This is a genomic window from Aeromonas aquatica, assembly GCF_000764655.1.
In the GTDB taxonomy this organism is placed as follows: Bacteria; Pseudomonadota; Gammaproteobacteria; order Enterobacterales; family Aeromonadaceae; genus Aeromonas; species Aeromonas aquatica.
Genome location: NZ_JRGL01000093.1, coordinates 1 through 56,542, shown reverse-complemented (window position 1 = coordinate 56,542; position 56,542 = coordinate 1). Strand labels below are relative to the sequence as shown.

Below are 56,542 nucleotides of genomic sequence, written 5' to 3'. Positions count from 1 at the left end.
GACCAGTTTGACCAACAGGCTGGCTTGCCAGAACAGACCAATAAACGAAATTTCAGCGTGCACTTAACAGCACTCCCTTGATTTTTTCAGGTATCGCGACAGGTTTCATTTGCGGATGACTGACACAGGCTATCTGTACCATGGCCTGGGTGATCAGTCGTCCATCAGCCGCCAGGATCCGTTGCGAAAAGCGCATGGAAGCGCGTTTCACTTCAGTCACTTGCGTCATTACGGTCAGCAGTTCATTGAAGCGGGCCGCAGAGCGGAAATCGATCTCGGTGCGACTCACCACGAAGGCGAGCCCCGCCTGCAGCAGGACATCTTGTTCGATGCCACCGGCGCGCAGGAATTCGGTACGAGCCCGTTCCATAAACTTGAGATAATTGGCGTTGTAGACGATGCCTCCGGCGTCGGTGTCTTCGTAGTAGACACGCACCGGAAACTCAGAGACTTCCCCCATAAAAATCTGTGATCCATTCGACAGTCAGATGGGGGGCTATCATAGCGCAGGGCTGAATAGGAAAGAAGCAGGGGGAGACAGGGAAATCCCATCTCCCCCCGTTTTTATGGCAGGCAATAGTGCATGGTCAATCAGAACCTGCATAACAGACCTGGCCGGGTGAACCGGGGGGTAAGCGGGTCGCCGACTGGCGTTGTAAAAGCAGGAGGGAGGCAGATAACTGTCTGCCTCCCTCCATTTTTATGACAGGAAATAGCCTTGGGTCAACCAGAGCCCATACAACAGACTGGGCAAGGCGAGCCAAGGGAAAAACAGGACTCGACCGATGAGACTGCGGGGATGGAACCCCAGTCCGTGCATCACGCCGCAACAGACCGCCCACATCAGCCAGGGCGCGAGCATCAGCCCGTGCCCGCTGGTGTTGGCGGCGATCAGGTTCGGCGCCTGCAAGATGGCGACGCCCAGCAGGGCCGCCGCCAGCAACATCAGTCCCTGCCATGGCTGGCGCTCCAGGGGAGCGGCCAGCCGGGCAAGTCCGTCACTTATTTTCATCGATCTGACGATCCAGGTTCTCGGTGTGCTCCAGCCAGAGCGCGTTGATGATCCCAAACGCGCAAGCCAGCAACAAACCCAGGATCCAGGTGAAATACCACATATCAGGGCACCTTCTTAGTAGAGCGATTGTTGGTTGTCTTCGATGTGCTTGTTACTCACCCGGCCAAACATCTTGATGTAGGTCCAGAGGGTATAGGCCAGCACGGTCGGGACGAAGATGGCCGCGACGACCGTCATCACCTTGAGGGTGTTGAAGGAGGCGGTGGCATCCCACATGGTCAGACTCTGTGAGGGTTCCAGGCTGGAGGGCATCACGAACGGGAACATGGAGAAGCCCGCCGTCAGTATGATGCCGGCAATGCCTAAGGAGGAGCACAGGAACGCCAGCCAACCCTTGCCCAGCTTGGCCACCACGGCGGTCAGCAGGCTCATCACCAGACCCAGTACGGGGGCGGCGATCATCCAGGGATAGAGGTTGTAGTTCTGCATCCAGGCACCGGCCTGCACCACCACTTCCTTATGGAGCGGGTTGGTGACAGCGTCGGTGGCCATGTTGCCCACGATCACATAACCGTCCATGCCGCTCACCCAGACACCGGCCAGCGCGAAGCAGACCAGGGTCAGCAGGGAGAAGATCATGGCGGCGGTGCGGGAGCGAGCCAGCACTTCCCCTTCGGTCTTCATCATCAGCCAGGCGGCGCCCTGGGTCACGATCATGAACAGGCTGACCAGACCGGCCAGCAGGCCGAACGGGTTGAGCAGGCCGAAGAAGTTGCCGTGATAGGTCAGCATCAGGAACTGGTTGAAGCTGAACGGTACCCCTTGCAGCAGGTTGCCGAACGCCACCCCGAAGATCACCGGCGGCACTGCGCTGCCGATAAACAGCGCCCAGTCCCAGCTGGTACGCCATTGGGAGCCTTCCATCAGGGAGCGGTATTTGAAGCCGACCGGACGGAAGAACAGGGCCATCAGGGTCAGGATCATGGCGATGTAGAAGCCGGAGAAGGCCGCCGCATAGACCATGGGCCAGGCCGCGAACAGGGCTCCGCCCGCCGTCACCAGCCAGACCTGGTTACCTTCCCAGTGCGGGCCCATGGTGTTGAGCATCACCCGACGCTCAACATCCTTCTTGCCGACGAAGGGAAGCAGGGCACCCACCCCCATATCGAAACCGTCGGTGATGGCGAAGCCAATCAGCAGGACGCCGACCAGCACCCACCAGACCAGACGCAATAATTCGTAATCAAACATGGGATCCTCTCCTTATGCCTTGCTCTGTTCGAAGTGGTACTTGCCCGTTCTCAGACTGCTGGGGCCCAGGCGCGCATACTTGAACATCAGGTACATCTCGATGACGAGCAGCACCGTATAGAACAGGCAGATCCCGATCAGGGAGAACCAGATCTCGGACGCAGGGATATTGGATGCGGAGACCGAGGTCGGCAGCATCTCGGCGATGGTCCAGGGCTGACGACCGTATTCCGCCACGAACCAGCCACACTCGATGGCGATCCAGGGCAGCGGGATCCCCCACAGCAGACTCTTGAGCAGCCACTTGCGCTCACCGATGCGGTGACGGGTGCTGTCGTAGAAGGCGATGCCGATCAGCAGCAGCATGGCGATGCCACAGGCCACCATGATGCGGAACGCGAAGAACAGCGGGGCCACCTGCGGGATGGAATCATCCACAGCAGACTTGATCTGCTCGTCAGTCGCGTCGGTCACGTTGAGGGTGTAGCGCTTGAGCAGCAGACCGTAGCCCAGATCCTGCTTCACTTCGTCGAAGCGGGCGCGGGTATCGTCGGACTTGTCACCGGATTGCAGCTTGGTCAGCAGGTCGTAGGCGACCATGCCGTTACGCACGCGCAGTTCGTGCTCGCTCTTCAGATCCTTGAGGCCAGTTACCTGGGTATCCAGGGAACGGGTGGCGATGATGCCGAGGGCATAGGGGATCTTGATGGCGTAGTCGGTGCGCATCTCCTCCTGATTCGGGATACCGAACAGGGTGAAGGAGGCCGGCGCCGGCTCGGTGTTCCACTCGGCTTCGATGGCCGCGAGTTTCACCTTCTGCACTTCACCCGTCTCGTAACCGGACTCGTCACCCAGCACCAGCACGGAGAGGATGGAGGCCATGCCAAAGGCGGCGGCGATGGCGAAGGAGCGACGGGCGAAGGCCACATCACGATTCTTCAGCAGGTAATAAGAAGAGATACCCAGCACGAACATGGCGCCCGTGGTGTAGCCGGCCGCGACCGTGTGGACGAACTTGACCTGAGCAACCGGGTTGAACACCAGATCGGCGAAGCTCACCATCTCCATGCGCATGGATTCGAAGTTGAACTCGGCACCAACCGGGTTCTGCATCCAGCCGTTGGCGACCAGGATCCAGAGCGCGGAGAGGTTGGTCCCGAGCGCCATCAACCAGGTGGCAGCCAGATGCTGGCGCTTGCTGAGGCGATCCCAACCGAAGAAGAACATACCGACGAAGGTGGACTCCAGGAAGAAGGCCATCAGCCCTTCGATGGCCAGCGGAGCCCCGAAGATATCGCCGACATAGTGGGAGTAGTAGGCCCAGTTGGTACCGAACTGGAACTCCATGGTCAGCCCTGTGGTGACCCCGAGGGCGAAGTTAATCCCGAACAACTTGCCCCAGAACTTGGTCATGTCCCGGTAGACAGTGTTGTTGGTCATCACATAGACAGACTCCATGATCGCCAGGATGAAGGCCATCCCCAGCGTCAGGGGTACAAACAGGAAGTGATAAAGGGCCGTCGCGGCAAATTGGAACCGCGATAGGTCTACCACATGCTCAGCAATCATGATGTTTCCTCACCGATTATTGGCACGGCTATTTTAAGTTTTAAGGACAATGCTTCCGTTGGAAGTCCCCGAATGGTCGGTCATCACCCGGTTGATACCGATGACCAGATTCGAACGCCACCACATTAACAACAAGGCAATATACAAGAACAAAAAAAGCTAATGTTTAACATCTAGTAAACATTAGTGGTGATTCTATTCCCGCCTATAATGACCGCTGTTTTATATCACCTTTATTTGATTGAAATCAATGTAAAACCATCACCAATACATGCCTTTTTGGGGCAACTTAAAGATCGATAATCACTAATTATGAGAGCTTGCTCACAAAAAACATCAAGTCATAACCAATTGATTTAAATCAACTTTAAATAATATCAGATTGGTTTCAATTCTGTTAAAAAAATAAAACTCTTGAGTGTTTACGGCCTCATCAACTCGATATTTACAAAATCGCACAGGCCACCCTTCTTTCAATTTAAAACCAACAAAAACACATGTTTATGCTTGACGACGCCCAAAAACATTAATTACTTAATCTAATCTGAAACGCATAGAATTTCTTGTTTGTCCGGCCTGGGAAGAGCTCCTACAATGCGCCTCGCAGTGAGGGCATACCTCTGGATACAGGCCGGTCAATCTGGGTTCCCGGTACGTATTCGATGAACATTTCGAACCTGTTTGTTGGGATTAATGATGAAAAAGTTTGTTGCCAAGACCATACGTTACTACAAGCTTTCGTTCGTTCAGCTCTATCAAATGAACCGACTCTGAGGCCTCGCGACGGCTCCTTTGTTTTTTTCCCGGCCTGTCTCCAGACGCGCTCACTGTCTGTGAACATCCATCCTGAATTGTCTTTGCCCACCGCCTGTGCCGTGGGCTTTTTTTTGTCAGAATAGTAAAAAACCGCCCTTGGAGGCGGTTTTTGTTCAATCAGCTGTGTTTATCCTTCTTCCGGCCGTTGCAGGCCGAAGTGGGCATAGGCTCTGGGGGTCGCCAACCGCCCTCTGGGAGTGCGCTGCAAATAGCCCTGCTGGATGAGATAAGGCTCCAGCACATCCTCTATGGTGTCTTTCTCTTCCCCTATGGCCGCCGCCAGGTTGTCGAGGCCAACGGGGCCACCCATAAACTTGTCGATGACGGCCAACAATAGCTTGCGGTCCATGAAGTCGAACCCTTCGTTGTCCACGTCCAGCATGTCCATGGCGCGGGCCGCTATGGATCCGTCTATCCGGCCATCGGACTTCACCTGGGCGAAATCCCGCACCCGTCTTAACAAGCGGTTAGCAATACGCGGCGTGCCACGGGAGCGGCGGGCCACTTCCAGTGCCCCATCCCCCGACATCTCGAGTCCGAGGCAGCGGGCGCTGCGCGCGACTATGTCGGTGAGATCCTTGACGTTGTAGAACTCCAACCGCTGGACGATACCGAAACGGTCCCGCAGCGGGCTGGTCAGGGAGCCGGCCCGAGTGGTGGCGCCGATCAGGGTGAAGGGAGGCAGATCGAGCTTGATGGAGCGGGCGGCCGGGCCCTCCCCTATCATGATGTCGAGCTGGTAGTCCTCCATGGCCGGATAGAGCACCTCCTCCACCACGGGGCTGAGACGGTGGATCTCGTCGATGAACAGCACATCGTTCGGCTCGAGGTTGGTGAGCAGCGCCGCCAAGTCCCCGGCCTTCTCCAGCACCGGGCCCGAGGTGGTCTTGATATTGACCCCCATCTCGTTGGCCACGATATTGGCGAGCGTGGTCTTGCCAAGGCCGGGCGGGCCGAAGATCAGCAAATGATCGAGCGCTTCCCCGCGCTGGCGCGCCGCCTCGATGAAGATCTCCATCTGGGCGCAGACGGGATCCTGACCGGTGTAATCCGCCAGCTTCCTGGGACGGATGGCCCGATCGATGACCTCATCTTCACGCCCCCCGCCGATGGCGGTGGCCGAGATAAGACGATCCGCTTCAATCATGCATAACCCCACGCACACCGAAGATCGAGACAGGGCGAGCTGCTTGATTCATGCTCATCCTCACACCAGGCTACGCAGGGATTCACGGATGATCGACTCAACCGACATCCCATCCTTGGCCACCTTGCTAACGATCTGGCTCGCCTGCTGCGGCTTGTAGCCGAGTGCCACCAGGGCACTGGCTGCCTCTTCGCTCGCATCGGGGGCGCGCAGCTGGCTCTCCTGGGCGGGCAAGCTGATGGCGGCGGGGGAGAAGAGATCGTGGCTGACCCAGCCCTTGAGACGGTCTTTCATCTCTACCACCAGTCGCTCGGCGGTCTTCTTGCCCACGCCGGGCAATTTCACCAGGGAGCTTATCTCCTCGCGCTCGACGCTCAGCACGAACTGGGTGGCCGTCATGCCGGAGAGAATGGCCAGCGCCAGCTTGGGGCCGACCCCGTTGGTCTTGATCAGCTCGCGAAACAGCGCCCGCTCCTGCTTGTGATTGAAGCCATAGAGCAGCTGGGCGTCTTCACGCACCACGAAGTGGGTGTGAAGGGTCGCTTCCTTGCCAAGCTCGGGCAGATCGTAGAAGCAGCTCATGGGCATCTGCACCTCATAGCCCAGGCCCCCGACCTCGATCAACACCTCAGGGGGATTCTTCTCAATCACAACGCCTCTCAAGCGACCAATCATGTTCTCTTCCTCGCCACGCAGACTCTTTCAAATTGGGTCATAGCATAAAGAATAACTGGATAAGTATCCAGCATAGGGCGGCAGGCCCATGGTATCCCCGCCCCGCGCGATCGGCTTCCTCCCCGGCTTATCCCCAATCGGGAGGAAAATCCCCCTGATCCGCCCCAGCCCGGCAACCCCAAGGCGGATCCGATTCAACCATCATCTTTAATTCATTTAAATTCAAAGCATTACAAAAAACATTGTCAATTGGGCCTGACTATATACCTCTGGCTGACTAGTCTGAATCCGCCAAAGAGAACTGAATGAAGCTCAATGGTTTTCCTTCACCTTTGTCACGCGCAGCACAGCGCAAGGAGAGCAAGATGGCTAATGGACGAATCAGTTTTTGGGAAGGCAATGGCGCCACTCAGGATCAAGTCGGCAATACCCTCAGCGGTGGTGCGAGTTACAACATCAACTGCAAGAGCGGAGACCATGGCTTTAGCAACGATGAAGCCCGCTCCCTGAAGCTGGAGGGTCTTCCCGGCATCACCCTGATCAAGGTCTATGACAGCCCTTCAGCCAGTACCGACGATGACTGGGCCCAGATCCTGGTCAAGGGCCCCATTGCCGACTCCGTCATCGTCAGCAGTTTCAACAGCAGCGCCAATCTGGACGGTGGCAACGTGGTCGTTACCAGCCATTACCATAATGGCCTGGATGGCAAGGTATCGAAGATCATGATCGACTACCTTGGCTAAGTCAGGTCCCCTCCTCTGAACAGGGCGGCCTGCCCCCAGGCCGCCCTGTTGTTATTCTGCCTTTTTCTTTCATCACCTGCTCACAAGCACAGGCCGTTACTCACGAATAGCGCGTATTCGTTCTCTATCGCGAACAGATAATCGCATTAGGGCAGTGACCCATGTTAAAATTCCGCCCTTGAATTTATCCAGGGCCAGGCGGCCCGTCCCACGTTTAAGGTCCATCGCGATGCGTACCAGCCAATATCTGCTTTCCACTCTCAAGGAAACCCCCTCCGACGCTGAAGTCATCAGCCACCAGCTGATGCTGCGCGCCGGGATGATCCGTAAACTGGCCTCCGGCATGTACGCCTGGCTGCCAACCGGTCTGCGGGTACTGAAAAAGATCGAGAACATTGTTCGCGAAGAGATGAACAATGCTGGTGCCATCGAAGTCTCCATGCCGGTGGTGCAACCGGCCGAGCTGTGGCAAGAGTCCGGCCGCTGGGACGACTACGGCCCCGAGCTGTGCCGTCTGACCGACCGCCACAACCGTCCCTTCGTGCTGGGCCCGACCCACGAAGAGGTGATCACCTCCCTGATCCGTTACGAGGTGAACAGCTACAAGCAGCTGCCCCTCAACCTCTACCAGATCCAGACCAAGTTCCGCGACGAGGTCCGTCCCCGTTTCGGCGTGATGCGCGGTCGCGAGTTCCTGATGAAGGATGCCTACTCCTTCCACATCAACAAGGAATCGCTGATCGAGACCTACGAACGGATGCATGCCGCCTACTGCGCCGCCTTCACCCGCATGGGCCTGAACTTCCGTCCGGTGCAGGCCGATACCGGCTCCATCGGGGGCACCGGCTCCCACGAGTTCCAGGTGCTGGCCGAGAGCGGTGAAGATCTGATCGCCTTCTCCGACAGCTCCGACTACGCCGCCAACATCGAGATGGCCGAGGCCCTTGCACCGGCCGGTGAGCGCGCCGCCGCGACCCAGGCCCTGACCAAGGTCGCCACCCCGAATGTGCACACCATAGATGAAGTGGCCGCCTTCCTGAGTCTCGCGCCGGCTGCCATCGCCAAGACCCTGCTGGTGCTGGCCGAGGCGGACGAGCACGGCCAGCAGGCCGTCATCGCCCTGGTGCTGCGTGGCGACCACGAGCTGAACGAGATCAAGGCCGAGAAGCTGCCGGGTGTCGCCAACCCACTGACCTTCGCGAGCGAGGAGCAGATCAAGGCCGCCGCCGGCTGTGACGCGGGCTCCATCGGTCCGGTCGGCTTTGCCGGTCGCATCATCGCCGATCGAAGCGCCGCCCATCTGGCCGATTTTGTCTGCGGCGCCAACGACACCGGCTTCCACCTGACCGGTGCCAACTGGGATCGCGACATCGCCACCTATGAAGTGGCCGATCTGCGCAACGTGGTGGAAGGCGACCCCAGCCCCTGCGGCCAGGGCACCCTGCTGCTCAAGCGCGGTATCGAAGTGGGCCACATCTTCCAGCTGGGTACCAAGTACTCCGAGGCCATGAAGGCCAGCGTGCTGAACGAGGGCGGCAAGTCCGTCACCATGGAGATGGGTTGCTACGGTATCGGGGTCTCCCGTCTGGTGGCTGCCGCCATCGAGCAGAACAACGATCAGTACGGCATCATCTGGCCGGACGCCATAGCCCCGTTCGAAGTGGCCATAGTGCCGATGAACATGCACAAATCCGAGCGCGTCGCCGAGCAGGCGCAACAGTTCTACGCCGAGCTGAAGGCCGCTGGCGTTGACGTGCTGTTCGACGACCGCAAGGAGCGTCCGGGCGTGATGTTCGCCGACATGGAGCTGATCGGAATCCCGCACGCCATCGTCATCGGCGAGCGCGGTCTGGACAACGGCGTGGTGGAGTACAAGTGCCGCCGCTCCGGCGAAAAGCAGGAAGTGGCGATCAACGACATCGTCGCCCTGCTCAAGGGCAAGCTGGGTCGCTAATAGCGCCTGCTAACTCTGCTTTTCGTTTTCGATAAAAGGCCCCGGGTGTGAATCGCACTCGGGGCTTTTTATATGTTGCCTGTCGCTGCTGCTCATCACAAACACAAGGCTCCAGTTGTATCGCGATATTGCGCTGTACATGAAGTAGCAGATTTTCTAGACTGACGTTCTTTATCCAGATTGCCCGAGAGATTATGTCCACTGCCTTAGCCAATACCGTTGTCGTACTCGATTTCGAGACTACCGGGCTCTCACCAGGACAAGGTGATAGAGCGATAGAAATTGGTGCCGTCCGGATTGAAAACGGCCATATCAGTGAGCGTTTTTCGGCGTTGATGAATCCCGGTTTTAACGTCAGCAGCTTTATTGAGCAATATACCGGGATCAGCAATGCCATGCTGAAACAGGCGCCACCTTGCGGCGAGGTGATGGCGGACTTCGTCGAGTTTATCGGTGATGATAACCTGGTCGCCCATAATGCCTCCTTCGACAAGCGCTTTCTGGATGCTGAAATAGAGCGGCTGTCGGCGCACTATCCTGGGCAGTTCGCCTGCTCCTTGCTGCTGTCGAGACGGTTATTCCCCGAGGCGCCGGATCATAAGTTGGGTACCCTGGTACAGTACCACAGCTTGCCCAATGACGGCGTATTTCACCGCGCACTGGCCGATGCCGAGGTGACGGCGCATCTGTGGCTTGCCTTATTAAAGGAATTAGAATTGCGATATGGCATTATCGACCCTGATTTTGAATTGCTGCTAACCCTCAGCAAGAAATCAAAGCATGCAGTTCAATCCTTCCTGCAGGGATATGCGACTCAAAAATGAGTCGCTCAGGTAAAATTAACTAATCTCCACCCGAGGTTTAATATTATTTCGCATGAGCTGGATATACATTCGCCATATTCTAAAAATTGAACATGGGCGTAGTAAGTTGCGATAATTCATTATAAAAATCGCTGCTTTTGTCATTTCACTCTAAATGTTTATTTTTACATGTTGACAATGCCTGTCTTGATTAAGACATTGCATTATCGGCCTTCAAATATATCCATCATTACCACATCCAGTGGCCCAACATATTCCCCATATCCTGCTGGAGATGCCCAGGTCATCGACGATCGGGGCTTCGACAACGGCGTGGTGGAGTACAAGCGCCGGCGAGCAGCAGGACGTGGCGATCACCGATATCGTCGCCCTGTTCAAGGGCAAGCGGGGGTGTTGATACTTAACACTAGGCTCGATAAAAAAAGCGCGCCAATCGGCGCGCTTTTTGTTGTGCAGGCAGCGGTTAATACCACTCAGAATGAGAAACCTAGTCGTTACGGCCGATAAAGAGATCGGTCACATGACAACTGCTGCGCGCTTCCAGTGCATCCAGCATATAGGCGGCCGCGTCTTCCGGGGTCATGAAGTTACTCGAGTCCACATGATCCGAGTTGTCCCAGAATTCGCTGCGGATCCCGCTCGGATAGAGGTTCACCAGGCGCAGCCTCGATCCCTTGAGCTCGACCCGCAGGGACTCCAGAAAGCCGCGCATGCCCCACTTGGAGGCGCAATAGAGACTCTCGTTGGCCTTGCCGGCCTGGGCCGCGGAGGAGAGCACGCTGGCGAGCACGCCCCCCTTGCTGCCGATGAGTTTCACCGTCTGCTGGGCCACCAGTATGGTGGAGATGAGATTGCTCTCCACCACCCGGCGTATCTGCTCGGTGGTGTAGACGCCGACCGGGCCGAACTCCCCCGCGCCAGCGCAATGGATCACCATCTCGGGCAAGCCACCCCAGGCCACCGCGGCAGAGAACGCCATCTCCACCTCTTCGTGGCGCGCCAGATCGGCGGCGATGCCGACCACGGCGCGACCGAGCAGTTGCTCCTGCTCTTGCAGCTTCTGGTAACGGCGCCCCATCATGGAGACTTGGTGACCACGCGCTACCAGTCCGATTGTCAGTGCGCGGCCGAGGCCGGAGCCTGCGCCAGTCACTATGATGTGGCTCATGTTGTTACCCCTTAACGGTGGAAGCCAGAGAGTGCGCTACCTCGTCGTAACGCATCCCTGCATGCTTAGAAGCGGAACGCGGCGCCGACAAACCAGCCTTCGATACCCTGATCCATCTCGGCGATGTCGATGGCAGCATCACGCCAGCCGGCGCGGATCTGCATCGGGATGGAGGAGAACTGGTAAGCCGCCCCGATCCGGTAGTCATAGTGATCGCCATTCTCGATGCGAGCGTCGCCGAAGAAGGAGACACCGGTGCCCGGCAGCATGACTTCTGCGCCTGTGTAGGCCATCAGCTCACCCTCGTCATAGGATTCGTTCAGGGTGTGGAACTTGCCGTCATACTGACGACCGGTCAGACCCAGATCGATCTTGAACAGGTCGTTGTTCAGCAGGCGATAGTAAAGGGTCAGATCATAGGCTTCGAGATCATTGCTGAAATTGCCGCCGGAGGTGCTGAAGTCGGTGATCTCGAACTTGGCGTTGGGCAGCAGGAAGATGTCATGCTCCAGTTGCAGGTAGCCAGTCCAGTTGTACTGGTCATCGTAGCTGCCGTTGGCATCCATACCGTGGATGCTGCCGCTGCCCTGGGAGTTCCACATATCGGCACCGGCGGCAAAACGCCAGTCATCGGCGGCCATGGCGGTGTGGCTGAACAGGGCCAACAAACTGGCTGCAATCAAAGTCTTTTTCATCATATCGCTCCCTAATGGACTGGAAAGGCCACTATTTTACCCTCTATACAGGGAATACCTAGAGTAAAAAGCTGAACAAGCGTCCAGAAATGTCAGTGCTGCATGCCTTTCATCGGTTCAACCGGCTTCACCGGCAGGCTCAGGCTGATGGTCTGACCATCGTCCAGGGTCAGCGTCAGCGGGAAGGGGACGTCCTGTGACAGTGCACGCACCTCGAACAGCATGATGTGGAAGCTGCCGGGCTGGAGGGCGACCTCGCCGTTGGCGGGAATGGAGATGCCCTCGACCTGGCGCATCTTCATCACCCCGTTCTCGTGCAGGTGGGTGTGCAGCTCGGCCCGGCCCGCGTCGGGAGAGGCGACGGCGGTCAGGGTCACGGGTTTGTCGCCATCGTTCTTGAGCAACATGAAGGCGGCTGTGTTGGGGGAGCCAGGGGGGAGCAGGCGCACATAACCGTCGACGGCCTCGACCTTGGCCAGGGCGGGGGCCGCCAACAACAGGGTCAGGATGGCGTAAAACGCACGTTTAAACATGGTTGGAATCCTTTTATGATGTTGTTAAAAGAAGCGAAGCTTACCCCTGTGGCAAGCTTTTGACAGCCTCCGATAACAAGGATTCAGACATGGCCCTCACAATTCTGACCGAGCAGCAGGATGGCTTGCTCATCCTGACCCTCCATCGGCCGGACAAGCGCAACGCCCTCAACACCCAGATGTACCAGGCCCTCACCGCCGCGCTGCATCAGGCGACCCAGGACGACAGCGTCCATGTGGTGCTGCTGCAGGGGCAGGACGATTGCTTCACCGCCGGCAACGATCTGGCCGACTTCGTGGGCAAGTCGGCTCTGGCGGCGGACGATCCCATACTGCAATTCCTGCACACCCTTGCGGATTTCCCCAAGCCTGTCATCGCCGCGGTCGCCGGCCCCGCCGTGGGCATAGGCACCACAATGCTGCTGCACTGCGATCTGGTCTATCTGGGGGATAACGCCCGGCTGCAACTGCCGTTCGTCGAGCTGGGGCTGGTGCCGGAGTTTGCCTCCAGCCTCTTGCTGCCCAGGGCCGTCGGTCATCTGAAGGCGGCCGAACTATTGCTGCTGGCGGAGGCCATTGATGCCGATGAAGCACTGCATCTCGGGCTCGCCAACCGGGTGCTGCCGACCGAACGCTTGCTGGCCTTTGCGCGGGAGCAGGGGCTGAAACTCGCGGCCAAGCCGCCGAAGGCACTGCAAAAGAGCAAGGCCCTGCTCAAGCAGGAGCTCAGGCAGGCGGTGCACTTCGTCATCGATCTGGAGGCCCGCGCCTTCTCCCAAGCCTTGCAGGGGGAAGAGGCGCAGGAGCGCATTGCCCGCAGGCTCAGGCGCTGAGACGAGCCACTAGTTCAGGCGGAAACGGCCGATCAACTCGCAGCCCTGCACCTTGTCCTGCAGTTGGATCAGCCTGGCGATCTCGGGGTTGGGGTGGCGCTTCAGGAAGGAGAGCAGGGCGGCGCGGCAGCAGCCCAGCTCGCTGATCAGGCTCTCGCATTCGCGGTTGGGGCACTGGGGCACCAGGGCGGTGACCAGCTCGGAGGCGAGCTTGAGGTAGCGCAGCTCGTAGGCGGGCTCCTCCATGGCGCGCCAGAAGTCGGCGAGGCGATGACAGGTGGCGACCCTCATGCTGGCCAGCTCGTCCAGATCGTCCGATTCCAGCTCATAGACCTCCCCCAGCGCCTGCTGATAGAGGCAGATAGCCGTGCCAAGTGCCCCCTTGCCCAGGGCATTCTCCGCCTCCAGCATGTAACGCTGCCAGTTCTGATTCGTCATACCCCTCTCCCCTGCCGACATGAGTGGAGCCAGTATCATGGCTAATTGAGAATAAATATCAACCAGACGATTTGTGCAGGATCCGGCCAGCCTCTCCTTCGCCAGCTTGGCATCGCCCTCCCCATCCCTTACCATCTGTGCTCTTTCGTCGGGAACCTTCTCCTCATGCAACGACCCCGTTTACCCCAGGCGCTGGGCTGCTCCACCCTGTGCGTGCCCCGCCTGTTGGTCTGGATCTATTAGCTGGCCGACGCGCGCCACGCTTACCCTGATCCATTCAACGAGGAACACAGCCATGAAACCCTGCCAACACTGGTCGCAGGTCGAATACCTGCACCTGACGGTGACCAATCCCAACATCTGCCTCAAGGGGCAGCACAGCTACTACTCCGGCGCCTGGGACGGCCCCTTCGAGGAGGAAGTGGTGCGCTACCTGCACGGCGACCGCTTTAGCCGCAACCCCGATACCGGCTGGGAGCCCATCTGGCACATAGACAAGCTCCATCTCGGCGACTATGTGCAAATCGCCTCTGGCGTGAAGATCATCATGGGTGGCAACCACACCCACAACACCGGCTTCATCAGCACCTATCCGTTCTCCGATGGGGAGGCACTCGAGCGTAGCTACCGCCCCGCCGGGGATACCCGGATCGGCAACGATGTCTGGATCGGCATGGAGGCCATGATCATGCCGGGGGTCACCATAGGGGACGGCACCATCATCGCCGCCCGCAGCCTGGTCACCCGGGACGTGCCGCCCTATTGCGTGGTGGCGGGGTCGCCCGCCAGGGTGATCCGCCAACGCTTCGGCCAGGACGACATCGCACGGCTGCTGGCACTGGCCTGGTGGGATTGGCCGGATGAGCAGGTGGCAGCCCTGCTGCCGCTGATCCAGCAAGGGGAGGTGGCACTGCTGGAGCAGGCCGCCGCCCGCTGGCAAGCCGTCGGCCTGGGCGAATGACTGCGGGGCGCCCAGGCGCCCCGCATTCATCCAATCCTGGGCCCCTGCTTAGTTGCCACTGCGCAGGGGGTTGAGGCGGCACTGCTTGCCGGGATAGCCCGGCAGCCCCTCGGCCTTGCTGCTGCAGGCCAACCGTTTGGCCTGACCGAGGCGATCCGCCAGATTGGCGGCATTGACCGGCAGCCAGTCCATCTGCTGGCCGAGCCAGCTGGCCCAGGCGAACTCGACGAAGTAGACCTGATCTTTCTTGCTGAAGTAGCCCGCATCCTGCAACTGACCCGCCAGGGAGCGGTAGGGGTAATCCGGCAGCTCACCGATCTGCTTGGGCAGTTGCTCCGGGGTCAGGGGCTGGCCCCGCTCATCCTTCAACCAGGCCCAGTGGTTGTTCTGCATCTGGCTCCAGAAGTTGGTCTTGTCCTGCAGCCGGGCGATCACCTTGACCCTCGCCTGCTTCACCCCCTGCTGCCACAGCGCCTTGGTCAGGTGATGCCTGTCCACCAGCCAGTAGCCACCATCGGGGGCGATGACCACGGGGATCTCCTTCTTCTTCATCAACTTGTCGAGCTGCTCCGGGCTCTTGTCCGCCAGCTCGCGCGCCGTGGCATCGACCTGCAACTGGCCCACTCCGCCCTGGGTCGGATGCAACTGCGTGATGCCCAACTCGCACCAGCGACCCACCGCAGTCGTTGGCGCACACGGATCCAGCGCCCAGGCGCCCGGGCTCAGGAGACAAGCCAATAATATCCATGCTCTCATTCTTCCACTCCTCTTCCCCGCATTGGCACGGGGGATTGATAGGGCGCCACACCCGGCTCTCACGGGACTCATGCTGGCGGTCTGACCAGCAAAGGAGATATCATGATTCCCCGTCTATCGGCGATGATTTCTCGCCGAGTTTTCTCCCCGCTTCACACAATTTGAAGGATTAGCCATGAAAGGATGGAGTCCCTTGCTGGCCCTGCTGGGCGCCGCCTGTGTCCAGGCCGCCGATGTGCCGCCCGGCACCCAACTCGCCACCGAACAGGTGGTCGTGCGTCATCTCAAAGACGAGCCCACCAGCCTGAGTCCGCTCAAACTGGTCGGTCTGCCCGAGTTACAGGTGCTGCGGGATCTCTACGAGGGGCTGCTGACCCAGGGGCCGGATGGCAAGGTGATGCCCGGCGTGGCGATGCGTTGGGAGAACAAGGACAACCGGCAATTCACCTTCCACCTGCGGCCGGATGCCCGCTGGTCCAACGGCGACGAGGTCAAGGCCAGCGATTTCGTCTATGGCTGGCGCAAGCTGGTGGATCCCAAGGAAGCCGCCACTTTCGCCTGGTTTGCCCAGCTGGCTCACTTCAATAACGTGGACGAGATAGTGGCGGGCAAGCTGGCCCCCGAGGCGCTTGGGGTGCAGGCCCTCGACGACCATACCTTGCAGGTGAACCTGTCCCAGCCGGTACCCTACTTCCTGAGCCTCTTGACCCACCCCAGCCTGTCACCGCTGCACAAGGCCAGCATGGAGCAATATGGCAGCCAGTGGACCCAGCCGGGCAAACTGGTGGGCAACGGCGCCTTCGTGCTGAACAACAGGGTGGTGAACGAGCGACTGGAGCTGACCCCGAACCCCTACTACTGGGACCGCGCCCACACGGTGCTGACCAAGGTGACCTTCGTGCCCATCAATCAGGAGAGCGCCGCCACCAACCGCTACCTGGCGGGGGATCTGCAGATCACCGAGTCCTTCCCCAAGGAGCAGTACCAGAAGCTGATGCAGCAGATCCCGGGAGAGGTCTATACCCCGGAGCAGCTTGGTACCTACTACTACGCCTTCAACACCCAGCGAGCGCCGCTGAACGATGTGCGGGTGCGCAAGGCGCTCTCCTACACCATCGATCGCGGCCTCATCGCCAACAAGGTGCTGGGCACCGGCGAGAAACCGGCCTATCACTTCACCCCGGACGTGACCGCCGACTTCTTCCCTAAGCCAAACTTGCTCTCCACCAGCAGCCAGCGCGAGCTGGATGACAAAGCCAGGGCCTTGCTCAAAGAGGCGGGCTATGGCCCGGACAAGCCCCTCAAGCTGACCCTGCTCTACAACACCGCCGAGATCCACAAGAAGATGGCGTTGGCCATCGCCAACCTGTGGAAGCAGAAGCTCGGTGCCCGGGTCGAGCTCACCAATCAGGAGTGGAAGACCTATCTCGACAGCCGCCAGAGCGGCCAGTTCGAGGTGATCCGCTCCTCCTGGGTCGCCGATTACAACGATCCCTCCGCCTTCCTCGGCCTCTGGGGCAGCCACCACAGCGGCAACATGGCCCGCTTCGCCAACCCCGGCTACGACGCCTTGCTGACCCAGGCCGCCAGCAGCCAGGATCCCCGTGAGCGGGCCCGCCTGTTCGACGAGGCCGAGACCATCTTGCAGGACGAGGCGCCCATCGCCCCCATCTACCAGTACACCAACGCCCGGCTGATCAAGCCCTGGCTCAAGGGCTATCCCATCAACAACCCGGAGGACGTGGCCTACAGCCGCCAGCTCTACCTTATCAAGCACTGATCCCGCTCATCAGACGCCGACACCACGGGGCCAACCAGGCCGGCCCCGTTCAGGCACTGTCCCGCTCTCATTTTACGGCATAGAATGCTGCCTTTCTGTCGCTAAACTTCGTGAACACGCTACCCATATGCGCACCCTGCTCCTGATCCTCCTGCTTTGTACCCTGCCCGTCCGGGCCGCCACCGAAGCCGAATGCCAGCGGGCCTTCGTCGAATGGATGCTGGACCAGCAACAGCAGTTCAGCGATCGCAAGGCCAGCAAGATGACGCGGCGCAACGCCGAGCGCACCATCGATCAGGCCCGCGACGAGTTCGCCAAACAGGAGAGCTTCTGCCAGACCATGGCCTGGGTCGCAGGCGAGCAGCGCCAGGATCTTCGCTTCAAGCCGAGGGAGGGAGAAGTCCACGATTTTACCCCCCTGCATTGAGCCCGACTTGAACAAGCCTTTGCATTGTCTCTTTTCAGCCTCCCCTGTGGCGATTAATTGACCTAAGCCAAGGTCGGGCCATGGCCCGCATCTACAATGAAGCCGTAACAACCACACACAATAAAAACAAACTTATCAGTTACTTGGCTCAAATCAGGATGCGCACATGACCACACCCCAGCGAGAAGGGGAGATCCGTTTCCCCGACCACATATCACTGATCTCGACCACGGATCCCGCCAGCCATATCACCTATGCCAACCAGCACTTCTGCGACGTGGCCGGTTACAGCGCCAGCGAGATGGACGGCGTCCCCCACAATCTGGTGCGCCACCCCGACATGCCCAAGGCCGCCTTTGCCGACATGTGGCGCCGGCTGCAGCAAGGCAAGAGTTGGATGGGACTGGTGAAGAACCGCGCCAAGAGCGGCCAGTTCTACTGGGTCAACGCCTATGTCACCCCCATCCTCAACGAGCGGCAGCAGATCATCGAGTACCAGTCGGTGCGCACCCGTCCGAGCGAGCAGGACATCGCCTGGGCGGATCGGCTCTATGCCCGTATCCGGGCGGGCAAGGCCCTGCCCTGGCCGAGCCGCCTCGCCCTGGAGCCGGGTCAACTCAGCCTGCTGCTGTCGGCCACAGCCCTGCTCGGGCTGGGCACCAGCCTGGTCACGAGCCAGCCCTGGTGGAGTCTGATTTCCCTGCTCTGCCTGCTGGGGCAGATGGCCCATGGCTGGCAGCTGCAACAACGGCTGGATCGGCTGCTGGCCACCGCGGGCGAGGAGCTGGGTACCCCGCTCTGTCAGGTGCTCTACACCAGGCGGCGGGACAGCCTGGGGGCCATCGAGCTGCTGCTGCGCATGAAGAAGGCCGAGCTCAGGGCCGTGGTGGGTCGCAGCGCCGACACCAACCAGCAGATCCTGCAGGCCGCCGAGGATGACAGGGGCCATATCCAGACCATAGACACCCACCTGCAGCAGCAGCGGCTGCAGAGCGAGCAGCTGGCCGCCGCCATCACGCAAATGAGTCACTCCATCCGCGACGTGGCCAACAGCGCCCATCAGGCCAATGCGCTGGTGAGCGAGGTGCAACAGGTCTCCGCCAGCGGCCAGCAGGCGCTGGCCACTACCCGCTCGTCGGTCAACCAGCTCCATCAGGAGCTTGATGCCAGCCAGGGCGTGCTGGCCCGGCTGACCCAGGACAGTCAGAAGATCAGCGGGATCCTGGAGGTGATAGGCCAGATAGCGGATCAGACCAACCTGCTCTCCCTCAACGCGGCCATCGAGGCGGCGCGGGCCGGTGAGCAGGGACGCGGCTTTGCGGTGGTAGCCGACGAGATCCGGGCGCTGGCCCAGAAGACCCGCAGCTCCACCGGCGAGATCAGCGACATGATAGGGGCGCTGCAGCAGAGCACCCGGCAGCTGTCCGATGGCATGATACAGGGGGCCCAGACCTCGGCTCTCTGCCAGCAACACATGGGGGCCACCGCCGAGGTGCTCGACCAGATCAACCAGATGCTGGCCCAGGTCACCCACACCAGCGACGAGATAGCCCAGGCCGTCAGCCAGCAGGCGGACGTCACCAGCACCCTGGATCAGGGGATCCACCAGATCCACCAGCTCGCCAACCACACCGCCGACAGCAGTCGACAGGCCCTGGATGGCATCACCCTGCTGGTGGAGCGGCTGCAAAATCTCTCCCGCCTGATCAATCAGTTCCACGACTGAACCCGCTCCCCGTGTAGCCAGGCGCGTCTCAGGACGCGCTGCTGTTTTTCCCGCCTTCCCTTCAAATACTCCCCATATGGGGCCTTTCATTTATTTGTAACAGAAATGTAAATGAAATGACCTCTATGCCCGCCATAACAGTCAGTTTCCACCGTGCCTCAACCAAAAGGACTTCATGATGCACCAATCCCTCAGCTATGCCGCCCTGCTGCTGGCCTGTCAGTTACCGTTGCAGGCGCTGGCCGATACCGACGTCTACCTCACCAACAACGGCCCCGAGCCCTTGCAGCTGGAGATCCGCCAGAGCGGCAGCGGCCAGTTGCAACCGGGCAGCCAGTGGACTCAGCACAGGACAGAGCTGGGCCCCTGGGAGAGCGCCATGGTGCTCAGCTTCAATCGCTACGAGGGGGTGAAGGCGGGCAAAAACTATCTGTTCGAGACCCGCGTCACCACCGCCGGCGGCGACACCTATCGCCTCAACCAGCTGATGGAGGGCACTTGGTGGAACACCACCTTGCAGCACGGCGGCGAGACGCCGACCGCCAGCTCCGGCTGGCAGAGCGATCGCACCCTGCATCGCACCGCGGGCCCGCAGGAGCTGGCCTTCGCCGCCAAGTACACCGGCCGTTACGACGATCTGCACTATATGCTGACGCCCGCCCGGCAAGAGGAGCAGCCGGAGCCGGCGGAAGACAAGCTCAAGGTGGCCAGCTACAACGTCTGGGCCCTGCCGGTGATCGCCTCCAGCATCGGCGAGCGGCTGACCCTGCTGCCCGGCTATCTCAAGGGCTATGACGCCCTGCTGCTGCAAGAGGTGTTCGATGGCCGGCGCGAGGGCTTCCTGCAGGCGCTGGCGAAGGAGTATCCCTACCAGACCAAGGTGCTCGACAAGCCGGGGATCAACATCCACGACGGCGGCGTGGTGATCGTCAGCCGCTACCCCATAGTGCGTGAGGCCCAGCTGGTCTATCCCCAGTGCACCGGCACCGACTGCTTCGCCGACAAGGGGGTGATGTACGCCGAGGTGATCAAGGGCGGCAAGGCCTGGCACCTGTTCGCCACCCACACCGCCAGCTTCGACACCGACGAGGCGAGACGGCTGCGCCAGATCCAGTTCGGCCAGATCCGCAGCCTGGCCACCAGCCTCCAGATCCCGCCCACGGACACCGTCATCTACGGCGGCGACTTCAACGTCAACAAGCGCAAGTTTGCCGACGACTACGCCAACATGCTGGCCAATCTGAACGCCCATGCCCCCGCTTATGGCGGCTACACCGAGGCCACCTTCGACCCCAGGCTCAACCCCTACGCCGGCGGGCCCCTCTCCGGCGGTGCCAACGTGGAATACCTGGACTATCTGCTGGTGAGCCGGGAATACGGCGCCGCCAGCCACAACCTCAACAGCGTCTGGATCCCCCGCACCAGCGATGGCAGCCTCTGGCCCGCCAGCAACCTCTCGGATCACTTCCCGGTCAAGGGAGAGATAGCCCGATGAAACGCCGCCACGGGATCCTGGCCCTGGCGGTCCTCTCGCTGTTGCTGCTCACGCTCGGCCGGCAGGATGAGTCCGGATCGGCGGCGGCAGCCTCCCAAGCAGGGACGCCGGCGAGTGCCAGCCCGCCGCAGCCCGTTCAGACGGGGGCCGCCGCACATGACGCCACCGCGGCCACTGGCGCCACCAAGGCACCCCAGAGCTGGCGCGCCATGCCGGAGGGGATGAGCCAGCAGCTCGCCGGCGAGATCAGCGACAGCGACCAGCCGCTGACCGAGCGGCTGGCCAATCTGGGTGGCGTGGAGTCGCAGTGGCTGAGCGAGGGGGAGAGCCTGACCCTGTTGCAGGGGCGCTACGCCGAGGCGCTGGCGCAGCTGGCCAGCGATGGCGAACAGCTGACCCTGGCCGAGCGACTGGCCGCCCTGACCCGGCTGCAGGACAAGTGGGCGGCGCAATACCCGGATCTGGCGGCGGATCTGTTCAATCCGGACGCCCGCCTGCAGCAGGCGCGTCAGCTGTGGGGGGACGAGGAGCTGGAGACCCTGGTGCGCCACTTCCTGCCCGCCGGGCGGGCCGAGGCCAGCCTGGCCTTCGCCGGGGCGCGCCAGCAGCAGCTGGATCAACGCAGCCGCTATCAGCTGCAGCTGGCCGAGCTGGAACAGCAACTCGCGGCCAGCCAGGGGGCCATGGACGACGAGCGCTGGCAGCAGCACAGGGAGCAGGTGCTTGGCCAGTTCAGGCGCGACTTCTTCGTCCAGGAGCAGGGCAGGCCCCGAACGGATTGACGCCAGGCTGACATCACGGTCCGGCACGCAGCAGACACGAAAAAGGGCCCGCTATGGGCCCTTTTCTTGCTCAATCGCCTCAGGCCAGCGGGTAGCTGGCCGCCAGACCGTTCTCGCAATGCCAGTTGGCCCACAGCTTGTCATCGCTGCCCATCTGCAGGGTGGCGAAGTTGCGGGTACGCAGGTAGAGGGTGGCGCCAAACGGCTTGATCAGCTCGGTGCGGATCAGCCGGCTCTCGTCGAGGTACTCGGGCTCATCGTTGGTCATGGCGAGGATCCCCATCCACTGGAACTGGGTCGGGCAGGGATGCACTATGCCGGAGGAGACCAGCTGGTGCACATTCATCACTCCCTTGCCCACCCGCCTGTCCTGGATGACCCCGAGACAACCCACGTGCACATCCCCCGACAGGATCAGGGTCCTCGAGGCGCCCTTGTCGGCCTTGCGCCGCTGCTGGGCGTTGTCCAGCAGCCGCATGATGAGACGGGCCCGCTCCCCCTCGTGGGCCTTGGCGCGCCAGTGATCCTTGAGATCGTCGGTCAGCTCCTCCTCCCAGGGGGTGGCATCCAGCGCCGCCTCGGTGAAGGAGAAGTCTCGATAGACCACCGGCACCCCCGCCATCACCAGCAGGTGCCCCTCGCTGCAAGCGGCCAGCGCTGTATTGACCTGATCCCACTGCCCCCGGCTCATCACCTGGCTCTGGCTGCGGGTCGCCCTGTTGTCCAGCGCCAGGATCTGATAGCCCCTAAAGGTCAGCCGCCAGGAGTGGTGACTCAGGTTCGCCGGATCCAGCAAGGATCCATTGGCGCCGGAGCGCAGCTGGAACAGCCGGAAATACTTGGCGGCGGCGGCATAGATGGCCTGATAGACCTCGCAGCCCTGCAAGTCGGCGGGATAGCTGCCCCAGCCATCGAAGATGTCGTGATCGTCCCACATCATGGCGCTCGGCACCCGGGCCAGCATGCGCGCCACCTCGGGGCGGCCCCACTGCTTGCAGTAGAGCTCGCAATAGAAGCGGTCGAGCTGCTCCTCCATGGTGCGGGTCGCCTTGCGTTTGACCTTCTCGGCCCGGTCCAGCTCGTTCCAGGCTTTCAGGGTCGGCACCGTGGTCCAGAGGGAATCGGCATAGACCTGATCCCCGCCCATCAGCAGCAAGGAGAAGGGATGCGCCTGGTGTTCGGCGGCAAGCTTGTCCCACATGGCGTAGGGCTGGGGGGTGGAGGTGAGCAGCTTGAAGTCGGAGAAACCGTTGCAGGAGGCATAGCCAATCAGCACCTGATCTTTCAGGCCCGGCAGATGAAACTGCCACTGCTCAGCCCCGGCCAGATCCTGGGCGGGCACCCCATCCAGCAGGATCTCGTAGCCGATGGTGCTGGTCTTGGCCTTGGCGGGGGCCGACCAGAGCGCTCGCCAGAAGCCGCCTTTGGGGGTATCCGCCTGCTTGCTGGCGGCCAGCAGCTTGCCATTGACTCTGACGTCAGCCGCCTTGCAGTCCGCCCCCGCCAGAAAACAGATGCTGTATTGTGTGTCCGATTCTAGCCCCAGCAGGGGGCCCATTACCAAAGTCGTCATCGCTTATCCCTCCATGATTTCACCCATGCAGCATAGCGAAACAGGCGTCCTTTGATACTGACCAGCTGGGAGGCGCGATCTCAGGCGGCGGCGAGCGGCATCACACCTTGCCCTTGAACTGCTTGACGCTGCGCTTGTTGGCGGTGCGGCGATTCGCCTGCTTGTCTCTGGGGGCGCGCTTGCCCTCCCCGCTGGCGGGCTGGTCGGTCACCGGGAAGCCGGCCAGTTCGGCCAGCGCCAGCTCACGGCCGGTCAGGGTGCGGATGGCGGCGAGGGTCTCGGCCTCACCGTGGCAGACCAGGGACATGGCGAGACCCTTGCGCCCTGCGCGGGCGGTGCGGCCGATGCGATGCACATAGACGGGGGCGCTGGCGGGCAGGTCCAGGTTGATCACCACGGGCAGCGCCTCCACATGGATGCCACGCGCCATCAGATCCGTGGCCACCAGCACCCGCACCTTGCCCGCCTTGAAGTCGGCAAGCGCCTGCTCCCGCACAGCCTGATCCTTGTCCCCATGCAGGGCCGCCACCGCTATACCCGCCTTGGCGAGCTTCCTGGCCACGCCGTCGGCATCGTCCCTGGCGCTGATAAACACCAGCACCTGAGGCCAATCCTGCTCCTTGAGCAAGCCGATGAGCGCCGGCACCTTGCCGCTCTTGTTGACCAGATAGAGCCGCTCCTCGATCTCGCTCACCAGGCCGTTGAGCGGATCCGCCTCGATGCGCATCGGGTTCGTCAGCAGACCGGTGGCCAGGCTCTCCAGCTCGGTTGGCAGGGTGGCGGAGAATAGCAGATTCTGCCGCTCGGCAGGCATGGCGTTCATCAGCCACTGGATGTCGGGCCAGAAGCCCATCTCCAGCAGGCGATCCGCCTCATCCAGCACCAGCGCACGCAGGTTGCTCAACCCCAGCAAGCGCTGGGCCAGCAAGTCGCGCAGCCGCCCCGGGGTCGCCACCAGCAGCTGCGGCCCCAGCGCCAGCTCGGCCTGTTGCTGCTCCTGAGCCACCCCGCCACACAGGGCCAGGACACGCAGCCCCAACGCCTCGGCACCGCCCTGCAGCGCGGCGCTCACCTGGGTGACCAGCTCGCGGGTCGGCACCAACACCAGTCCCTGCACCCGATCGGAGGTCGAGTCCAGCCGTTGCAGCAACGGCAGACCGAACGCCAGGGTCTTGCCGCTGCCGGTCTGGGCCAGCGCCAGCAGATCCTGCCCCGCCAGCGCCGCCGGAATGGCTAATTGCTGGATGCGGGTCGGGGTATGCAAGTCGGCAGGCAGGGCGGCCAGCAGGGCGGGATCGAGGGCGAGTTCGTTAAAGGTCATGGGCTAGGCAGGCATCGGCTGAATGAAGAAGTGGGAGGCGAAGTCTAGCCAGACTGCCCTGATAAGTAAAAGGATGGTGCCGACTCCGGCGCCGCCAGGGGTCGTGGGGGCTAGATAAAGAAACGGGGGCTAACTCCCCGCGCCAGAAATAAAAACGGCCTGCGCCTGTGTTGAAACAGGGCAGGCCGTCGGGCAATCAGGCTAACGAGATTACAGCACGGCCAGGGCGGCGGCGTAGTTCGGCTCGTCGGCGACTTCGGCTACCAGCTCGCTGTGCAGCACCTTGTTGTGCTCGTCCAGCACGACGATGGCACGGGCGGCCAGGCCAACCAGCGGGCCGGAGGAGAAGGCCACGCCGTAATCCTGCAGGAAGGAGACGCCACGCAGGGTGGACAGGCTCACGACCTTGTCCAGGCCTTCGGCGCCGCAGAAGCGGGACTGGGCGAACGGCAGATCGGCGGAGATGCACAGCACAACGGCGTTGTTCAGGGCGCTGGCCTGCTCGTTGAACTTGCGCACGGAAGTAGCGCAGGTCGGCGTATCGACGCTCGGGAAGATGTTCAGGATCTTGCGCTGACCGGCGTAGGCCGCCAGGGTCACGTCAGACAGATCCTTGGCAACCAGGGAGAAAGGCTTGGCCTGCTCACCGGCAACGGGGAAATGGCCGGAAACGGAGACGGGGTTGCCTTGCAGGGTGACGGTATTGCTCATTGTTGTGTCCTTGATTATCGAGGGAGGATCAGGGTTCCCAGTATAGGCGCTGCCGGCGGGGACAAACACCCGCCAACAAGAGGGATTTATCCCTCGGCTGCACCGACCAATCCTGCCCGGTGAAAAGAGAAGAGGAGAACAGGCTTGACCTTGGACTAAACACCAAGGTTTACACTCGGCTCAATCATCCAGGGTTTCGCACCGGCGGGATCCGTTCAAGAGGGATATATGATGAGCAAAACCTGCTGCAACCATTCACAGGCCGCCCCCATCAAGGCGGTCAGCAAGGCAGCCACGCCTCAAGCCGAGCACAGCCACGACAGTCACTGCTGCGACAATGCGGCGCCCGTCACTGGCAGCACCAACCAGGCCCCCCATGACCACCAGGCGCATGGCGAGAACGACCCGCCAGGAGATGAAGAGCCCCCCAGAGGGAGTTGCAGCGACCGGGCCTGTTGCAGCGATCAGCCTCAGGCCCCCGACCACGCCCATGATCATGGGCATCAAGATGCACACGGCCATCATGACCATGACGAGGCTCCCGACGAGCGCGCCCCTTTGCACGAGCCAGAGCAGAACGTCAGCCGCCACAGCTGGCAGGTGCTGGGGATGGATTGCCCCAGTTGCGCCCGCAAGATAGAGACCGCCGTCAGCCGGGTCCCTGGCGTGCAGCAGGCGCGGGTGCTGTTTGCCACCGAGAAGCTGGTGGTGGATCTCGCCCCCGGCCTCTCCCCCGACCCCATCACCGCGGCCGTGCTGGCCGCTGGCTTCCGGCTCAAGGGGGAGACCGGGGGCAAGGCGGCCGACGGCCAGCCGCGTAGCCCCTGGCTGACGCTGCTTGGCAAATACTGGCAGCCCCTATCGCTGGCCGCCCTGATGTTGGTGGCGGCCCTGCTGCCGGCCCAGTTCGGCCAGCCGCTCTTTACCCTGGCGACACTTTGGGGGCTCTGGCCCGTCGCCCGCAAGGCCTGGGCCCTGACCAAGAGCGGCTCTCCCTTCGCCATCGAGACCCTGATGACGGTGGCGGCGCTCGGCGCCCTCTTCCTCGGCGAGACCGCCGAGGCGGCCATGGTGCTGCTGCTGTTCATGCTGGGGGAGCACCTGGAGGCCTATGCCGCCGGCCGCGCCCGCGCCGGGGTCACCGCCCTGATGGCGCTGGTGCCCGACAAGGCGCTGCGCATCCGCACTGTTCTACAAGGTCAGGCACAGAGTGAAGTACGGGAGGAGGTCGCGGCCGACGAGCTGCGCCCCGGCGACATCATAGAAATAGCCCCCGGCGCCCGCCTGCCGGCGGATGCCCGCCTGCTGGACGCCCTCGGGGCCTTTGATGAGAGCGCCCTGACCGGTGAATCCATCCCGGTGGAGCGCCGCCAGGGAGACAAGGTGGCCGCCGGCAGTCTGGCGGCGGATAGAGTGCTGCGTCTCGAGGTAGTCTCCGAGCCCGGCAACAACGCCATCGACCGCATCCTGCACCTCATCGAGGAGGCCGAGAGCCAGCGCGCGCCCATAGAGCGCTTCATCGACCGCTTCAGCCGCTGGTACACCCCGGCCATGATGCTGGTCGCCCTGCTGGTGATGCTGGTACCGCCGCTCGCCTTCGGCCAGAGCTGGGATGAGTGGATCTACCGCGCCCTGGCGCTGCTGCTCATCGGCTGCCCCTGCGCCCTAGTGATCTCCACCCCGGCGGCGGTCACCTCGGCCCTGGCGGCGGCGACCCGACAAGGAGCCCTGATCAAGGGGGGCGCCGCGCTGGAACGGCTGGCCCATGTCGACACAGTCGCCTTTGACAAGACAGGCACCCTGACCCTGGGCAAGCCCCAGCTGACCGAGCTGACAAGCCTGGATGGCCGACCGGAGGCCGAACTGCTGGCCCTGGCCGCCGCCATAGAGCAGGGCTCCCACCATCCCCTGGCCCGCGCCGTAGTCGCCGCAGCCAAGGAGCAGGGATTGCGTCTGGCCGAGGCCCGGGATCTGCGCGCCCTGCCGGGCATGGGGGTGGAGGGACGCATCGACGGCGCCCTCTGGCAACTGCTGGCACCGAGCCGGATCCCGAGCCTTGATGAGGCCATCAACCAGCGAGTCAGCCGCCTTGAGGCACAGGGCAAGACGGTGGTGGTGCTGGTACAAGCCGGTGCCGCACCAGCCGCCCTGCTGGCGCTGCGCGACCAGATCCGGCCAGAGGCCGCGGCGGCGCTGCAAGAACTCCACAGCCTCGGGCTGCAGAGCATCATGCTGACCGGGGACAACCCCCGCGCCGCCGAGGCCATCGCCACCGAGCTCGGCATGGGTTGGCGCGCCAGCCTGCTGCCGGAGGGCAAGGTGGAGGAGATCGCCAAGCTGGCCGAGCACCGCAAGGTGGCCATGATAGGGGATGGTATCAACGACGCCCCCGCCATGAAGCGGGCCAGCATCGGCATCGCCATGGGCGGTGGCACCGACGTGGCGCTGGAGACCGCTGATGCGGCCCTGACCCACAACCAGCTCGGCGGCATTGCCGCCATGATCCGGCTCTCCCGCGCGGCGCTCGCCAACATCCACCAGAACATAGCGCTGGCGCTGGGGCTCAAGGCCATCTTCCTGGTCACCAGCCTGCTCGGCATCACAGGTCTGTGGATAGCCGTGCTGGCCGATACCGGCGCCACCGCCCTGGTCACCGCCAACGCCCTGCGCCTGCTGCGCAAGCGCTGAGGTTCAGCCAGCAACACAAAGCCGTCACCCCGGGGTGACGGCTTGTCTCTTCCCTCCCCCCCATACCTGCAAAGAAAAAGCGCGGCTGCTCTCTGGCAGTCGCGCTTTGCTTACTCTCTCGGGGTTATCCCACCCTTGGCGAGGTGGAATTCAACCCGGGGCTGCCGAGCCAGCCCCGGACTCGATGGGTTTGCTTACTTGGCGCTGCACTCCTGCACTATGACTGAGCCCACTTCGCCGGATGTCTTGCTTGGGTCAACCTTGACCAGGAAGCTCCACAGACCCTCTGCCAACGTGATGCTGTTGTTGCCCATGCCGCCATCGCCATGCTGAAGCGGGTAGGCCAGCTCGGTCTCCAGCGCGATCAACTTGCCGCCCGCATCCTTGACGAAGAACTGCTTGCTCCAGCTGCCGTCATCGTTGGCAAACTTGAAGTCAAAGCTGCCCGCGTAGTTGAACGCGGCCTGATAGACGGCAAGGTTGCCCTCCATCCCCTTGTAGTTCAACTGGTAGGCCGGCTGGGCATTCCAGTCACTCAGGCTGCCACGCACAAAGATCGGGTAGCCAAGCGGATTACCGGCAACGGTATCCAGTACCTTGCAGCGCTGCACCGGCTCGGTGTAGCTGACGCTCAAGGTCGGTTTGTCCTTGTTCATGGCGGTGAAGACGAACTTGTAGGTACCGGCCTTGGCCAGATCCAGCCCGATGTTGCCAGTCGAACCACCAGCACAGAGGGTCAACGGCGTCCCCACTGCCAACTTGTCACCGGCGTTGCAGCTGCCGTAGTTGATCGGACCCCAGCTGGCGTCGGCGATCTTCACTTCCGTCGTGCCCAGCTGGTCGGCCGTCACTTCGGTGCTGAACTCGTACATGAAGTTGGTGGTGAAGTGCAACTGGTTGGCGTCGCCCCATTCACCGAGGAAGCCCTTCAGATAGACGCCGGAGTCACCGAAGGGTGGCAGGGTGCTCAAGTCCGTCTTCTTGCCGACCGGCAGACCCGCGCCCTGGGCACCGGCTTGCGGTTTGACGAAGACAGCGGCAGACCAGGCCCCCAGAGTCAGCTCACCGTTGCCCACGGCAGCGCCGCTGGCAATGCTGTCGCTCGAGTGGTGAGCACCGCTCAACACCATGCCGGAAAGATCGATGGGCTGATCGTTGCCGTCACGGAAATCGCCAATGCTCTGGGGTGCGTTGGTGGCGTTGATCATCACCACCAGGCCGTCGATGGCGGGATCCAGATCCGCACCTGCGCTCGCACCGTCATCCACGCTCATCACGATGAGGCCTGGCACCTGATCCGGCCCGGTGTTGCGGAAGTCGACCCGCTTGATCACCTCGGCACCGCTGCCAAGACGCAGCAGACGGGAGGATTGACGCAGCTCGGCCAGCTCCTGATAGAAGCCCACCATGCGCTCCATCTCGGCGGCACCCGGTTTGGCATGCTGGCCCAGTACCTGCTCGATCAGCGGATAGTTGTCACCATCCTTGTCCTTGCGCGGCAAGCCCTTGTCGAAGTTGTTGTCGCCGAGGCTGTAGTCGACTCTGTTGTACCAGTCGCCCGAGTCGTAGCTGTCCCGCTCCATGGACTTGGAGCGTAGCAATTCTACCCCTGCGTGAGTGAAGGGGATCCCCTGCCCCAGCATGGCGGTCGCAAGTGACACCCCTTGCATCCGCACCAGATCGGCACCGGCAGGCGCCTTGTAGGCCAGGTTATCGAACAGGGTCTGGTTGTCGTGCTTGTCGACATAGTTCTGAACTTCGGTCGGATCCTGGGCATAACCCGCGGGCTGACCGTTGTAGTCGATGTCAACGCCCTTCTTCGGGATGCCGTCCTTGTCGGTCAGCACAAACTCCTTGAGATTGCCCGCCATGCCGAGGCGCACCAGGTCGGACTGGTGCAGGGCGGTGTCGAGATCGACCCCGTTCACCTCGTTGGGATCCACATAGGCGCCGTTGCCGAAGCCCTGGGTCTTGCGGATGGCCTCGCCACCGTCAAACGGGCTGCCGCCACGGACCGCATCCCGCAGCCGGTCGGAGAAGGAGCCGATGCCGGTGCCGCCAAGGTGCTTCTGGATAGCCTGCACGAAGCGCTTGTCATCCTGCACCTCGCCGAAGTTCCAGCCTTCCCCGTAGAAGTACATCTCGGGGTTGACCTTCTTCACCTCGGCCAGGGCCTGCACCATCTGATCCTTGGGATGGTGACCCATCAGATCGAAGCGGAAAGCGTCGACCTTGTAGTCCCGCGCCCAGGTCACCAGGGAGTCATCCATCAGCTTGGCGAACATGGCGTGTTCCGGTGCCGTGTTGGAGCAGCAGGTGGAGTTCTCGACCGAGCCGGTCTCCGGGTTCAGACGCTGGTAATACCAGGGCACTATCTTGTCGAGCACCGATTTCGGGCCGAGGCCAGCCTCGTTGGTGTGGTTGTAGACCACGTCCATCACCACGTTCATGCCGATGTCCTGCTTGATGGCCTGCACCATCTCGCGGAACTCCTTGATCCGGGTCGTCCCCTCCGCATTGGTGGCGTAGGAGCCTTCCGGGGTGGTGTAGTGGAAGGGATCATAACCCCAGTTGAAGGAGTCCACCCCGCGCAGATAGCCGTACAGCTCCTGCACTACCGGGCTCTCCTTGCTGTCGCTCCCTTGCAGATCCGCCAGCACCGTCTCTATGGTCTCACCACCGCCACAGTGGCTGGCGAACCTGGAGTTCTTGACCTCGGGATTGACCTCGCACAGCTTGCTGAAGTCGTCGCCGATGTTGGCGACCTTGGCCGGATCTTCGTTGATGGTGGCGATGTCGAACACCGGCAGCAGGTGCAGGTGGCTGACGCCGCTCTTGGCCAACGCCTTGAGGTGAGTCACCGGCACGCTGTCGCTGTCGGTCAGCCCCAGGAACTTGCCGCGATGCTCGGGCGGAGTGGATTCATCGTTGCCGGTCAGATCCCGGACATGAGCCTCATAGATGACGATGTCGGCTGGATTGGCCTGGCTGTGGGGGGCCTTCAGGCTGTCCCAACCCGCCGGTTTCAAGGCGGGATCGTTGAGATCCACCACCTGACTGAACTCGGAGTTCATGGCCAGGCTCAGGGAGTAGGGGTCGGTGACCTGATAGGATTCCAGCTTGCGACTCAGGGGATGATAGACCTGAATGTCATAGCGGTAATATTTGCCCACCAGATCGGCACCACCCTGCAGACTCCAGCTGCCGCTGGCCTCGTCTTGTGTCATGGCACGCTCGCCCAGGGATTTGTGCTGCTCGTCGAACAGCGCCAGCTTGACCGACTTGGCGGTCGGCGCCCAGAGCCGGAAGGTGACATTGCCGCCCTCGACGATGGCGCCATAGCTGAGCTTGGTGGCCGCCTCTGCGTAGACGGCGTCGAGAGCCCCGGCGCTCTGCACCAGGGTTGCCCCCTGCAGGATACCGCTCTGATCGGTACCGATGGCCACCAGCTCACCCTTGAGCAGGGGCTTGAGATCTTTGCCAGAGGGCAGGGCGAAGGCGGCGGCATCCTTGAGATGCGGATACTTGGCCTGCTGCTCGGCAGTCAGGCTGGTGGGGGTCAGCTTGAGATAGGGGAAGTCGAACACCCCCTCGCTATTGGCGGTGATGGTGCCGGAGTCCGTGTAGTAGAGGCGCACATGGGGTTTGTCCTTGCCCCCTTGCCAGATCAGGGTGTTGCCATCGATCAGGTGGGCACTGGCCCCCGCCACGCCGAAGGCGGCGGTGAAGGCCTCGGCACGGCTGCCGAAGATCTCGTTCTTGCCCGCGACTATGGCCACGGTGCGATCCGGGTGATCGCTGAAGACGACCTTCATATCGGAGCCGGTCAGGTTCGCCAGATCGCCGTTACGGGCGATAAAGTTGATGCAGCCTTCCATCTTGGAGAGCGGCACCACCCAGCTCGGACCGAAGCTGTCCGCCGCAGACGGCGTCTTGCTCTTGTCATCCCAGCTCGCGTTCAGGCCACTGTCGGCGGTCGAGTTACAGGCATCGTTGTTCCACAGGTGCATGCTGTGGCCGGCGAAGGGGCCGTCGACCCCCCGTGCGGCGCTGGTCTGGGTGTCGACCAGGGCGATCACCGCTTCATTGGGGCCGGCTACCAGCTGTTCGGCCGGGGGTTGCACATTGGGAAGGCGAGCGACGGGCTCATCCTGAGGGGTCGGGGTGGTAGCAGAGGAGCTGTTGTCATTACAGCCAGACAAAAGCGCGAGCAGTGAGGCTGTAACCAGCGCCACTTTGGTCTTTTTCATATCCATTTTTTTATAATTCCCGCTGTAGTTAGTCTCGATAGACGAGTACCCGGCCTTGGCCGAGCGCTGTCATATTAATCAGCGGAGATTGTTGTAAATGTGAGCAGGGCGGCAAAAAAAACCAATCCGTTTCAACAAGATAACGTTTTCATAACGAAAGTTGGAGCGAGCTCACAGACTGGGGCCAATATTGTCCCCATACCGGAATCTGTCCCGGTGATGCAGTAAAAATCTATTTCCGATCAAATGGATATCAGGAGATGTCGATGACGCGTATCGATGAACAGGCGAAACGGCTGGACGAGGAGTACCTGGCCATCAGCCAGCTGTTCGATCAATTCTGCCAGCGAGCCGGGGCCCTCGCCGAGCAGTATCACTTCTTCAAATGGCCGGACTACGAGGATACCCCGCAGCTCTCCCGCGCCTTCACCCTGCTGGGGGAGCCGCGCGAACTGAGGCTGCGCTGCCAGCCCGGGGAGCGGGGCACCCTGCACGGTATCATCCAGATTGTGGATGAGGAGGAACTGCCCCACGCCAGCCTGAGGTTCAGTGCCGATGGCCAGCTGCAACTGGAGGCGGGCCGCCTGCTGGATGACCCGCCCCGGTTGTTGCTCAGGCTGCTGCTGGGCACCGTCTGGCAGCATAAGCCCGAGGCGTGAACCCCTCGCCGTTGCCTGAGAGACAGCGCCCTTCGGCTAACACCGCAGTCGGGAGCCAACCAGCAGGGCGGTCGCCTTGAGGAGCCGCCGCACCGGCCTGATTCAGGCCCTGTCGATCTCTATGGTCAGGTGCACCAGCTCCTCGTGGATGGCGAGCCGCTCGCGGATCTGCCGGGCCGGTACGGGTTCCTCCATCAGCAGCGACAGCACACCGGCGTATTGCCCCTGTCCGACCCGCCAGACGTGCAGATCGCGGATCTCGGTGCTAGGCAGGTCGCCGATCACCTCGCGGATCTCCTCCACCACGGGCGCATCCATCTCCGCATCCAGCAGCACCAGCCCGGTGTCGCGCAGCAGGCCCTTTGCCCAGACCGCCACCAGCACGGCCCCCACTATGCCCATCAGGGGATCCAGCCAGTCGGCCCCCCACAACATGCCCCCCACCAGCGCGAAGATGGCCAGCACCGAGGTCGCCGCATCCGCCAGCACGTGGATATAGGCTGCGCGCAGGTTCAGATCCTGATGCTCGTGCCTGCCGCCGTGCTCATGATGAGCGTGGCCATGATGATGATCATGGTCGTGACCGTGATGATGGCCCTGATCGTCCTTGAGCAACCAGGCACAGGCGAGATTCACCAGCAGGCCAAGCAGGGCGATGCTGATCGCCTGCTGATAGTGAATGGGGCTGGGATCCAGCAACCGGGCCACCGACTCGAACAGCATCAACCCCGCCACTCCCACCAGCAGCAGGGCGCTGGTGAAGCCGCCAAGCACCTCTATCTTCCAGGTACCGAAGCTGAACCTGTGGTCCCTGGCATAGTGGCGGGCGGCGCGATAAGCCAGCACCGAGAGGCCGAGGGCCAGGGCGTGGGAGCTCATGTGCCAGCCGTCGGCCAGCAGCGCCATGGAGTTGAACACCCAGCCCCCCGCGATCTCCGCCACCATCATGATGAGGGTGAGCAGCACGGCCCAGCGGGTCTTCTGTTCGGCCAGCGGATTGCCCTGGTGTACCACGGGTTGCTGGCAGTGTGAGGCGACGGACGACATGAATTTCTCCTGCGGGGCACGATGCAATATACTATACCCTAGTATAGTTTTATCGCGCGAGAGGATCCTGCATGTCACACACGGTACACAACAAGAAGAAGCTGCTGGCCAGAGTCCGCCGCATCAAGGGGCAGACAGGGGCGCTGGAGAGCGCGCTGGAGCAAGGGAGCGACTGCGCCGCCATCTTGCAGCAGATAGCGGCCATTCGCGGCGCCGTCAACGGCCTGATGCTGGAGGTGCTGGAGGGTCACATGCGCGAGCACCTCGGCGCCGCCGAGGCGACCCCGACCGAGCGGCTTGAGGATCTGGATCAGGTGGTGCGGGTACTGCGCTCCTACCTCAAATAAACCGGCCAGGAATTGGCATAACCCGCGTGGCTTGGTGCATCCTCGCCGGTACAGCCTGCGGCATAGGAATACGCGCCCCCAAGTGGCTGGAGCCCCCGCTGACGTGGTTGGCCTCACTGTCACAAAAAGATCGCCGGTTGTCGTGGCTGCTCATCTCCCCGCTTTCTGCCACGGCTCTCGGCGGTGTCATGCTCGTTGGCCAGCCTGCCGATGCTTTTCCCTTGCTCCCAACCTATTCTCAAACAGGAAGAATCACAGGCCACACCTCGTCCTTTTCATCGTTCAGATTTTATTCTGCCAGGGTTGCCAGAACCGCCACGACGGGACGGTGAGGGCTCCCCCGCCATCAGTGAGGATGGTTTATGTCTCGTTCAAATACACCGCAGGGAAAATCCTCTTTTCTGACTGGCTATTTGATCCTGCTGGCCATGCCGCTGCTGCTGGCCATGCTCACGCTCTATATCGTCTCAAAGCTCCACTATCAGGACACCATCGAGCAGAAACTGGTATCGATCAACCATGCCCTGTCGCTGGCCGAAGGGGACATTCACAGGCAGCTAGTGCGGGCACTGGGAACCTCCATCACCGCAGACAAGATCATCCCCATCGCGCAATCCGATAAGAGCAAAAAGTACTACAGGGACATCTGGCGGGATCAGGTCAAACAGAACGATCTGTTGAGTGTCATCTTCTACGCCAACTCCAGCGGGGAGTGGTTCTCCAGCGATGATCAGCAGGATTTTCGCTTCTCCATCGAGCACAACAGCAACGCTGTCGATCCGCGCACCCGGGTCTGGTTCAAGGGGGCAGAGGCCGTGCCGGGGAACTATTACTGGTCCCCTCCCTATGAAGATGCGCTGACCCACAGGATGACCATCACCGTGGCTCGCCTCATCGACCACCACGACGGCACCTCGTACGGTGTCGTCGGGGCCGACATCGATCTGCCGGCCTGGTCACAGCGGCTGGATGCCATGCTGAGCCGGGACAACGCCCTGCAGCACCTGTTGCTGAACAGGGCGAGCAACCGGATACTGGTCCACTCCAATCCCAACCGGATCGGCCTGTTATTCGCACCGAGTTGGTCCAATCAGCTGGTCGGCACCACCGGCTCCTTCTATTCGTCGGACGAGGATGAATTCGTTGCCTACTCGACCGTACCCGCTCGCCCCGAGCTGCTGGCCATCACCATCCAGCTGCGTCGTGACAAGGCGGCGCTGCGCTACGGCACCATGGTGCTGGTGGTGACCATACTGACCGGCACCCTGTTCGTGCTCGCCGCCATCATCTTCCGGCTGAAGATCGAGCGACTGATCGCCACCCTGCTACAGACCGTCAAGCAGTTGCGGGTCATGTCCCAGGAGGAGCAGCTCAGCCACCTGGACAAGATCCATCTGCCCGAGGCCCATGTGCTCAAGCAGGAGATCTCCATCGTCTCCGAGCAGTTGAAAGCCTCGTTCGAGCGAATGAACCGTGACCCTCTGACCGGGCTCTACAATCGCCATAGCCTGAACGAGAAGCTGGCCCGGCTGCATGAAACTGACAGCGACTATGTCATGGCCATCATAGATATCGACAACTTCAAGTCGATCAACGACACCCACGGCCACGCCACCGGGGATGCAGTCCTGCGGCGGATCTCGACCCTGGGTCAGCAACTGCTGGGAGATAGAGCCTCGCTCTATCGCTTCGGCGGCGAGGAGCTCATCGCCATCTTCGAGGATATGTCGTTGGAGCTTGCCCGGCTGACCATGGACGAATGGCGGGAGATCGCCAGCACCCTGACCTGGCGTGAGGTCGGTATGCAGATAAGCTTCAGCAGCGGCATTGGCCGACGCAACGGACTGAGCCAGGAGGCCTTCTTTGTCCTGGTTGACGGCGCACTCTATCGCGCTAAGCACGCCGGCAAGAACCGCATCACCTCGGTGGATGACTATGACGATCCAGCCCCGACAGAGCAGGAATAGGTTGATACCGGACCATATGAATCAGGGAGGCGACCGACCTCCCTCTCTCTTTGAGATGGTCATCCACACAAGGGCTTGAGGCCTCGCCAGCTTTACGCCATGATGACCGCCGATCATTGATCTCCGTTTTCTGGACTCCACTTCGCAAGGACCCCCCATGTTTGAACACGTCGATGCCTATGCTGGCGACCCCATACTCACGCTCGTCGAGACTTTCCACAAAGACACCCGCGAACAGAAAGTGAACCTGGGGATCGGCCTCTATTACGATGAGCAGGGCCGCATTCCGCTGCTGGGCTCGGTACAGCAGGCCGAAGCCGCCCGCGCCGCCGCGCCGGCACCGCGCCCCTACCAGCCGATGGAAGGGGCCGCCAACTACCGCACCGCCGTGCAGCATCTGCTGTTTGGCGCCGAGCATGCCGCGGTCAAGGCCGGCCGCATCGCCACCATCCAGACCATAGGCGGCTCCGGCGCCCTGAAGATCGGGGCCGATCTGCTCAAGCGCTACTTCCCGACCTCAGAGGTCTGGGTCAGCAATCCGACCTGGGACAACCACAAGGCCATGTTCGAGGGGGCCGGCATCAAGGTGCACGACTATCCCTACTACGATGCCGCCACCGGCGGCGTCAACTTCGACGCCATGCTGGACTGCCTCACGACCCTGCCGGCCAAGAGCATCGTGTTGCTGCACCCCTGCTGCCACAACCCGACCGGGGTGGATCTCTCCCGCGCCCAGTGGGATCAGGTGATCGCGCTCGTCGTGGATAAGGGGCTGATCCCCTTTATGGATATCGCCTACCAGGGCTTCGGTGACGGCCTGGAGGAGGATGCCTACGCCATCCGCGCCATGGTCGATGCGGGGGTCAGCTTCTTCGTCAGCAACTCCTTCTCCAAGAACCTCTCCTTCTACGGTGAACGCTGCGGCGGCCTGTCTGTCATCTGTCAGGATGCGGAAGAGGCGGGCCGGGTGTTGGGTCAGATGAAGGCGACCGTGCGTCGCAACTACTCCAGCCCTCCCACCCACGGTGGCCAGATTACCGCGGCCGTGATGAACGACGCAGGGCTGCACGCCCTCTGGGTCGATGAAGTGACCGAGATGCGCACCCGCATCAAGGCCATGCGCCAGAAGCTGTTCGAGGTGCTGAGCGCCAAGGTGCCGGGCCGCGATTTTGGCTACTTCGTCAACCAACGCGGCATGTTCAGCTACACCGGCTTCACCCCGGAGCAGGTCGATCGCCTGCGTGAGGAGTTCGCCGTCTACTTGGTGCGCTCCGGTCGCATGTGCGTGGCGGGCCTCAACAGCCGCAACGTCGACTACGTGGCCGACGCCATGGCCGCCGTGCTCAAGGGCTAAGCCCCAAGCCCCGCCTCGGCGGGGCTTTTTGTTTCCCCTTCCCGCCTTTATCAGGAGCCACTATGGATCTGATCGCACTCTCTCGCCTGGGAGGACGCCATCTGGTCACCCTGCACCTGCTGCTGGACAGCCAGAGCGTCACCCGCAGCGCCGAGCGCCTCTGCACCACCCCCTCCTCCGTCAGCAAGACGCTCAATCAACTGCGCGCCCTGCTCGGGGATCAGCTGCTCTATCGCCAAGGCAATCAGCTGCTGCTCACCCCGTTCGCCGAGCGGCTCGGCCCCAGCCTGCAGCGGCTGCTGCGCGAGCTGAACGGCCTCACCAGCCAGGAGGGGTTCACCCCCGCCAGCTGGCAGGGACAGCTGAACATAGCGCTGCGAGAGAGCGGCATGGTCTGGCCCATAGGGCCCATTCTGGGTCAGTTGATGCGGGAGGTGCCGGGGATGATGCCCATCATCTGGAACAAGGACGAGCAGGCGCTGGCGCGGCTGGCGACGGGCAAACTCGACTTCGTGATCTTGCCCCACGATCAGAGCCAACCCCTGCCGAGCCACCCGGGGCTGGTGTGGGAGCCCTTGCGGGAAGACAGGCTCGTCTGCCTGCTGCGGGCAGATCACCCGGCGCTGGACAAGCCCTGGGATCTGGACGCCTATCTGAGCTGGCGCCACATCGCCATTCGCGACACCGAGCTGGCCAACCCCTTCTTCGAGCAGAGCCTGGCCCAGTTGCAGGTGCGCCGCCAGATAGGGGCCACCCTGCCGGACTTTGGCAGCGCGGCGGCCTTGCTGCGCCAGAGCGATCTCATCCTCACCGCCATCGAAGGCTGGGCGACCCAGGCCGACCTGCCGGGGCTGGTGCGCCTCGAGCCTCCCTTCGACTATGGCGCCGTGACCCACAGCCTGGTGTGGTACGGCCCCACGGGGGAAGAGCCCGCTCTGCGCTGGTTCCGCCAACGGATCCTGCAATTGGGGCGGGTCATGGTACAGGGATGAGCCCTGAACGGGCTCAGGGCTTTTTGGTCCGGCTCAGGGTTTCTTGGTATAGATGGGGCCGGGGAAGGAGGCGACGTTGTTGCCGAGCTCAGTGATGCGGGCCGCCCCCTGCTTGCGCACCTGGTCGATGCGCAGCACCTGATGCATGGGGATCAGGGTGCGGTTGACGTCGGCAAACTCGCTCTTGAGCTTCTCGTGACCGGGATCGACGATGAGCGCCGTGTGGTTGTCCCAGACGAAATTCGCTATCTCGATGAAGCCGAACAGTGGACCCTGATTGACCTCCCTGACATAGACCTCGTAGCGCTCGCTGTGGCAAATAAACTGCACTCGGTATAAGGCGTTGGCTTCACTCATATTTATCTGTTGATGGTGGGCGGTTTTCCCATTCTAGCCGTCACTTCGCGCACGCCATATAGACGAACTTCACAGTTGCGTCATATCGGGTCTCAAAGCGCTTAACCTGCCTGTCACCCGATGGCGGGCAGTGAGACAGGGCCAAACCCCTTGGCCATCAGGGCATTGGCCAGCATTTGCAACTCATCCATGCCGGCCTCCCGCCAGCTCAGCGCCGCTCCGCGTACCCCGTGATGGCGAAAACCGTTGAGGCGGATAGAAACGGGACCGAGACTTCGCAAGAAGGCGCAGAGACCGGCGTCCAGCTCCCCCCGCACATCGACGAAATCTGTTCTGCCCGGCACATGGAGCAGCCGCAGTTCCGTCAGCTTGCCGCACCGTGCCAGCAGTTGCAGAGAGGCCAGCACCCGCTCGCGATCGTAGCCGGTCAGCGCACGGTGCACGGGATCCCGCCACCCCTTGAGATCGAGCATGGCGCCATCCAGCACCGGCAGCAGCCGCTGCCAGCCCGCCGGGGCCAGGGAGCCGTTGCTGTCCAGCAGACAGCTCAGGCGAGCGAGCCCGGGGTCGGCCTTGATGGTGGTGAACAGGGCGATCACAAAGGGCAGCTGGGTGCTGGCCTCCCCGCCGGAGACGGTGATGCCGCTCAGCAGCGGGCCATAGCGGCGCAACTGCGCCAGCACCTCTGCCACCGACATGACCATTGTCTTGGGGCTGGCCTGGCGCGGGCAAAGGTCGGTGCAGCGATCGCAATGGGTACAGAGTGCCGCCTGCCAGCTCACCCGCCCCTCCTCGAGCCGCAGGGCGCCGCTCGGACAGGCGGGCACGCAGTCGCCACAGTGATCGCACAACCCTATGGTGTGCTGGTTGTGGCAACCGGGACAGCGAAAGTTACACCCCTGCAGGAAGAGCACCAGACGATTACCCGGCCCGTCCACGCAGGAGAAGGGTAATATTCTGCTGACGATGGCGGTCCTCGTCAGCAGCCGGCTCGGGTCAGCGCTCACCCAGGCGGCTCTCACGCCCGATGACCCTGGGGGCCCGCTGGCGAATGCCGGTCAGCTCGCTGGCCTCGGCGCCGAGGCAGGTGGTCTGCAAGCGCGAGCCTTCGGCCGCGAAGCGGGCCACGTCGCTCTTGCGGATCATGTAGCCGGTCACCCGCACCAGATCGCTGTCCCCTACGTTGGCGCTGAACTCCCGCATGCCGAGGACGAAGGCCCCCTTGCACAGCTGGAGCAGGGCCTGGGGGTTCTGACGTATGGTGGGATCCAGGGTCAGGATCTCGCTGATGCCGGAGCCGTAAAAACCGTGGTGTGGCGCCAGCGCCAGCACGTGGCTGGCGGGATCCGGCTCCTCCCCATAGGGGATGCGCACCCCGGGCGTCACGTCCCGATCCAGGCTCAGCCCGCCCTGGGCATGGAGCAGGGCGCGCCCACCCCAGGCATGGGGTTGGGGTCTGTTGGTCACATAGCCAGAGAGCTGGGCCGAGATGCGATAGCCGAGCCGGTTCGCCTCCTCGTCCCGGCCGTAACGCTCGGGCCGATTTTCCTTGTCCATCAGGATATTGACCGCCTCCGCCATGCCATAGATGCCATACATGGGCACGAAGCGCCCCTCCTCGATCAGTCCCTCCTGCACCAGGAAGCTGTCGAAGAAGCCGGATTCTCGATGCAGGAAGCGGGCACGGGCCTCGATGAGCAGGGAGGCCTGCTCGCAATAGTGGGGCAACCAGGTCTCCAGGAAGTCGTCGATGCCGGCACTCTGCTCGGCCACCCCCTTGAGGGAGATCCGTACCAGGGTGTTGGCACCGCCCCCCAGCGGCAGCGCGTTATAGCAGCTGACGATGCCAAACCCGCGGGCATCGAAGGTATCTCTGTGCAGCGGATAGTTGACGATGTGGGGTTTGCCGCACGAGGCGATATTTTGTACCGCCTGCATCAGCAAGGGATCCGGAGTTTGGGCGGGGTCGTGGAACAGGCTGAGGTTCGGCGCCACCTGCTTGAGCTCGCCGTCGATGCGCAGGATCAGCCGGCAGAGTCGGTTGTCATCCGGCCCTATGTTGACGTGCATGAAGGCGTCTGGCAGCACCCTGTCCAGGTAGATCCAGAAGCGCCTCAACTTGCCATGGAGGCTCTCGTCGTCCAGCGCCCCGACGAAGGGCAGCAGCAGGTGATCCAGCCGCCCCAGCCAGACCGGCATGCCGGTCACCGAGGGCACGTGGTGATAGAGGATCCGCAAGGCATCCAGCGCCTCGTCGAAGTCTTGCGGTGGCGCCAGCTCCAGCCAGGGGGATCCCTGACTCAGGAATCGTTGGTAATCCGGCAGCACGTAGCGCGGCTTGTAGGGGGCGTGCCCCTCGAACATATCGCACAGCACCCCCTGCGCCATGGCATCGATGACGCTAGTGGGCAGGTCGGGGTAAGGCAGGGCATTCTCGGCGGCCAGCGCCAGGGCGTGGCTTTTTTGGGACGGCGAGAGCAGAGGGTCGCGCACTATGCGCTGACAGGTGGCGGTGAGGGACATGGGAGGCTCCGAAGCGGATGAGGACTAAATCCTCACACTTGCAGGGCCTTATTTGAAGTGACATTCACAACAGAGCGGATGTCCATAATGAACATCCGCTGCGTGCGATCACGGCTTATCCCAGCCAGGGCAGCAGGGCGAGCAGGCCCCCCTGCCAGCGCAGCAGGAAGAAGCCCCCCATGCCGACCACCACCACCAGCAGGGTCGGCAGCCGCAGCAGGGTCAGGGCCGTCACCAGCAGGGTCGCCGCCAGATAGTCGGGATCCCAGTCCAGCCCCTTGCCAGGTTCGTAGCTGAAGACGATGGGCAACCAGATAGCGGTCAGCACCGACTGGGCCGAGAAGCTGAGGAAGGCCCCCATCTCGGCGCCGGGTTGATAACGGGTCAGCCGCGAGAAGAAGGCGAAGCGGTTGAAGAAGGTGATCAGGGTCAACAGCCCTATCATCAGCCAGCTCATGATTACCTCCTCATCCGGTGCAGCAGGTAGCCCACCAGCATGCCGGCCAGGGCCGAGATAATGATGGTGTAGACCTCCGCCAGTAGCCCTATCATCAGCCAGCTCATGATTACCTCCTCATCCGGTGCAGCACATATCCCACCAGCATGCCGGCCAGGGCCGAGATAATGATGGTGTAGACCTCCGCCAGTAGCCCTATCTTCAGCCAGCTCATGATTACCTCCTCATCCGGTGCAGCACATATCCCACCAGCATGCCGGCCAGGGCCGAGATGATGATGTAGACCTCCGCCAGCAGCGGCTTGGTGAGCAGGGCCGTGCCACCGCTCACCAGGGTCGCCGCCACCATGGGCAGGTTCTTCATCGCCGGGATCGTCATGGCGATGAAGGTCGCCGCGATGGCAAAGTCCAGCCCCATGTGATCCAGCCCCTCGATGTACTGGCCGGCGGCGATGCCGAGCAGGGTCGCAAGATTCCAGAACAGATAGAACACGAAGCCCGCGATCAGCGCGTAGGCGGGATTGAAGGCGCCGCTGCGCTCCCTGTCTTTGAGCGCCACCGCGAACATCTCGTCGGTCAGGAAGAAGGCCAGGCTCGCGCGCCAGCGCAGGGAGAGCGGCAAGACATCGCGGCGGAAGGTGAAGCCGTACAGCAGGTGCTGGGAGGTGATGACGAAGGTGGAGCCGACGATGGGCAACAGCGGCGTACCCGCGCCGAACAGGGTGGTGGCCGAGAGCTGGGCCGCGCCGGCATAGACCAGCAGCGACATCAGCTGGGCCTGGAGAGGGCTCAAGCCCACCTGCAGCGCTAGGGCGCCACACAGGATCCCCCAGGGGATCACCGAGACGGAGAGCGGGAGAATATCGAGGGAGGCACGCCACCAGAGCGCGCCCGTACTCTCGACCCCGGCTTGCTGGGGGCGAGTTTGCAAAGTCATGAGGTCATCCTTGTCCTGTCAACGAGAACGGAAAAACCTAACACAGCACCTGGCCAGATGCCATGCCGTCGTCAGGCGATTCACGCAATGACAGCAAGGGGAGATGACAGGCCCGCCCCTGCATGGCGATGCGGGGACGGGCCTGAGCAGGGGATCTCGAGGATCAGGGTTCGATGACGATGGGGGTGCCGGGTTCGATGGCGCTCCACACCTCATCCAGATCGTGGTTCAGCATGGCGATGCAGCCATTGGTCCAGTTGGACGGCTGCAGACGGCGGTTGCCGATGTCGTTACGCTGACCATGGATCATGATCATGCCACCCGGATTGACTCCCTTCTCGTTGGCCGACTTGATGTCGTCCAGGTTCGGGTAGTTGATGTGGATGGCCTTGTAATAACCGGAGTTGGTCTTCTTGTAGTCGAGGGTGTAGCGCCCTTCCGGCGTACGCTGATCCCCTTCCCGCTGCTTGTGTCCCATGGGGGCCGGGCCCAGGGCGATCCAGTAGCGTTTGACCTCCTTGCCATCCTTCATCAGGGTCAGGCTATAGGTCGACTTCTTGACCACCACCATGTCCGCAGACAGGGTCGCAAAACTTAAGGCGGGCCACAGACCCAGCAAACACAACAATACGGCTTTCATTCCATCCCTCGACAAGCCTTCAGGGCTTTATTGTTAGCAAATCATCTGAATGTCGCCACTCTCGGGTGGCGAGCGAGCGCCATGATATGGGATCGCCATCAATACTCAATATATCCAGAGAAACATATCTGAAGCCAGCCTCACGAAGGGGATTGAGCCCCTCCACCCCGGCCCCATCAATTGATAATGGAAACAGTTATATAGCCGATTTCTGCGGCTGGCGCTCACCATCAGGATCGGCGAAGATGCCCACTTTGCCCTCCTCCAGGATCCCGCCTCATGCGACCACTGCGCCTGTTCTTGCTCTTGCTCCCCGCCCTGCTGTGGCTACCGCAGACGCTGGCCGCCCCGCTTCAATTGCAAGGCGAGACCCTGAGCTATCTCATCGACCCCGACACCCTGGCCATCTCGGTCAACGGGGTGCAGGTCAGCGCGGGACAGAGCGCCCGCCAGGTCGATCGGCTGCAACAGGATGAACAACAGGCCAGCTGGCAGTGGCCGGCCCAGGAGACCCGGGTCGAGGTGCGGCTGGACGGGGAGGATCTGCTGCTGACCCTGATCAGCAGCGGCCCTCGCCAGCTCAGTTGGTACAGCCTGCCGAAGAACCAGACCCACCTCTCCATGGCGTTCGGTGAGGGCAGTCGCTTCTCGGTGCGTGACAGCGACTGGCTCGGCTACATAGGAGACGAGCTGACCGAGCTCGATACCCACCATGATCTCAAGCTGCCCCTGTGGAGTCAGGACGCGGGCAAACGAACCTACAGCTGGATACTGCAGAGCTCCTACGACAACAAGCTCAGCTTCAGCCGCAAAGGGGGGCGCCTGCAGCTTGCCGCCAGCCACGAGTTCAACCACTTCAATCCCGCGCCGCTGGAAGTGCGCCTGAGCGTGGGGGATGACTGGCTGGCCGGGGCGCGCCGCTACAGGGAATGGCTGCAGGCCGAGGGAGCCTGGCAGTCCCTCGCGGACAAGTTCGCCCGCATCCCGGCGGGCCGTCGGCTGATCGGCGCCAGCCACCTCTATCTCTGGGGGGATGACCTGCTGGACCGGCAGGACGTGACCGACTGGCCCGGCCTGCAGGCCAAACTCATCCAGAAGCCGGAATGGCTCAAAACCTTCAACACCGAGGAGCGCGAGGCGCTGGCGGCCCCCAGTCCCCAGCCGTGGCAGCAGACGCTGATCATGGCGGGCCTCAACCGGCTGATTGAACGCCAGCTGCCGCTGCCGGCCCAGCAGGGCCCCGTCAGTCAGGGCAAGGTGCTGGCCCTGCGCCAGCAGTGGGTCAAGGGCCAGTTCGGCGAGCAGCTGGTGACCCGGGAGCGCTGGGGCCAGGGACTGTCGCTGCCGGTGCTCGAGGCGCTGCAACAGGCGGGACTGCGCAAGCTCTGGCTCGGCACCCCCCAGTGGACGGCGGCCCTGCAGCAGGATCAGGCCCTCGCCGCCGCCAAGCGCCTCGGCTATCTGGTGGGCAGCTATGACTCCTACGATACCGCCATCGCCCCGGGCAGCAACGACAGCTGGCTCACCGCCCAGATCCCGCCGGAGCTTGGCAAGCGCTGCGCCATCGTCGAGGCCGACGGCAAGCCGAGACCGGGCTTTGGCGGCGAGGGCGTCTATCTCAACCCCGGCTGTACCCTGCCCTACGCCAAGAGCCGCATGAGCGAGCTGGCCAAGGCCAGCGGCATCAACAGCCTGTTCCTCGACGTCGATGGCACCGCCATGGCCTCCAGTGACTACAGCCCGGCCCACCAGCAGGGCAGCGCAGCCATGGTCGCCGCCCGCAACGCCCGCATGGGCTGGGTCGGGGAGCGGCTCGGGCTGGTGCTGGGCTCGGAAGACGGCAACGCCCTCACCAGCAAGCCCCTGATGTTTGCCCACGGCGTCCAGAGCTGGGGCTTCGGCTGGACCGACGCCGCCATGCGCAAGCAGCCCAAGTCCCCCTACTACCTCGGCAAATGGTGGCCAGACGAGGCGCCCCAGGTCTTCTTCCAGCCCGCCCGGCTCAAGCCCCGCTACCTCAAAACCGTGTTCAACCCGACAGACAGGCTGCCGCTCTACCAGGCGGTGTTCCACGATTCGGTGATCAACAGCCACCACTGGCTGCTGGACAACCTCAAGTTCCCCGCCATCCGGGAGGAGCGCGCCCTGCTCGGCCTGCTCTACAACACCCCTCCTCTGGTCAACCTGAGCCGCAGCACCCTCGCCAGCCGCCTGCCTGAGCTGGTCAGACTGGACGCCCAGTTCGGGCCCCTGCACGAGGCGCTGTGGGACAAGGCGCTGGTGGGCTTCCGCTGGCGGGACGGGGCGGGGCGGGTGCAGGAGACCCGCTTCTCCGACGGCAGCCGGCTGGTGGCAAACTTCGGCAACAGCAGCATCCAGATCGATGGTCACAAGCTGCCGGGCAGGCAGTTGCTGGTGGCCCTCAAGGACAAGCCCGTCACCCTGTTGAAGATCTGAGCGCCCCAAAATGAAAGAGCCCTGCCAACTGGCAGGGCTCTTCGTTTGCAGGATGGTTCAGACTGCCACAGCGGACTCGGCCCCATAGTGGCGGCGGATCCAGGCCTCGAAGTCCGCCAGCATGCGCGCCTCGGATTCGCTGTTGTCGGCGATGAGCTCGGCGCCGTGCACGACCCGGATCCTGGCATTGAGCGGGGTGCCGTCACCGGCGAGGGGTCGCTGGCCCGCGGCCGCCATGCAGGCTGTGGCCGTCGCCCAGGCTTCGGCCACGCTCTGGTTGCACGCCCGGGCCAGGGGTCCGGCGCTGAAGCCCTCGCCGGTGAGGCTCTGCAGCGTCTGATCATGGGTCATACCGTTGCCCGGCCCCCAGTAGTGGGCGGCGAGATCCGGGCCTATGCGCGGGTTGTCGGTGAGGTAGCCGTCCCGGCGCAGGAAGTAGGCGCGGGTCTGCTCCACCGCCATCAGCGCCAGCAGGTAGCCGTGATAGGCACAGGCCGATTCCTGATTGAGCAGGTGCGGGATGGCCAGCAGCGGGCGGGGGCTCTCCACCCCCAGGATCTTGCGCTCCCACCGACGGGCCAGCGCCAGCACGGCGGCCGGGGTGCGCTCGGCCTCGTCCATGGCGTAGAGATCCCGCTCGAAGTAGGTCACCAGCGCAATCTGGCGCTCGTTGAAGGCCCGGAACGGCTGGCGGGCCTCGAGCATGGCCTGGATCAGTGCGTCAGGAATTTCCTCCCCCGCGGCGTTCCTGGCGTAGCGCTTGAGCCAGTCCGCATCGTCCAGCAGGCTGTCGCAGAACATGGACTGGGTCTCGGCATAGGCCATGGAGGTAGGCGGAAACTCCTGGGAGAAGCAGGGCGCGTTGCCGGTGACGTTGGCAAAATGCGCCGCATGGCCCCCCTCGTGGAACAGGGTGTTGAGACCGCTCCAGCCGCTGCCGACCTGGGCCGGATCCGCCAGGCTGGTGAAGTTGACCACGGCGGGCACCCACTGACCCTCCTGCCAGAAACTCGGCACAGGGCCGTGGCAGAAGCCGTTCTCATATTTCCCCTCCCGGGTCAGCAGATCCAGGGTCAGGGTCGCGTCTCGGTACTGGATGCCGAGCCGGCGGAAGCTCTCGACCCAATCCTTCAGCGCGCGCGCGAACGGCACATAGGGATCGAGCTGGCGGGTCACGTCGCCACTGACGCTGTAGCGCAGGTTGTGGGGCAGGAGCGCCGCCTCCCCCTTGGCCGCTTTCAACTCGGCCAGACTCTGGTGCAGGCGCAGCTCGGTGCGGGCGATGAAATCATCGAGCACGGCGAACAGCTGCTCCGGGCTCATCTGCTCGTTCTTGCGCACCTTGTACTCGAAGTAGTCCCGATAGCCCATGGCGCGGGCGAAGCGGTTGCGAAGCGCCACCACCTCGAGGAAGCCGTTGTCCACCACCCACTGCTCCAGGGTATGGAACATGGCGATGGCGCTCTGACGTACCGGCTCGCTCGCACTGGCGGCCAGCGCCGTGCTGGCGGCGGGCAGGCTGCCGACCACCGTCTGGCCCTGCTCATCCAGCAGGCTGAGCTTGAGCTCCCGACGGCGGGCAAAGAGCGCCGCCTCGGCGGCCACCAGCTCGTCCATCAGAGCGGCGGCAGCTGGATCCTCGATCACGTTGCATTCGAAGAAGGCTACCCAGCCAGCCAGGCCGCGCTTGAGTTCGGTCTCTTCGGCCTGAGCCTGCATCTCGCGCAGCACCGGCAGCCGGGCGGGATTGGCGCAGAACGTCTTGTAGGCCTGCTCGGCGGCGGTAAAGCCCGCCTGATCGTCGCTGGTGCCCATGTAGGTGGACCAGAACAAGTCCTCCTTGCGCCTGTGTACCCGCAGGTAGTCGGCGTTGAGCTGGTTCAGGTAATTCCTGGCAATGGAAGTCATAAGGTCCCTCTTGTTATCGGTGGCGGCTGAGCCGCCTTGCCTTGTGATGATGCCCGGCCGTGGCCGGACAAGGGGCGCCGGGATGCGCCTCACCACGCTATCAAAAGCCGTTATCCATGTCTGTAGCACCGGCGACCCTGACCAGGCCCTGTCTCACGAGGTCTTGCTCACCGGCAATAAACAATGCATTAGATTTGCATGTTAATTAAGCGGAAGGGGGGCATCCGCCCAAAGTGGGCCATCCAATAGCCATTTAAAAACAGAAAGTTAAGTATTGGCTCTACTCCGACGAGATCAAGCTGTAAAGATTTACACTTAATAATTTAATCAAAATAAGACATGATGGCACCGCGTCGTCAAACGCGACGCAATGACCCTATATGTAGTCATTTGGCAAACTGGTTGAAAGGCCAGGACGCAAAGCCTCCGGTCTAAAGACGTCTCGTCCAGGATAGCGGGGTTGCAGCACCGTATTTCGGGGAAGGCCCCAGCCAACTTGACTGCCCACATCTGTCGAACAGAGGAATGTATGGCAGCAAAAACTCAACTCAATCACCTCGCGGCGGCGCTCGCGCTGCTGGCCAGCGGCGGCGTACTCGCCCATGGCTATATCAATCAGCCGGAGGCACGCAACTATCTGTGCAAGACCGGCGGCAACAGCCAGTGTGGCGCCGTCCAGTGGGAGCCCCAGAGCCTGGAGGCGCCGTCCGGCTTCCCCAATGGCGGCCCCGCCGACGGTCAGATCGCCTCGGCCGGCCACCCGCAATTCGGTGAGCTCGACGTTCAGACCAGCGATCGCTGGACCAAGCGCCCGGTGCAGGCAGGACCCTTCGCCATCAGCTGGAGCTTCACCGCCAACCACGTGACCCGCAACTGGCGTTACTACCTCACCAAGCAGGATTGGAACCCGAACCAGCCGCTGACCCGGGACTCCTTCGATCTGAACCCCTTCTGCGTCATCGACGGGGGCATGGTACAACCACCCAAGCAGGTCACCCACAACTGCACCCTGCCGGCCCGCACCGGCTATCAGGTGATCCTGGGAGTCTGGGAGGTGGGTGATACCGCCAACAGCTTCTACAACATGATCGATGCCCAGTTCGATGGTGGCACCCAGCCGCCGCTGACCTGGAGCCAGGGCGGGACCATCTACCCCTCCACCGATCTGGTGGCCGGCGACAAGGCCAAGACCCGGGTGTTCGACGCCAACGGCGAACGCACCGATCTGCAGACGGTGCTGACCATCGGCTCCTCCGAGCAGGGTCAGAAGAACAACTGGGCCCACGATCTGGCCGCCAAGATCAATACCGAGCAGAGCCAGATCCGTGCCGGCCAGCAGGGCACCGATGGCCAGTTCAACCCGGTTTACGGGCAGAACCCCATCTACCTTAAGGCGGGCAGCAACCTGCAACGGGTCGAGGTCCAGCTCGAGCAGCAGCAGCCTCCGGTGAACGACAGCATCAGCGTGAGCGGCCTGGAAAGCGAATACCTGCTCGACAACGGCAAGGTCACCCTGGCCTTCAGCGTCACGGCCCAGGGGGATCTCGCGGTCACCAACACCCTGTATGACCATGGCGGTGCCGCCAAGGGACAGACCAGTGCCGACATCAAGGACAGCAGCCAAAGCTTCACCATGGCGGTCAGCGGCCTGAGCGCGGGTCACCACCAGCTGGTGATCGAAGGCAAGCCAAAGGCAGGCGGTGCCTCCCTGCAGCAAACCCTGGACCTGATGTTCAAGGATCCGGCCAGCGGCGGCGACTACCAGTACCGCTTCCCGGAGGGGTTGAAGTCCTATGTGGCCGGCACCAAGGTGTTGCAGCCCAAGAACGGCAAGACGTATCAGTGCAAGCCCTACCCCTACAGCGGCTGGTGCACCATCTGGACGAGTTCGGCCACCCAGTATGAGCCCGGAGTGGGCACCAACTGGCAGGATGCCTGGACAGCCCTGAACTGAGCCCGCAACTCCTGAACAGAAGAGGCCCGAGCGGCCTCTTTTTTTGTGCCTGTTATCCGGGATCCCGGTGCCTTGAGCACCGCGAGCGCCCCTGTCGGACAAACACTATGACGCAACACTACTATGACCCCCTGAGTCGCCTGCTGCACTGGCTGATGGCCGTCGTCATTCTCTATGCCACCCTGGCCGGCTATCTGATGCACCTGGTGATCGACAGTCACCCCCGGCTGTTCCAGTTTCTGTCGGTGCTGAACATGTCGATGGCCACCCTGATAGCCCCACTCTTCCTGCTGCGCTGGGGCTGGCAACATCTGAGGGCTCCCCTGCCCGAGAATGGTGCCAGCCATCATCACGGATGGGTCAAGCTGGCCCATGCCCTGCTCTACGGGCTGATGTTCGTCGTGCTGCTGAGCGGCTTCCTGATGCTGGAGCAGGATTACCCCCTGTTCTGGCTCTACCCGATCGCCAATCCGATCGACAACCCCGAGGTCAATGCCTTCTTTTTTCGTGTTCACCGCCTCGCTTGCCTGTCGCTGGCCACCCTGGTCATGCTGCACGTGGTTGCGGCCCTCTACCACCACAGGATCAAGGGCGATCGCACCCTCTACCGCATGCTGGGGCCCCACACCGGTAAATAGGCCGACGGCGTCTCGTAGCGGAGACAGGCTTTCCATCGATGGCTGATAAACAAACAGGGAGCCAAAGGCTCCCTGTTTTCTCATCTCGCGGCAGGCATCAGATCTGGTAATCGAGCTGCGGTTCGTTGCCCATGGCCCGCGCCTGAATATCCGCCAGCGCCAGCTCGGGGTTGCACAGCTGGATGAACTGCCAGGCAAAGTTGTGCTGGAACTGCCCCTGCTTGAGGCCGATCCAGGCGGTGTGCGGCGCAAACAGCCGGCTACCGTCGAGCTGCACCAGCCCCTTGTCGCGCTGGGCGTCGAACGCCATGTCCGCCAGTATGCCGACCCCCATCTCCAGCTCGACATAGGTCTTGATGACGTCTGAATCCTGGGCGGTCAGCAGGATCTGCGGCGCTATCCCCGCCTCGGCGAAGGCCTCGTCCACCCGCGCCCGGCCGGTCAGACCCGATTGATAGGTGACGATGGGCCAGTGCGCCAACGCCGCCAGGGTCAGATCCCGCTCGGCGGTCAGGGGATGCTGCTCGGGCACCACTATGTTGTGGTGCCAGCGGTAATAGGGGAAGGCCACCACCCCTTCGCTGCGATCGAGCTGCTCGCTGCTGATGCCGATGTCCACCTCGCCGGTCTGCACCAACCGCACTATCTCCTCCGGGCTGCCCTGGCGCAGCTCCAGTTGCACCAGAGGAAACTGCTCGCGAAACGCCTTCACCACCCGTGGCAACGCGTAGCGCGCCTGGGTATGAGTGGTCGCCACCAACAGCCGGCCCGAGTCGCGGTTCGCGAAGGTGCTGGCCAGCTTGCGGATGTTGTTGGCATCCCCCAGGATGCGCTCGGCGATCACCAGCAGCTCTTTGCCCGGCTCCGTCATGCCGAGCAATCGCTTGCCGTAGCGAATGAACAGTTCGATGCCGAGCTCTTCCTCCAGCTCGCGAATATGGCGGCTGACCCCGGACTGGGAAGTAAACAGGGCATTGGCGACCTCGGTCAGGTTGTAGTCCCGCCGAGCCGCTTCACGAATAATGCGTAGTTGCTGAAAGTTCACGTCATCGCCTCCTGCGCTGACCAGCCGCGTGGGGCTGGCCCCGCGGCCTTGTTATCTGTTTCAAGCCTGAACTCACTCGATGGATGCACAGCGCCCTAGATCTGGTAGTCCGGATAGAGCTGGGCCTGCCTGGCCACCAGGCGCACGCCTTGACCCGGCGTCAGCGCACGGGCCGCCTCTTTGCTCAATTCGACCTCATAGTGAGCCCCTTGGGTGTCACCTATGCCCCGCAGCTCGACCCGGATCCGCGGCCCCATGGGCAGCAGACGGGTGATGGTGGCACTGATGCCGCCGATCGCCTCCGCCGGCAGAATATCCAGCTCGTGGGGACGCACATAGGCGATGGCCGCGCTGCCCTGAGCCAAGTGAGATGCCGCCGAGCCACCCAGTCGCTGTTCGCCGATGCCGAGCCCCTGCTCCGCCACCCGCCCGCGGAACAGGTTCACGCTGCCGAGGAAGCTGTGCACGAAGGAGCTGGCCGGCTGGTCATAGACCTCGGCCGGGGTGCCTATCTGCTCGACTCGACCGGCATTCATCAAGACGACTCTATCCGCCACCTCCAGCGCTTCCTCCTGATCGTGGGTCACGAACAGGCTGGTGACGTGCAGCTCGTCGTGCAATTCCCGCAGCCAGCGGCGCAACTCCTTGCGCACCTGGGCATCGAGGGCACCGAACGGCTCGTCCAGCAGCAGCACCTTGGGCTGTACCGCCAGGGCGCGAGCCAGGGCAACTCGCTGACGCTGGCCGCCGGAGAGCTGGGTCGGATAACGCTCGGCCACGTGGCTGAGCTGCACCAGATCCAGCAGCTCCTTGACCCGGGCGCGGATGGCGGCTTCGGCCGGGCGCTCGCTGCGCGGTTTGACCCGCAGGCCGAACGCCACGTTCTCGAACACCGTCATGTGGCGGAACAGGGCATAGTGCTGGAACACGAAGCCGACGTTGCGCTCACGCACGTGGAGCGCCGAGGCATCCTCCCCGCGGATGATGACGCTGCCGCTGTCGGCCTGCTCCAGCCCGGCGATGATCCGCAGCAGGGTGGTCTTGCCGCAGCCGGACGGGCCCAGCAGCGCGACCAGCTCGCCGTCGTGAAAGTCGAGGTTGATGTCGGCAAGGGCCGCGAACTGATTGAAATGCTTATTGAGTTGTTGAACCTGAATGCTCATGGCTGCCTCGTTGAAACTGTGTAATCAGTGAGATTTGGTGGGCTGACCACGCAGCCGGGCTAACAGGGTTTCCCCCAGCAGGGTGAAGATCCCGAACAGGGCCAGCAGGCTGGCTACCGCGAAGGCGGCGCCAGTCTGGTACTCGTTGTAGAGGATCTCGATGTGCAGCGGCAGGGTATTGGTCTGGCCGCGAATATGGCCTGACACCACAGACACGGCGCCAAATTCCCCCACCGCCCGGGCGGTACAGAGCAGCAGGCCATACATCAGGCTCCAGCGAATGCCAGGCAGGGTGACCCGCCAGAACATCTGCAGCCCGCTCGCCCCCAGCATGATGGCGGCTTCTTCCTCTTCCGGTCCGCGCGCCTCCATCTGTGGCAGCAGCTCACGCACCACGAAGGGCACGGTGATGAAGGTAGTCGCCAGTATGATGCCCGGGGTGGCGAAGATGATCTTGATATCGTGCTCGCTCAGCCAGTCGCCAAACCAGCCGCGGCTACCGAACATCAGCACGAACATCAGCCCCGCGATGACAGGCGACACCGAGAACGGCAGATCGATGATGGTGATGAGCAGTTGTCGACCAGGGAAGCGGAAGCGGGCTATGGCCCAGGCGGCGGCTAGCCCGAACAGCAGGTTCAGCGGCACCGAGCAGAGGGTCACCAAGGCGGTGAGCCCGAGGGCGCTCAGGGCATCCGGCTCACTGATGGCGTGCCAGAAGAAGGTCAGACCCGGGGACAATGCCTGGATGAAGACGGTCGCCAGCGGCAGCAGCAGCAGGGCGGCGAACCAACCGAGGCCAAGGGTGATGAGCAGCCACTTGACCCAGACCGGCTCGCGGGTCACGGGTTGATGGGTCACTACCAAGGTCACTTGCGGTGCCTTGTCGAGTGCAATGCTGGATGCGGTCATATGCGGCTTCCTCCGATACGGGCCCAGCTCCAGGCCTGCAACTTGTTGATAATCAACAGCAGAATAAATGAGATGAGCAGCATGACGGAGGCGATGGCGGAGGCCCCGGCGTAGTCATACTCCTCCAGGTGGCTCATGATCATCAGCGGTGCGATTTCCGACACCATCGGCAAATTGCCGGCGATAAAGATAACGGAGCCGTACTCCCCTACCGCCCGGGCGAAGGCCAGGGCAAAACCGGTGAGCAGCGCCGGGATCAGGGTCGGCCAGAGCACGCGGACAAAGGTCTGCCAGCGGTTTGCACCCAGGCTGGCGGCGGCCTCTTCCTGCTCTGTCTCCGCCTCGCGCAGCACAGGTTGCAAGGTGCGCACTACGAAGGGCAGGCCGATGAAGGTCAGCGCTATCACCACTCCGATGGGGTTGTAGGCGAGCTCGATGCCAAAGGGCGCAACCCACTGACCTATCCAGCCGTTGGGGGCGAAGATGGCGCAGAGGGCGATACCGGAGACGGCGGTGGGCATGGCAAACGGCAGATCGATCAGTGCATCCACCAACCGGCGACCGGGGAAGCTGTAGCGCACCAATACCCAGGCCAGGATCAGCCCAAACAGGCTGTTGAGCAGAGCCGCGATAAAGGCAGCTCCAAAACTCAGACGAAAGGAGGCCAGCACTCGCGGGGAGCTGATCACCTGCCAGAACTCGGCGGCATTGAGATTGTTCACGGCGAACAACACCAATGCGGAGAGCGGCAGCAGCACCAGTATGCTCAGATAGAGCAGACTGAAGCCGAGGGTCGGGCCCAATCCGGGCAGGACGGAATAAGAACTTAATCGCATAACACTTCCGTTTGTTATAAATAACTTTCGATGTAGCGATTCTGCTCACTCCCGCCAGGTGCAACAAACACCAATATCGCCTTTGCTAATTACTTTTTTGTATAACAACGGCGGAACAAGGCTTTTAGAGCGATAAATATAAAAAAAGGTCTTTTATATAAATAAAAGACCTAACTAAACGGAGCTGTGGAACCGGGAACTGCGGAGTCTGTTGCTATGGGTACAGGCTAGCGAACCTGCTTGATCTCATATGGTCACCTTCCTTGTCATACATATAAAACATCAACGAAAGCTGATCGCCGCCTGCCGGCCCCATTCCGCCGGCGCTGGCTCGACCACCATCTCGGCCCGCCGATGAAGAGTGCCGAGCAGGTTGAGACCCTGGCTCCACTCCCCGTGTCCGGACTGAGCATTGATATGACCCACTTCGCCGGCATCGAACAGCGGCACCTGCCACTGACGACTCCAGTACTCGGCCCGCTCGAACGACATCCAGGGATCGTTGCGGCTGGCGATGAGCTGGGCGGATACCTTGATGAATCCCACCAGCAGTTCGTCCGGGATGCCGAAGCGGGCCGGATCCGCTGGCGCCACTATCAGGATGGAGGAGACCTTCTCCGGCTGCAGCCGGGAGGCGGCGATGGCCGTCAGGGCACCGAAGGAATGCGCTACCAAGTGGACCCGACTACGCCGGCTCCTGAGCTTGCTCGCCAGCTTGGCACTCCAGACCGTGAGGTCCGGCTTGTCCCAGGGCAGACCAACCATGCGCTGCCAGTGGGGGAAGTGCTGATGCCAGCGGCTCTGCCAGTGATCCGGCCCACTGTTGTGCAGACCGGGAACCAGGAGGATTTTGTTCATCTCGGTGCTCCTATCCGTTGGCACAGGGGCCAGCTTGGTGTGGGCTTAGCTGCCTGGTTGGTAGATCTGGTCAAACAGACCACCCTGGGCGAAGTGTTTCTTCTGAGCCTTGTCCCAATCCCCTTCCAGATCCTTGACGGTGAACAGGTTCAGGGTGGGGAACTGAGCCGAGGTCTCCTTCAGGATTGCCGGATTGCTGGGGCGATAGTGGTACTTGGCGATGATGCGCTGCCCCTCGTCGGAGTAGAGATAATCGAGGTAAGCTTTGGCGACGGCCTCGGTGCCATGTTTCTTGGCGACCTTGTCTACCACGGCAACCGGCGGCTCAGCCAGAATCGAAACGGAGGGCACCACCAGTTCAAACTTGTCGCTGGTGCCCGGCTGACCCAGTACCAGCAGGGCTTCATTCTCCCAGGCCAACAGCACATCACCGAGACCGCGCTCGATGAAGCTGGTGGTGGCGCCACGAGCACCGGAGTCCAGCACCTTTACGTTCTTGAACAGATCGCCGACGAACTGCTTGGCCCCCTCTTCACTGCCGCTCTTCTTCAGGGCATAGCCCCAGGCGGCCAGGTAGTTCCAGCGTGCCCCACCGGAGGTCTTGGGGTTCGGAGTGACGATGGCCACATCCTTGCGCACCAAGTCATCCCAGTCCTTTATCTGCTTGGGGTTACCCTTGCGCACCAGGAAGACGATGGTGGAGGTATAGGGGGAAGCATTGTTGGCCAACCGGCTCTCCCAATCCGCTGCGGTGAGGCCCGCCTTGGCCACGGCATCGACGTCATACGCCAGCGCCAGCGACACCACGTCAGCCTCCAGCCCGTCCACTACGGCACGCGCCTGTTTGCCTGAGCCGCCGTGGGACTGGCTTACCACCACGTCGTCACCGGTCTTGGTCTTCCACTCCTTGGCGAAGGCACTGTTGTACTCCTGGAACAGCTCGCGGGTCGGATCGTAGGAGACGTTGAGCAGACGGATTTCGGCGGCATTGGCCTGGCCTAGCGCCAGCAAAGAGAGCAGAGTCAGGGCGGTCATTCGCAGTTTCATGGTGATACTCCTTATCGTTGGATTGAGTACAGCATGCCGTCTCCTCGATATATCAGGAAGGAAGAAAACGCGCTTTGCTTATCTCTTTTTCAAATATAAGGAAAATTCATAACAAATAATCTGAGTAAATACAGTCCGTTATGACTTTGGTAGATCAAGCTCGTGTTAGCGCCATCAGTATGGATGAGCGAAAAATGGAGGGGCGATGCCGAGAGGAACTGGCGTCACTCACAAAGAAAAATGAGGAATCGCACCAGAATACAGGTGATGAATTGATATGAGTGAATAGCAAATATGAAAAAGCCCAGTCTTTC

General features: G+C 62.2%; 50 protein-coding genes and 1 riboswitch (1 of these 51 cut by a window edge). Of the genes, 19 read left to right on the top strand and 31 right to left on the bottom strand.

Going from position 1 to position 56,542, the window contains the following annotated elements:
• The 8 genes from tolQ to ruvA form a co-directional block, all read right to left on the bottom strand.
• Positions 1–63, bottom strand: the start of a protein-coding gene (gene tolQ, locus LG30_RS0110770) for a protein TolQ (RefSeq protein WP_033130711.1). Its footprint begins 627 nt before the window's first position; 63 of the gene's 690 nt are visible here — the first part of the coding sequence; the start codon lies at positions 61–63; its stop codon lies beyond the left edge, outside the window.
• Entirely contained in the window at positions 53–460 is a 408-nt protein-coding gene (gene ybgC, locus LG30_RS0110765) for a tol-pal system-associated acyl-CoA thioesterase (protein WP_033130710.1), read from the bottom strand. The genes tolQ and ybgC overlap by 11 nt, the downstream gene beginning before the upstream one ends.
• Positions 461–700: 240 nt before the next feature.
• Complete coding sequence (locus LG30_RS0110760) at positions 701–1,012, bottom strand: cyd operon YbgE family protein (protein WP_033130709.1); 312 nt, start codon at positions 1,010–1,012, stop codon at positions 701–703.
• Positions 999–1,115 carry a cytochrome bd-I oxidase subunit CydX gene (cydX, locus tag LG30_RS21575; RefSeq protein WP_033130708.1) on the bottom strand — a complete coding sequence of 39 codons (117 nt, stop codon included), beginning with the start codon at positions 1,113–1,115 and terminating at the stop codon, positions 999–1,001. Before cydX ends, LG30_RS0110760 begins: the two co-directional genes overlap by 14 nt.
• Before the next feature lie 14 nt (positions 1,116–1,129).
• Positions 1,130–2,266: a cytochrome d ubiquinol oxidase subunit II gene (gene cydB / locus LG30_RS0110750; protein WP_033130707.1), complete on the bottom strand. Its 1,137-nt coding sequence runs from the start codon at positions 2,264–2,266 to the stop codon at positions 1,130–1,132.
• Positions 2,267–2,278: 12 nt separating this feature from the next.
• Complete coding sequence (gene cydA / locus LG30_RS0110745) at positions 2,279–3,835, bottom strand: cytochrome ubiquinol oxidase subunit I (RefSeq protein ID WP_033130706.1); 1,557 nt, start codon at positions 3,833–3,835, stop codon at positions 2,279–2,281.
• A 943-nt stretch (positions 3,836–4,778) separates the two neighbouring features.
• Entirely contained in the window at positions 4,779–5,798 is a 1,020-nt protein-coding gene (ruvB, locus tag LG30_RS0110740) for a Holliday junction branch migration DNA helicase RuvB (protein ID WP_033130705.1), read from the bottom strand.
• Positions 5,799–5,858: 60 nt separating this feature from the next.
• Entirely contained in the window at positions 5,859–6,473 is a 615-nt protein-coding gene (gene ruvA, locus LG30_RS0110735) for a Holliday junction branch migration protein RuvA (protein WP_033130704.1), read from the bottom strand.
• Positions 6,474–6,838: 365 nt separating this feature from the next.
• On the opposite strand from ruvA, the gene LG30_RS0110730 reads away from it, so the two are divergent.
• The 3 genes from LG30_RS0110730 to LG30_RS0110720 all read left to right on the top strand — a co-directional run bounded on the left by LG30_RS0110730 (position 6,839) and on the right by LG30_RS0110720 (position 9,994).
• Positions 6,839–7,216 carry a hypothetical protein gene (locus LG30_RS0110730; RefSeq protein ID WP_052100987.1) on the top strand — a complete coding sequence of 126 codons (378 nt, stop codon included), beginning with the start codon at positions 6,839–6,841 and terminating at the stop codon, positions 7,214–7,216.
• 229 nt (positions 7,217–7,445) lie between these two features.
• Positions 7,446–9,170, top strand: coding sequence for a proline--tRNA ligase (locus tag LG30_RS0110725; RefSeq protein WP_033130703.1), 1,725 nt, complete (start codon positions 7,446–7,448; stop codon positions 9,168–9,170).
• A gap of 194 nt (positions 9,171–9,364) precedes the next feature.
• Positions 9,365–9,994, top strand: a complete 630-nt coding sequence (locus LG30_RS0110720; RefSeq protein WP_033130702.1) for a 3'-5' exonuclease — start codon at positions 9,365–9,367, stop codon at positions 9,992–9,994.
• A 487-nt stretch (positions 9,995–10,481) separates the two neighbouring features.
• Here the strand turns inward: LG30_RS0110720 and LG30_RS0110715 are convergent, their stop codons facing one another.
• The 3 genes from LG30_RS0110715 to LG30_RS0110705 all read right to left on the bottom strand — a co-directional run bounded on the left by LG30_RS0110715 (position 10,482) and on the right by LG30_RS0110705 (position 12,390).
• Positions 10,482–11,162, bottom strand: a complete 681-nt coding sequence (locus LG30_RS0110715) for an SDR family NAD(P)-dependent oxidoreductase (protein WP_033130701.1) — start codon at positions 11,160–11,162, stop codon at positions 10,482–10,484.
• Between the two features lie 65 nt (positions 11,163–11,227).
• Positions 11,228–11,857, bottom strand: a complete 630-nt coding sequence (locus tag LG30_RS0110710) for a TIGR04219 family outer membrane beta-barrel protein (protein WP_033130700.1) — start codon at positions 11,855–11,857, stop codon at positions 11,228–11,230.
• A 92-nt stretch (positions 11,858–11,949) separates the two neighbouring features.
• On the bottom strand, positions 11,950–12,390 hold the full coding sequence (locus tag LG30_RS0110705) for a copper chaperone PCu(A)C (protein WP_033130699.1): 441 nt from the start codon (positions 12,388–12,390) through the stop codon (positions 11,950–11,952).
• An 89-nt stretch (positions 12,391–12,479) separates the two neighbouring features.
• On the opposite strand from LG30_RS0110705, the gene LG30_RS0110700 reads away from it, so the two are divergent.
• A complete protein-coding gene (locus tag LG30_RS0110700; RefSeq protein ID WP_033130698.1) occupies positions 12,480–13,223 on the top strand; it encodes an enoyl-CoA hydratase-related protein in 744 nt (247 codons plus the stop codon).
• A gap of 9 nt (positions 13,224–13,232) precedes the next feature.
• Here LG30_RS0110700 and LG30_RS0110695 read toward each other — a convergent pair whose 3' ends face one another.
• Positions 13,233–13,661, bottom strand: a complete 429-nt coding sequence (locus LG30_RS0110695) for a DUF2753 family protein (RefSeq protein WP_033130697.1) — start codon at positions 13,659–13,661, stop codon at positions 13,233–13,235.
• Positions 13,662–13,956: 295 nt separating this feature from the next.
• Between LG30_RS0110695 and LG30_RS0110690 the strand changes: the two genes are divergently transcribed.
• Entirely contained in the window at positions 13,957–14,622 is a 666-nt protein-coding gene (locus tag LG30_RS0110690) for a CatB-related O-acetyltransferase (RefSeq protein WP_033130696.1), read from the top strand.
• A 48-nt stretch (positions 14,623–14,670) separates the two neighbouring features.
• On the opposite strand, the gene LG30_RS0110685 is transcribed toward LG30_RS0110690, so the two are convergent.
• On the bottom strand, positions 14,671–15,378 hold the full coding sequence (locus tag LG30_RS0110685) for a ParB-like protein (protein ID WP_033130695.1): 708 nt from the start codon (positions 15,376–15,378) through the stop codon (positions 14,671–14,673).
• 175 nt (positions 15,379–15,553) lie between these two features.
• On the opposite strand from LG30_RS0110685, the gene LG30_RS0110680 reads away from it, so the two are divergent.
• The 5 genes from LG30_RS0110680 (at position 15,554) to LG30_RS0110660 (ending at position 21,588) form a co-directional block, all read left to right on the top strand.
• Positions 15,554–17,158 (top strand): ABC transporter substrate-binding protein, encoded by a 1,605-nt coding sequence (locus LG30_RS0110680; protein ID WP_033130694.1) that lies wholly within the window; start codon positions 15,554–15,556, stop codon positions 17,156–17,158.
• Between the two features lie 127 nt (positions 17,159–17,285).
• The gene (locus LG30_RS0110675) at positions 17,286–17,585 is read left to right on the top strand and encodes a hypothetical protein (RefSeq protein ID WP_033130693.1); all 300 of its coding nucleotides are present in this window, start codon (positions 17,286–17,288) and stop codon (positions 17,583–17,585) included.
• A 166-nt stretch (positions 17,586–17,751) separates the two neighbouring features.
• Positions 17,752–19,311 carry a methyl-accepting chemotaxis protein gene (locus tag LG30_RS0110670; RefSeq protein WP_033130692.1) on the top strand — a complete coding sequence of 520 codons (1,560 nt, stop codon included), beginning with the start codon at positions 17,752–17,754 and terminating at the stop codon, positions 19,309–19,311.
• 178 nt (positions 19,312–19,489) lie between these two features.
• The gene (locus tag LG30_RS0110665; RefSeq protein WP_033130691.1) at positions 19,490–20,806 is read left to right on the top strand and encodes a sphingomyelin phosphodiesterase; all 1,317 of its coding nucleotides are present in this window, start codon (positions 19,490–19,492) and stop codon (positions 20,804–20,806) included.
• A complete protein-coding gene (locus tag LG30_RS0110660; protein WP_033130690.1) occupies positions 20,803–21,588 on the top strand; it encodes a F0F1 ATP synthase subunit delta in 786 nt (261 codons plus the stop codon). The genes LG30_RS0110665 and LG30_RS0110660 overlap by 4 nt, the downstream gene beginning before the upstream one ends.
• Before the next feature lie 79 nt (positions 21,589–21,667).
• On the opposite strand, the gene LG30_RS0110655 is transcribed toward LG30_RS0110660, so the two are convergent.
• From LG30_RS0110655 to tpx, 3 genes are all read right to left on the bottom strand, one after another.
• A complete protein-coding gene (locus LG30_RS0110655) occupies positions 21,668–23,161 on the bottom strand; it encodes an alkaline phosphatase D family protein (RefSeq protein ID WP_033130689.1) in 1,494 nt (497 codons plus the stop codon).
• Positions 23,162–23,261: 100 nt separating this feature from the next.
• Complete coding sequence (locus LG30_RS0110650) at positions 23,262–24,482, bottom strand: DEAD/DEAH box helicase (protein ID WP_033130688.1); 1,221 nt, start codon at positions 24,480–24,482, stop codon at positions 23,262–23,264.
• Between the two features lie 210 nt (positions 24,483–24,692).
• Positions 24,693–25,193 carry a thiol peroxidase gene (tpx, locus tag LG30_RS0110645; RefSeq protein ID WP_033130687.1) on the bottom strand — a complete coding sequence of 167 codons (501 nt, stop codon included), beginning with the start codon at positions 25,191–25,193 and terminating at the stop codon, positions 24,693–24,695.
• 231 nt (positions 25,194–25,424) lie between these two features.
• Between tpx and LG30_RS0110640 the strand changes: the two genes are divergently transcribed.
• Positions 25,425–27,881, top strand: a complete 2,457-nt coding sequence (locus LG30_RS0110640; protein ID WP_033130718.1) for a zinc/cadmium/mercury/lead-transporting ATPase — start codon at positions 25,425–25,427, stop codon at positions 27,879–27,881.
• 194 nt (positions 27,882–28,075) lie between these two features.
• Here LG30_RS0110640 and pulA read toward each other — a convergent pair whose 3' ends face one another.
• Positions 28,076–32,137 (bottom strand): pullulanase-type alpha-1,6-glucosidase, encoded by a 4,062-nt coding sequence (pulA, locus tag LG30_RS0110635; protein WP_033130686.1) that lies wholly within the window; start codon positions 32,135–32,137, stop codon positions 28,076–28,078.
• 260 nt (positions 32,138–32,397) lie between these two features.
• Between pulA and LG30_RS0110630 the strand changes: the two genes are divergently transcribed.
• Positions 32,398–32,790 carry a hypothetical protein gene (locus LG30_RS0110630; protein WP_033130685.1) on the top strand — a complete coding sequence of 131 codons (393 nt, stop codon included), beginning with the start codon at positions 32,398–32,400 and terminating at the stop codon, positions 32,788–32,790.
• Positions 32,791–32,892: 102 nt separating this feature from the next.
• Here the strand turns inward: LG30_RS0110630 and dmeF are convergent, their stop codons facing one another.
• The gene (gene dmeF, locus LG30_RS0110625) at positions 32,893–33,837 is read right to left on the bottom strand and encodes a CDF family Co(II)/Ni(II) efflux transporter DmeF (RefSeq protein WP_033130684.1); all 945 of its coding nucleotides are present in this window, start codon (positions 33,835–33,837) and stop codon (positions 32,893–32,895) included.
• Between the two features lie 71 nt (positions 33,838–33,908).
• Between dmeF and LG30_RS0110620 the strand changes: the two genes are divergently transcribed.
• The 4 genes from LG30_RS0110620 to LG30_RS0110605 all read left to right on the top strand — a co-directional run bounded on the left by LG30_RS0110620 (position 33,909) and on the right by LG30_RS0110605 (position 38,497).
• Complete coding sequence (locus LG30_RS0110620; protein WP_033130683.1) at positions 33,909–34,184, top strand: metal/formaldehyde-sensitive transcriptional repressor; 276 nt, start codon at positions 33,909–33,911, stop codon at positions 34,182–34,184.
• Between the two features lie 362 nt (positions 34,185–34,546).
• Positions 34,547–36,151, top strand: coding sequence for a diguanylate cyclase domain-containing protein (locus tag LG30_RS0110615; RefSeq protein ID WP_081966149.1), 1,605 nt, complete (start codon positions 34,547–34,549; stop codon positions 36,149–36,151).
• Between the two features lie 157 nt (positions 36,152–36,308).
• On the top strand, positions 36,309–37,505 hold the full coding sequence (locus tag LG30_RS0110610; protein WP_033130682.1) for an amino acid aminotransferase: 1,197 nt from the start codon (positions 36,309–36,311) through the stop codon (positions 37,503–37,505).
• 62 nt (positions 37,506–37,567) lie between these two features.
• The gene (locus tag LG30_RS0110605) at positions 37,568–38,497 is read left to right on the top strand and encodes a LysR family transcriptional regulator (protein WP_033130681.1); all 930 of its coding nucleotides are present in this window, start codon (positions 37,568–37,570) and stop codon (positions 38,495–38,497) included.
• 33 nt (positions 38,498–38,530) lie between these two features.
• On the opposite strand, the gene LG30_RS0110600 is transcribed toward LG30_RS0110605, so the two are convergent.
• The 6 genes from LG30_RS0110600 to LG30_RS0110575 form a co-directional block, all read right to left on the bottom strand.
• Positions 38,531–38,854: a DUF1820 family protein gene (locus LG30_RS0110600; RefSeq protein WP_033130680.1), complete on the bottom strand. Its 324-nt coding sequence runs from the start codon at positions 38,852–38,854 to the stop codon at positions 38,531–38,533.
• A 113-nt stretch (positions 38,855–38,967) separates the two neighbouring features.
• Positions 38,968–39,840: a YjjW family glycine radical enzyme activase gene (locus LG30_RS0110595; RefSeq protein ID WP_033130716.1), complete on the bottom strand. Its 873-nt coding sequence runs from the start codon at positions 39,838–39,840 to the stop codon at positions 38,968–38,970.
• Positions 39,841–39,850: 10 nt separating this feature from the next.
• Positions 39,851–41,377, bottom strand: a complete 1,527-nt coding sequence (locus LG30_RS0110590; protein WP_033130679.1) for a YjjI family glycine radical enzyme — start codon at positions 41,375–41,377, stop codon at positions 39,851–39,853.
• Between the two features lie 115 nt (positions 41,378–41,492).
• A complete protein-coding gene (locus tag LG30_RS0110585) occupies positions 41,493–41,834 on the bottom strand; it encodes an AzlD domain-containing protein (protein ID WP_033130678.1) in 342 nt (113 codons plus the stop codon).
• Positions 41,835–42,050: 216 nt separating this feature from the next.
• Positions 42,051–42,770 carry an AzlC family ABC transporter permease gene (locus LG30_RS0110580; RefSeq protein WP_033130677.1) on the bottom strand — a complete coding sequence of 240 codons (720 nt, stop codon included), beginning with the start codon at positions 42,768–42,770 and terminating at the stop codon, positions 42,051–42,053.
• A 163-nt stretch (positions 42,771–42,933) separates the two neighbouring features.
• Positions 42,934–43,410, bottom strand: coding sequence for a L,D-transpeptidase family protein (locus LG30_RS0110575; RefSeq protein WP_033130676.1), 477 nt, complete (start codon positions 43,408–43,410; stop codon positions 42,934–42,936).
• Between the two features lie 279 nt (positions 43,411–43,689).
• Between LG30_RS0110575 and LG30_RS0110570 the strand changes: the two genes are divergently transcribed.
• Positions 43,690–45,867 (top strand): glycoside hydrolase, encoded by a 2,178-nt coding sequence (locus LG30_RS0110570; protein WP_033130675.1) that lies wholly within the window; start codon positions 43,690–43,692, stop codon positions 45,865–45,867.
• Positions 45,868–45,924: 57 nt separating this feature from the next.
• On the opposite strand, the gene LG30_RS0110565 is transcribed toward LG30_RS0110570, so the two are convergent.
• A complete protein-coding gene (locus LG30_RS0110565; protein ID WP_033130674.1) occupies positions 45,925–47,775 on the bottom strand; it encodes a M3 family metallopeptidase in 1,851 nt (616 codons plus the stop codon).
• 382 nt (positions 47,776–48,157) lie between these two features.
• Positions 48,158–48,243: riboswitch (cyclic di-GMP riboswitch) on the top strand.
• Between the two features lie 61 nt (positions 48,244–48,304).
• Between LG30_RS0110565 and gbpA the strand changes: the two genes are divergently transcribed.
• A complete protein-coding gene (gene gbpA, locus LG30_RS0110560) occupies positions 48,305–49,729 on the top strand; it encodes an N-acetylglucosamine-binding protein GbpA (protein WP_033130673.1) in 1,425 nt (474 codons plus the stop codon).
• Between the two features lie 107 nt (positions 49,730–49,836).
• The gene (locus tag LG30_RS0110555) at positions 49,837–50,367 is read left to right on the top strand and encodes a cytochrome b (RefSeq protein WP_033130672.1); all 531 of its coding nucleotides are present in this window, start codon (positions 49,837–49,839) and stop codon (positions 50,365–50,367) included.
• A 97-nt stretch (positions 50,368–50,464) separates the two neighbouring features.
• Here LG30_RS0110555 and cbl read toward each other — a convergent pair whose 3' ends face one another.
• The 6 genes from cbl to LG30_RS0110525 form a co-directional block, all read right to left on the bottom strand.
• Complete coding sequence (gene cbl, locus LG30_RS0110550; protein WP_033130671.1) at positions 50,465–51,412, bottom strand: HTH-type transcriptional regulator Cbl; 948 nt, start codon at positions 51,410–51,412, stop codon at positions 50,465–50,467.
• Between the two features lie 95 nt (positions 51,413–51,507).
• On the bottom strand, positions 51,508–52,575 hold the full coding sequence (locus tag LG30_RS0110545) for a sulfate/molybdate ABC transporter ATP-binding protein (protein ID WP_033130670.1): 1,068 nt from the start codon (positions 52,573–52,575) through the stop codon (positions 51,508–51,510).
• A 24-nt stretch (positions 52,576–52,599) separates the two neighbouring features.
• On the bottom strand, positions 52,600–53,487 hold the full coding sequence (cysW, locus tag LG30_RS0110540) for a sulfate ABC transporter permease subunit CysW (RefSeq protein WP_033130669.1): 888 nt from the start codon (positions 53,485–53,487) through the stop codon (positions 52,600–52,602).
• Complete coding sequence (gene cysT, locus LG30_RS0110535; protein ID WP_033130668.1) at positions 53,484–54,323, bottom strand: sulfate ABC transporter permease subunit CysT; 840 nt, start codon at positions 54,321–54,323, stop codon at positions 53,484–53,486. Before cysT ends, cysW begins: the two co-directional genes overlap by 4 nt.
• A gap of 282 nt (positions 54,324–54,605) precedes the next feature.
• Entirely contained in the window at positions 54,606–55,181 is a 576-nt protein-coding gene (locus LG30_RS0110530; protein WP_033130667.1) for an RBBP9/YdeN family alpha/beta hydrolase, read from the bottom strand.
• A 45-nt stretch (positions 55,182–55,226) separates the two neighbouring features.
• Entirely contained in the window at positions 55,227–56,228 is a 1,002-nt protein-coding gene (locus LG30_RS0110525; RefSeq protein WP_033130666.1) for a sulfate ABC transporter substrate-binding protein, read from the bottom strand.
• Positions 56,229–56,542: the final 314 nt, after the last annotated feature.

Bases quoted from the DNA above. Each gene is read 5' to 3' on its own strand.
- ybgC (WP_033130710.1), bottom strand. From the start codon at position 460: ATGGGGGAAGTCTCTGAGTTTCCGGTGCGTGTCTACTACGAAGACACC.
- LG30_RS0110760 (WP_033130709.1), bottom strand. From the start codon at position 1,012: ATGAAAATAAGTGACGGACTTGCCCGGCTGGCCGCTCCCCTGGAGCGC.
- cydX (WP_033130708.1), bottom strand. From the start codon at position 1,115: ATGTGGTATTTCACCTGGATCCTGGGTTTGTTGCTGGCTTGCGCGTTT.
- cydB (WP_033130707.1), bottom strand. From the start codon at position 2,266: ATGTTTGATTACGAATTATTGCGTCTGGTCTGGTGGGTGCTGGTCGGC.
- cydA (WP_033130706.1), bottom strand. From the start codon at position 3,835: ATGATTGCTGAGCATGTGGTAGACCTATCGCGGTTCCAATTTGCCGCG.
- ruvB (WP_033130705.1), bottom strand. From the start codon at position 5,798: ATGATTGAAGCGGATCGTCTTATCTCGGCCACCGCCATCGGCGGGGGG.
- ruvA (WP_033130704.1), bottom strand. From the start codon at position 6,473: ATGATTGGTCGCTTGAGAGGCGTTGTGATTGAGAAGAATCCCCCTGAG.
- LG30_RS0110730 (WP_052100987.1), top strand. From the start codon at position 6,839: ATGGCTAATGGACGAATCAGTTTTTGGGAAGGCAATGGCGCCACTCAG.
- LG30_RS0110725 (WP_033130703.1), top strand. From the start codon at position 7,446: ATGCGTACCAGCCAATATCTGCTTTCCACTCTCAAGGAAACCCCCTCC.
- LG30_RS0110720 (WP_033130702.1), top strand. From the start codon at position 9,365: ATGTCCACTGCCTTAGCCAATACCGTTGTCGTACTCGATTTCGAGACT.
- LG30_RS0110715 (WP_033130701.1), bottom strand. From the start codon at position 11,162: ATGAGCCACATCATAGTGACTGGCGCAGGCTCCGGCCTCGGCCGCGCA.
- LG30_RS0110710 (WP_033130700.1), bottom strand. From the start codon at position 11,857: ATGAAAAAGACTTTGATTGCAGCCAGTTTGTTGGCCCTGTTCAGCCAC.
- LG30_RS0110705 (WP_033130699.1), bottom strand. From the start codon at position 12,390: ATGTTTAAACGTGCGTTTTACGCCATCCTGACCCTGTTGTTGGCGGCC.
- LG30_RS0110700 (WP_033130698.1), top strand. From the start codon at position 12,480: ATGGCCCTCACAATTCTGACCGAGCAGCAGGATGGCTTGCTCATCCTG.
- LG30_RS0110695 (WP_033130697.1), bottom strand. From the start codon at position 13,661: ATGACGAATCAGAACTGGCAGCGTTACATGCTGGAGGCGGAGAATGCC.
- LG30_RS0110690 (WP_033130696.1), top strand. From the start codon at position 13,957: ATGAAACCCTGCCAACACTGGTCGCAGGTCGAATACCTGCACCTGACG.
- LG30_RS0110685 (WP_033130695.1), bottom strand. From the start codon at position 15,378: ATGAGAGCATGGATATTATTGGCTTGTCTCCTGAGCCCGGGCGCCTGG.
- LG30_RS0110680 (WP_033130694.1), top strand. From the start codon at position 15,554: ATGAAAGGATGGAGTCCCTTGCTGGCCCTGCTGGGCGCCGCCTGTGTC.
- LG30_RS0110675 (WP_033130693.1), top strand. From the start codon at position 17,286: ATGCGCACCCTGCTCCTGATCCTCCTGCTTTGTACCCTGCCCGTCCGG.
- LG30_RS0110670 (WP_033130692.1), top strand. From the start codon at position 17,752: ATGACCACACCCCAGCGAGAAGGGGAGATCCGTTTCCCCGACCACATA.
- LG30_RS0110665 (WP_033130691.1), top strand. From the start codon at position 19,490: ATGCACCAATCCCTCAGCTATGCCGCCCTGCTGCTGGCCTGTCAGTTA.
- LG30_RS0110660 (WP_033130690.1), top strand. From the start codon at position 20,803: ATGAAACGCCGCCACGGGATCCTGGCCCTGGCGGTCCTCTCGCTGTTG.
- LG30_RS0110655 (WP_033130689.1), bottom strand. From the start codon at position 23,161: ATGACGACTTTGGTAATGGGCCCCCTGCTGGGGCTAGAATCGGACACA.
- LG30_RS0110650 (WP_033130688.1), bottom strand. From the start codon at position 24,482: ATGACCTTTAACGAACTCGCCCTCGATCCCGCCCTGCTGGCCGCCCTG.
- tpx (WP_033130687.1), bottom strand. From the start codon at position 25,193: ATGAGCAATACCGTCACCCTGCAAGGCAACCCCGTCTCCGTTTCCGGC.
- LG30_RS0110640 (WP_033130718.1), top strand. From the start codon at position 25,425: ATGAGCAAAACCTGCTGCAACCATTCACAGGCCGCCCCCATCAAGGCG.
- pulA (WP_033130686.1), bottom strand. From the start codon at position 32,137: ATGGATATGAAAAAGACCAAAGTGGCGCTGGTTACAGCCTCACTGCTC.
- LG30_RS0110630 (WP_033130685.1), top strand. From the start codon at position 32,398: ATGACGCGTATCGATGAACAGGCGAAACGGCTGGACGAGGAGTACCTG.
- dmeF (WP_033130684.1), bottom strand. From the start codon at position 33,837: ATGTCGTCCGTCGCCTCACACTGCCAGCAACCCGTGGTACACCAGGGC.
- LG30_RS0110620 (WP_033130683.1), top strand. From the start codon at position 33,909: ATGTCACACACGGTACACAACAAGAAGAAGCTGCTGGCCAGAGTCCGC.
- LG30_RS0110615 (WP_081966149.1), top strand. From the start codon at position 34,547: ATGTCTCGTTCAAATACACCGCAGGGAAAATCCTCTTTTCTGACTGGC.
- LG30_RS0110610 (WP_033130682.1), top strand. From the start codon at position 36,309: ATGTTTGAACACGTCGATGCCTATGCTGGCGACCCCATACTCACGCTC.
- LG30_RS0110605 (WP_033130681.1), top strand. From the start codon at position 37,568: ATGGATCTGATCGCACTCTCTCGCCTGGGAGGACGCCATCTGGTCACC.
- LG30_RS0110600 (WP_033130680.1), bottom strand. From the start codon at position 38,854: ATGAGTGAAGCCAACGCCTTATACCGAGTGCAGTTTATTTGCCACAGC.
- LG30_RS0110590 (WP_033130679.1), bottom strand. From the start codon at position 41,377: ATGTCCCTCACCGCCACCTGTCAGCGCATAGTGCGCGACCCTCTGCTC.
- LG30_RS0110585 (WP_033130678.1), bottom strand. From the start codon at position 41,834: ATGAGCTGGCTGATGATAGGGCTGTTGACCCTGATCACCTTCTTCAAC.
- LG30_RS0110580 (WP_033130677.1), bottom strand. From the start codon at position 42,770: ATGACTTTGCAAACTCGCCCCCAGCAAGCCGGGGTCGAGAGTACGGGC.
- LG30_RS0110575 (WP_033130676.1), bottom strand. From the start codon at position 43,410: ATGAAAGCCGTATTGTTGTGTTTGCTGGGTCTGTGGCCCGCCTTAAGT.
- LG30_RS0110570 (WP_033130675.1), top strand. From the start codon at position 43,690: ATGCGACCACTGCGCCTGTTCTTGCTCTTGCTCCCCGCCCTGCTGTGG.
- LG30_RS0110565 (WP_033130674.1), bottom strand. From the start codon at position 47,775: ATGACTTCCATTGCCAGGAATTACCTGAACCAGCTCAACGCCGACTAC.
- gbpA (WP_033130673.1), top strand. From the start codon at position 48,305: ATGGCAGCAAAAACTCAACTCAATCACCTCGCGGCGGCGCTCGCGCTG.
- LG30_RS0110555 (WP_033130672.1), top strand. From the start codon at position 49,837: ATGACGCAACACTACTATGACCCCCTGAGTCGCCTGCTGCACTGGCTG.
- LG30_RS0110545 (WP_033130670.1), bottom strand. From the start codon at position 52,575: ATGAGCATTCAGGTTCAACAACTCAATAAGCATTTCAATCAGTTCGCG.
- cysW (WP_033130669.1), bottom strand. From the start codon at position 53,487: ATGACCGCATCCAGCATTGCACTCGACAAGGCACCGCAAGTGACCTTG.
- cysT (WP_033130668.1), bottom strand. From the start codon at position 54,323: ATGCGATTAAGTTCTTATTCCGTCCTGCCCGGATTGGGCCCGACCCTC.
- LG30_RS0110530 (WP_033130667.1), bottom strand. From the start codon at position 55,181: ATGAACAAAATCCTCCTGGTTCCCGGTCTGCACAACAGTGGGCCGGAT.
- LG30_RS0110525 (WP_033130666.1), bottom strand. From the start codon at position 56,228: ATGAAACTGCGAATGACCGCCCTGACTCTGCTCTCTTTGCTGGCGCTA.